Source organism: Pseudomonas sp. B21-047, from assembly GCF_024748775.1.
GTDB lineage: Bacteria > Pseudomonadota > Gammaproteobacteria > Pseudomonadales > Pseudomonadaceae > Aquipseudomonas > Aquipseudomonas capeferrum.
In genome coordinates, this window is sequence record NZ_CP087169.1 from 1 (window position 1) to 55,135 (window position 55,135).

At 62.9% G+C, this 55,135-nt stretch carries 54 protein-coding genes (1 of these 54 cut by a window edge); 29 read left to right on the forward strand and 25 right to left on the reverse strand.

Annotated features, from left to right (window positions below; genetic code table 11):
• Genes dnaA through gyrB form a run of 4 tightly spaced genes read left to right on the forward strand, consistent with a single transcriptional unit; the run spans position 1 to position 6,218 of the window.
• On the forward strand, positions 1-1,530 hold the full coding sequence (dnaA, locus tag LOY26_RS00005) for a chromosomal replication initiator protein DnaA (protein ID WP_033702442.1): 1,530 nt from the start codon (positions 1-3) through the stop codon (positions 1,528-1,530).
• Positions 1,531-1,570: 40 nt separating this feature from the next.
• A complete protein-coding gene (gene dnaN, locus LOY26_RS00010) occupies positions 1,571-2,674 on the forward strand; it encodes a DNA polymerase III subunit beta (RefSeq protein ID WP_027592068.1) in 1,104 nt (367 codons plus the stop codon).
• Positions 2,675-2,689: 15 nt separating this feature from the next.
• Positions 2,690-3,793: a DNA replication/repair protein RecF gene (recF, locus tag LOY26_RS00015; protein ID WP_033702443.1), complete on the forward strand. Its 1,104-nt coding sequence runs from the start codon at positions 2,690-2,692 to the stop codon at positions 3,791-3,793.
• Positions 3,794-3,797: 4 nt separating this feature from the next.
• The gene (gene gyrB / locus LOY26_RS00020; RefSeq protein ID WP_033702444.1) at positions 3,798-6,218 is read left to right on the forward strand and encodes a DNA topoisomerase (ATP-hydrolyzing) subunit B; all 2,421 of its coding nucleotides are present in this window, start codon (positions 3,798-3,800) and stop codon (positions 6,216-6,218) included.
• Between the two features lie 69 nt (positions 6,219-6,287).
• Here gyrB and LOY26_RS00025 read toward each other — a convergent pair whose 3' ends face one another.
• Both LOY26_RS00025 and LOY26_RS00030 read right to left on the reverse strand, forming a co-directional pair.
• Entirely contained in the window at positions 6,288-6,710 is a 423-nt protein-coding gene (locus LOY26_RS00025) for an RcnB family protein (RefSeq protein WP_047582477.1), read from the reverse strand.
• Between the two features lie 134 nt (positions 6,711-6,844).
• Positions 6,845-8,149 carry a sigma-54-dependent Fis family transcriptional regulator gene (locus tag LOY26_RS00030; RefSeq protein WP_186663693.1) on the reverse strand — a complete coding sequence of 435 codons (1,305 nt, stop codon included), beginning with the start codon at positions 8,147-8,149 and terminating at the stop codon, positions 6,845-6,847.
• 222 nt (positions 8,150-8,371) lie between these two features.
• Here LOY26_RS00030 and LOY26_RS00035 point away from each other — a divergent pair, with 222 nt between their 5' ends.
• From LOY26_RS00035 to LOY26_RS00045, 3 genes are read left to right on the forward strand one after another with little or no spacing between them, the layout of a single operon-like run.
• Complete coding sequence (locus LOY26_RS00035; protein ID WP_033702447.1) at positions 8,372-9,256, forward strand: MBL fold metallo-hydrolase; 885 nt, start codon at positions 8,372-8,374, stop codon at positions 9,254-9,256.
• Positions 9,257-9,295: 39 nt separating this feature from the next.
• Positions 9,296-10,576 (forward strand): FAD/NAD(P)-binding oxidoreductase, encoded by a 1,281-nt coding sequence (locus tag LOY26_RS00040; protein ID WP_186655447.1) that lies wholly within the window; start codon positions 9,296-9,298, stop codon positions 10,574-10,576.
• A complete protein-coding gene (locus tag LOY26_RS00045; protein ID WP_186655444.1) occupies positions 10,573-11,391 on the forward strand; it encodes a sulfite exporter TauE/SafE family protein in 819 nt (272 codons plus the stop codon). The genes LOY26_RS00040 and LOY26_RS00045 overlap by 4 nt, the downstream gene beginning before the upstream one ends.
• On the opposite strand, the gene LOY26_RS00050 is transcribed toward LOY26_RS00045, so the two are convergent.
• Complete coding sequence (locus LOY26_RS00050) at positions 11,380-12,267, reverse strand: LysR family transcriptional regulator (protein ID WP_186655441.1); 888 nt, start codon at positions 12,265-12,267, stop codon at positions 11,380-11,382. The genes LOY26_RS00045 and LOY26_RS00050 overlap by 12 nt on opposite strands.
• Positions 12,268-12,437: 170 nt before the next feature.
• Between LOY26_RS00050 and LOY26_RS00055 the strand changes: the two genes are divergently transcribed.
• Both LOY26_RS00055 and LOY26_RS00060 read left to right on the forward strand, forming a co-directional pair.
• Positions 12,438-14,084: a GMC family oxidoreductase gene (locus LOY26_RS00055; RefSeq protein ID WP_186663692.1), complete on the forward strand. Its 1,647-nt coding sequence runs from the start codon at positions 12,438-12,440 to the stop codon at positions 14,082-14,084.
• A gap of 97 nt (positions 14,085-14,181) precedes the next feature.
• Positions 14,182-15,801, forward strand: a complete 1,620-nt coding sequence (locus tag LOY26_RS00060) for an MFS transporter (protein WP_033702451.1) — start codon at positions 14,182-14,184, stop codon at positions 15,799-15,801.
• A gap of 176 nt (positions 15,802-15,977) precedes the next feature.
• Here the strand turns inward: LOY26_RS00060 and LOY26_RS00065 are convergent, their stop codons facing one another.
• The 4 genes from LOY26_RS00065 to glyQ are packed head-to-tail and all read right to left on the reverse strand — an operon-like array spanning position 15,978 to position 20,338.
• Positions 15,978-16,763, reverse strand: a complete 786-nt coding sequence (locus tag LOY26_RS00065; protein ID WP_033702452.1) for a 1-acyl-sn-glycerol-3-phosphate acyltransferase — start codon at positions 16,761-16,763, stop codon at positions 15,978-15,980.
• A gap of 45 nt (positions 16,764-16,808) precedes the next feature.
• The gene (gmhB, locus tag LOY26_RS00070; RefSeq protein ID WP_047582464.1) at positions 16,809-17,336 is read right to left on the reverse strand and encodes a D-glycero-beta-D-manno-heptose 1,7-bisphosphate 7-phosphatase; all 528 of its coding nucleotides are present in this window, start codon (positions 17,334-17,336) and stop codon (positions 16,809-16,811) included.
• A 3-nt stretch (positions 17,337-17,339) separates the two neighbouring features.
• On the reverse strand, positions 17,340-19,394 hold the full coding sequence (gene glyS / locus LOY26_RS00075; protein ID WP_258714262.1) for a glycine--tRNA ligase subunit beta: 2,055 nt from the start codon (positions 19,392-19,394) through the stop codon (positions 17,340-17,342).
• The gene (glyQ, locus tag LOY26_RS00080; protein ID WP_033702456.1) at positions 19,391-20,338 is read right to left on the reverse strand and encodes a glycine--tRNA ligase subunit alpha; all 948 of its coding nucleotides are present in this window, start codon (positions 20,336-20,338) and stop codon (positions 19,391-19,393) included. The genes glyS and glyQ overlap by 4 nt, the downstream gene beginning before the upstream one ends.
• Before the next feature lie 83 nt (positions 20,339-20,421).
• Between glyQ and LOY26_RS00085 the strand changes: the two genes are divergently transcribed.
• Positions 20,422-20,973 carry a DNA-3-methyladenine glycosylase I gene (locus LOY26_RS00085; protein WP_033702457.1) on the forward strand — a complete coding sequence of 184 codons (552 nt, stop codon included), beginning with the start codon at positions 20,422-20,424 and terminating at the stop codon, positions 20,971-20,973.
• A gap of 41 nt (positions 20,974-21,014) precedes the next feature.
• Positions 21,015-21,902 (forward strand): lysophospholipid acyltransferase, encoded by an 888-nt coding sequence (locus LOY26_RS00090; protein WP_033702458.1) that lies wholly within the window; start codon positions 21,015-21,017, stop codon positions 21,900-21,902.
• Positions 21,903-22,027: 125 nt separating this feature from the next.
• On the opposite strand, the gene LOY26_RS00095 is transcribed toward LOY26_RS00090, so the two are convergent.
• Genes LOY26_RS00095 through def form a run of 5 tightly spaced genes read right to left on the reverse strand, consistent with a single transcriptional unit; the run spans position 22,028 to position 26,552 of the window.
• Entirely contained in the window at positions 22,028-22,336 is a 309-nt protein-coding gene (locus LOY26_RS00095; RefSeq protein WP_258714263.1) for a tetratricopeptide repeat protein, read from the reverse strand.
• Positions 22,337-22,347: 11 nt separating this feature from the next.
• A complete protein-coding gene (gene trkA, locus LOY26_RS00100) occupies positions 22,348-23,721 on the reverse strand; it encodes a Trk system potassium transporter TrkA (protein WP_033702460.1) in 1,374 nt (457 codons plus the stop codon).
• Positions 23,722-23,745: 24 nt separating this feature from the next.
• The gene (gene rsmB / locus LOY26_RS00105) at positions 23,746-25,056 is read right to left on the reverse strand and encodes a 16S rRNA (cytosine(967)-C(5))-methyltransferase RsmB (protein ID WP_033702461.1); all 1,311 of its coding nucleotides are present in this window, start codon (positions 25,054-25,056) and stop codon (positions 23,746-23,748) included.
• Positions 25,053-25,985, reverse strand: coding sequence for a methionyl-tRNA formyltransferase (fmt, locus tag LOY26_RS00110; RefSeq protein ID WP_258714264.1), 933 nt, complete (start codon positions 25,983-25,985; stop codon positions 25,053-25,055). Before fmt ends, rsmB begins: the two co-directional genes overlap by 4 nt.
• A gap of 60 nt (positions 25,986-26,045) precedes the next feature.
• Positions 26,046-26,552: a peptide deformylase gene (gene def, locus LOY26_RS00115; protein ID WP_033702463.1), complete on the reverse strand. Its 507-nt coding sequence runs from the start codon at positions 26,550-26,552 to the stop codon at positions 26,046-26,048.
• A 206-nt stretch (positions 26,553-26,758) separates the two neighbouring features.
• Between def and dprA the strand changes: the two genes are divergently transcribed.
• Together dprA and LOY26_RS00125 are read left to right on the forward strand one after the other, a co-directional pair.
• Positions 26,759-27,856, forward strand: a complete 1,098-nt coding sequence (gene dprA, locus LOY26_RS00120) for a DNA-processing protein DprA (protein ID WP_186655421.1) — start codon at positions 26,759-26,761, stop codon at positions 27,854-27,856.
• Positions 27,857-27,898: 42 nt separating this feature from the next.
• Positions 27,899-28,456: an L-threonylcarbamoyladenylate synthase gene (locus LOY26_RS00125; RefSeq protein ID WP_033702465.1), complete on the forward strand. Its 558-nt coding sequence runs from the start codon at positions 27,899-27,901 to the stop codon at positions 28,454-28,456.
• Between the two features lie 134 nt (positions 28,457-28,590).
• Here LOY26_RS00125 and LOY26_RS00130 read toward each other — a convergent pair whose 3' ends face one another.
• Complete coding sequence (locus LOY26_RS00130) at positions 28,591-29,568, reverse strand: NADPH:quinone reductase (protein WP_186663688.1); 978 nt, start codon at positions 29,566-29,568, stop codon at positions 28,591-28,593.
• Between the two features lie 134 nt (positions 29,569-29,702).
• On the opposite strand from LOY26_RS00130, the gene hemF reads away from it, so the two are divergent.
• A complete protein-coding gene (gene hemF, locus LOY26_RS00135) occupies positions 29,703-30,614 on the forward strand; it encodes an oxygen-dependent coproporphyrinogen oxidase (RefSeq protein ID WP_033702467.1) in 912 nt (303 codons plus the stop codon).
• A gap of 26 nt (positions 30,615-30,640) precedes the next feature.
• Complete coding sequence (gene aroE, locus LOY26_RS00140; RefSeq protein ID WP_033702468.1) at positions 30,641-31,465, forward strand: shikimate dehydrogenase; 825 nt, start codon at positions 30,641-30,643, stop codon at positions 31,463-31,465.
• A gap of 27 nt (positions 31,466-31,492) precedes the next feature.
• Here the strand turns inward: aroE and LOY26_RS00145 are convergent, their stop codons facing one another.
• The 3 genes from LOY26_RS00145 to betC all read right to left on the reverse strand — a co-directional run bounded on the left by LOY26_RS00145 (position 31,493) and on the right by betC (position 35,576).
• The gene (locus LOY26_RS00145) at positions 31,493-33,058 is read right to left on the reverse strand and encodes a SulP family inorganic anion transporter (protein WP_186663687.1); all 1,566 of its coding nucleotides are present in this window, start codon (positions 33,056-33,058) and stop codon (positions 31,493-31,495) included.
• Between the two features lie 62 nt (positions 33,059-33,120).
• Entirely contained in the window at positions 33,121-34,044 is a 924-nt protein-coding gene (gene choX, locus LOY26_RS00150) for a choline ABC transporter substrate-binding protein (protein ID WP_258714265.1), read from the reverse strand.
• A gap of 14 nt (positions 34,045-34,058) precedes the next feature.
• Positions 34,059-35,576 (reverse strand): choline-sulfatase, encoded by a 1,518-nt coding sequence (gene betC / locus LOY26_RS00155; protein WP_258714266.1) that lies wholly within the window; start codon positions 35,574-35,576, stop codon positions 34,059-34,061.
• A 109-nt stretch (positions 35,577-35,685) separates the two neighbouring features.
• Here betC and LOY26_RS00160 point away from each other — a divergent pair, with 109 nt between their 5' ends.
• Positions 35,686-36,585 carry a choline sulfate utilization transcriptional regulator gene (locus tag LOY26_RS00160; protein WP_258714267.1) on the forward strand — a complete coding sequence of 300 codons (900 nt, stop codon included), beginning with the start codon at positions 35,686-35,688 and terminating at the stop codon, positions 36,583-36,585.
• A gap of 14 nt (positions 36,586-36,599) precedes the next feature.
• Here the strand turns inward: LOY26_RS00160 and LOY26_RS00165 are convergent, their stop codons facing one another.
• A complete protein-coding gene (locus tag LOY26_RS00165) occupies positions 36,600-37,172 on the reverse strand; it encodes an NAD(P)H-binding protein (protein ID WP_258714268.1) in 573 nt (190 codons plus the stop codon).
• Positions 37,173-37,223: 51 nt separating this feature from the next.
• Between LOY26_RS00165 and LOY26_RS00170 the strand changes: the two genes are divergently transcribed.
• Complete coding sequence (locus LOY26_RS00170; RefSeq protein WP_258714269.1) at positions 37,224-37,556, forward strand: DOPA 4,5-dioxygenase family protein; 333 nt, start codon at positions 37,224-37,226, stop codon at positions 37,554-37,556.
• Between the two features lie 120 nt (positions 37,557-37,676).
• Here the strand turns inward: LOY26_RS00170 and trpA are convergent, their stop codons facing one another.
• The gene (trpA, locus tag LOY26_RS00175; RefSeq protein ID WP_033702475.1) at positions 37,677-38,486 is read right to left on the reverse strand and encodes a tryptophan synthase subunit alpha; all 810 of its coding nucleotides are present in this window, start codon (positions 38,484-38,486) and stop codon (positions 37,677-37,679) included.
• Positions 38,483-39,700: a tryptophan synthase subunit beta gene (trpB, locus tag LOY26_RS00180; RefSeq protein ID WP_033702476.1), complete on the reverse strand. Its 1,218-nt coding sequence runs from the start codon at positions 39,698-39,700 to the stop codon at positions 38,483-38,485. The genes trpA and trpB overlap by 4 nt, the downstream gene beginning before the upstream one ends.
• 109 nt (positions 39,701-39,809) lie before the next feature.
• On the opposite strand from trpB, the gene LOY26_RS00185 reads away from it, so the two are divergent.
• The gene (locus tag LOY26_RS00185; RefSeq protein WP_186663684.1) at positions 39,810-40,706 is read left to right on the forward strand and encodes a LysR family transcriptional regulator; all 897 of its coding nucleotides are present in this window, start codon (positions 39,810-39,812) and stop codon (positions 40,704-40,706) included.
• Here LOY26_RS00185 and LOY26_RS00190 read toward each other — a convergent pair.
• On the reverse strand, positions 40,703-41,026 hold the full coding sequence (locus LOY26_RS00190; RefSeq protein WP_027592031.1) for a YqjD family protein: 324 nt from the start codon (positions 41,024-41,026) through the stop codon (positions 40,703-40,705). The genes LOY26_RS00185 and LOY26_RS00190 overlap by 4 nt on opposite strands.
• A 149-nt stretch (positions 41,027-41,175) precedes the next feature.
• Between LOY26_RS00190 and LOY26_RS00195 the strand changes: the two genes are divergently transcribed.
• Both LOY26_RS00195 and LOY26_RS00200 read left to right on the forward strand, forming a co-directional pair.
• Complete coding sequence (locus LOY26_RS00195; protein ID WP_033702479.1) at positions 41,176-41,391, forward strand: dodecin; 216 nt, start codon at positions 41,176-41,178, stop codon at positions 41,389-41,391.
• A gap of 101 nt (positions 41,392-41,492) precedes the next feature.
• Positions 41,493-41,714, forward strand: a complete 222-nt coding sequence (locus LOY26_RS00200; RefSeq protein ID WP_033702480.1) for a DUF1161 domain-containing protein — start codon at positions 41,493-41,495, stop codon at positions 41,712-41,714.
• Positions 41,715-41,750: 36 nt separating this feature from the next.
• On the opposite strand, the gene LOY26_RS00205 is transcribed toward LOY26_RS00200, so the two are convergent.
• Positions 41,751-42,755: an LLM class flavin-dependent oxidoreductase gene (locus tag LOY26_RS00205; protein WP_047582446.1), complete on the reverse strand. Its 1,005-nt coding sequence runs from the start codon at positions 42,753-42,755 to the stop codon at positions 41,751-41,753.
• 170 nt (positions 42,756-42,925) lie between these two features.
• On the opposite strand from LOY26_RS00205, the gene LOY26_RS00210 reads away from it, so the two are divergent.
• On the forward strand, positions 42,926-43,351 hold the full coding sequence (locus LOY26_RS00210) for an OsmC family protein (protein WP_258714270.1): 426 nt from the start codon (positions 42,926-42,928) through the stop codon (positions 43,349-43,351).
• Between the two features lie 73 nt (positions 43,352-43,424).
• Positions 43,425-43,658, forward strand: coding sequence for a DUF1161 domain-containing protein (locus LOY26_RS00215; RefSeq protein ID WP_033702483.1), 234 nt, complete (start codon positions 43,425-43,427; stop codon positions 43,656-43,658).
• Positions 43,659-43,696: 38 nt separating this feature from the next.
• Here the strand turns inward: LOY26_RS00215 and LOY26_RS00220 are convergent, their stop codons facing one another.
• Both LOY26_RS00220 and LOY26_RS00225 read right to left on the reverse strand, forming a co-directional pair.
• The gene (locus LOY26_RS00220; protein ID WP_033702484.1) at positions 43,697-44,110 is read right to left on the reverse strand and encodes a hypothetical protein; all 414 of its coding nucleotides are present in this window, start codon (positions 44,108-44,110) and stop codon (positions 43,697-43,699) included.
• A 55-nt stretch (positions 44,111-44,165) separates the two neighbouring features.
• Positions 44,166-44,579, reverse strand: coding sequence for a hypothetical protein (locus LOY26_RS00225; RefSeq protein WP_033702485.1), 414 nt, complete (start codon positions 44,577-44,579; stop codon positions 44,166-44,168).
• A 67-nt stretch (positions 44,580-44,646) separates the two neighbouring features.
• Here LOY26_RS00225 and LOY26_RS00230 point away from each other — a divergent pair, with 67 nt between their 5' ends.
• Entirely contained in the window at positions 44,647-45,738 is a 1,092-nt protein-coding gene (locus LOY26_RS00230) for an aminopeptidase (RefSeq protein ID WP_258714271.1), read from the forward strand.
• Between the two features lie 32 nt (positions 45,739-45,770).
• On the opposite strand, the gene LOY26_RS00235 is transcribed toward LOY26_RS00230, so the two are convergent.
• Together LOY26_RS00235 and LOY26_RS00240 are read right to left on the reverse strand one after the other, a co-directional pair.
• Positions 45,771-46,421, reverse strand: a complete 651-nt coding sequence (locus LOY26_RS00235; protein WP_033702488.1) for an HAD family hydrolase — start codon at positions 46,419-46,421, stop codon at positions 45,771-45,773.
• 19 nt (positions 46,422-46,440) lie between these two features.
• On the reverse strand, positions 46,441-46,989 hold the full coding sequence (locus LOY26_RS00240; protein WP_258714272.1) for a gamma carbonic anhydrase family protein: 549 nt from the start codon (positions 46,987-46,989) through the stop codon (positions 46,441-46,443).
• 66 nt (positions 46,990-47,055) lie between these two features.
• Here LOY26_RS00240 and prlC point away from each other — a divergent pair, with 66 nt between their 5' ends.
• From prlC to LOY26_RS00270, 6 genes are all read left to right on the forward strand, one after another.
• On the forward strand, positions 47,056-49,143 hold the full coding sequence (prlC, locus tag LOY26_RS00245) for an oligopeptidase A (RefSeq protein ID WP_186663680.1): 2,088 nt from the start codon (positions 47,056-47,058) through the stop codon (positions 49,141-49,143).
• Entirely contained in the window at positions 49,140-49,421 is a 282-nt protein-coding gene (locus LOY26_RS00250) for a YheV family putative zinc ribbon protein (protein ID WP_186655386.1), read from the forward strand. Before prlC ends, LOY26_RS00250 begins: the two co-directional genes overlap by 4 nt.
• A 132-nt stretch (positions 49,422-49,553) precedes the next feature.
• Positions 49,554-51,560 carry a M3 family metallopeptidase gene (locus LOY26_RS00255; protein ID WP_258714273.1) on the forward strand — a complete coding sequence of 669 codons (2,007 nt, stop codon included), beginning with the start codon at positions 49,554-49,556 and terminating at the stop codon, positions 51,558-51,560.
• A gap of 76 nt (positions 51,561-51,636) precedes the next feature.
• Complete coding sequence (locus LOY26_RS00260) at positions 51,637-52,695, forward strand: PA0069 family radical SAM protein (protein WP_047582585.1); 1,059 nt, start codon at positions 51,637-51,639, stop codon at positions 52,693-52,695.
• A gap of 310 nt (positions 52,696-53,005) precedes the next feature.
• Positions 53,006-53,725, forward strand: coding sequence for a carbonic anhydrase (locus LOY26_RS00265; RefSeq protein WP_033702506.1), 720 nt, complete (start codon positions 53,006-53,008; stop codon positions 53,723-53,725).
• A gap of 190 nt (positions 53,726-53,915) precedes the next feature.
• On the forward strand, positions 53,916-55,135 hold the 5' portion of the coding sequence (locus LOY26_RS00270) for a SulP family inorganic anion transporter (protein WP_033702507.1). 313 nt of this gene lie beyond the right edge of the window; the window shows 1,220 of its 1,533 coding nt (coding positions 1-1,220); its start codon is at positions 53,916-53,918; the stop codon falls past the right edge of the window.

Sequence of the window (55,135 nt, forward strand, 5' to 3'; positions counted from 1 at the left end):
GTGTCAGTGGAACTTTGGCAGCAGTGCGTGGAGCTTCTGCGCGATGAACTGCCTGCCCAGCAATTCAACACCTGGATCCGTCCGCTACAGGTCGAAGCCGAAGGCGACGAGTTGCGCGTCTATGCGCCTAACCGTTTCGTTCTCGATTGGGTCAATGAAAAGTACCTGGGTCGTCTGCTCGAGCTGTTGGGTGAAAACGGCAGCGGCATTGCACCTGCCCTTTCCTTATTAATAGGCAGCCGTCGCAGCTCTGCGCCGCGTGCCGCCCCCAATGCGCCTGTCAGTGCCGCTGTGGCTGCTTCGCTGGCGCAGACCCAGGTACACAAGGCTGCGCCCGCTGTTGTGTCGGCAGAACCTGCCGCTGCACCGGTAGAGCCTGTGCTGGTCAACGAGGTGGCTGAGCCGTCGTCGCGCGACAGCTTCGATGCCATGGCCGAGCCTGCGCCGGTGCCGGCTACCAGCACCCGTACCGAACAGCGCACCGTTCAGGTTGAAGGCGCGCTCAAGCACACCAGTTACCTGAACCGCACGTTCACCTTCGACACGTTCGTCGAAGGTAAGTCGAACCAGCTGGCGCGTGCGGCCGCCTGGCAGGTCGCCGACAACCCCAAGCATGGCTACAACCCGCTCTTCCTTTATGGCGGCGTCGGCCTGGGCAAAACCCACTTGATGCATGCTGTGGGTAACCACCTGCTGAAGAAAAACCCGAATGCCAAGGTGGTCTACCTGCACTCGGAGCGTTTCGTCGCCGACATGGTCAAGGCGCTGCAGCTCAATGCCATCAACGAATTCAAGCGCTTCTATCGCTCGGTCGATGCGCTGCTGATCGACGATATCCAGTTCTTCGCCCGCAAGGAGCGCTCGCAGGAAGAGTTTTTCCACACCTTCAACGCCCTGCTCGAGGGCGGCCAGCAGGTGATCCTCACCTCCGACCGCTACCCGAAAGAAATCGAAGGCCTGGAAGAACGCCTGAAGTCCCGCTTCGGCTGGGGCCTGACCGTTGCAGTCGAGCCGCCAGAGCTGGAAACCCGTGTGGCGATCCTGATGAAGAAGGCCGACCAGGCCAAAGTCGAGCTGCCCCATGACGCAGCCTTCTTCATTGCCCAGCGCATCCGTTCCAACGTCCGTGAACTTGAAGGGGCACTGAAGCGGGTGATTGCTCACTCGCACTTCATGGGCCGCGACATCACCATCGAACTGATTCGCGAATCGCTGAAGGATCTGCTGGCACTGCAGGACAAATTGGTCAGTGTGGATAACATCCAGCGCACCGTGGCCGAGTACTACAAGATCAAGATCTCCGATCTGTTGTCCAAACGGCGCTCGCGCTCTGTCGCGCGGCCGCGGCAGGTGGCCATGGCCCTGTCGAAGGAGCTGACCAACCACAGTCTGCCGGAGATCGGCGACATGTTTGGTGGTCGCGACCACACGACCGTGCTGCACGCCTGCCGCAAGATCAACGAACTGAAGGAATCCGACGCGGACATCCGCGAGGACTACAAGAACCTGCTGCGGACGCTGACGACCTGATGGCCGTCTGCGCAGCTAATTGAAGGCAAGGGACTAGACCATGCATTTCACCATTCAACGCGAAGCCCTGTTGAAACCCCTGCAACTGGTCGCCGGTGTCGTCGAGCGCCGTCAGACCTTGCCGGTCCTGTCTAACGTATTGCTGGTTGTGCAAGGCCAGCAGCTGTCGTTGACCGGTACCGACCTGGAAGTCGAACTGGTAGGCCGCGTGCAACTCGAAGAGCCAGCCGAGCCTGGCGAAATCACTGTCCCGGCGCGCAAGCTGATGGACATCTGCAAAAGCCTGCCGAACGACGTCCTGATCGATATCAAGGTCGACGAGCAAAAACTGTTGGTCAAGGCCGGCCGCAGCCGCTTTACCCTGTCGACCCTGCCTGCCAATGACTTCCCGACTGTGGAAGAAGGCCCGGGCTCGCTGACCTGCAACCTGGAGCAGAGCAAGCTGCGCCGCCTGATCGAGCGCACCAGCTTCGCCATGGCCCAGCAAGATGTTCGCTACTACCTCAACGGCATGCTGTTGGAGGTATCGCGTAATACCTTGCGTGCGGTGTCTACCGATGGTCACCGCCTGGCACTGTGCTCGATGAGTGCCCCCATCGAGCAGGATGATCGCCATCAGGTCATCGTGCCGCGCAAAGGTATCCTTGAGCTGGCGCGTCTGCTGACCGACCCTGAAGGCATGGTCAGTATCGTCCTGGGGCAGCATCATATCCGCGCGACCACCGGCGAATTCACCTTCACCTCCAAGCTGGTGGACGGCAAATTCCCTGACTACGAGCGCGTATTGCCCAAGGGCGGCGACAAACTGGTGGTGGGTGATCGTCAGGCACTGCGTGAGGCCTTCAGCCGTACCGCCATCCTGTCCAACGAGAAGTACCGCGGTATTCGCCTGCAACTGGCCGCTGGCCAATTGAAGATTCAGGCCAATAACCCGGAACAGGAAGAAGCTGAAGAAGAAATCAGTGTCGACTATAACGGCAGCGCGCTGGAAATCGGCTTCAACGTCAGCTACCTGCTGGACGTGCTGGGCGTCATGACAACCGAGCAGGTGCGTCTGATTCTGTCCGACTCCAACAGCAGTGCGCTGCTGCAGGAGGCTGGCAATGATGATTCGTCCTACGTTGTCATGCCGATGCGTCTGTAACCTGTAGCAGAGCGAATGTCCCTTCGACGTATCATGGTCACCGCGGTGCGCAACCTGCACCCGGTGACCCTCTCACCTTCTCCCCGCATCAACATCCTCTACGGTGCTAATGGCAGCGGCAAGACCAGTGTGCTTGAAGCTGTGCACCTGCTTGGGCTGGCGCGGTCCTTCCGCAGTACGCGTCTTAACCCCGTCATCCAATACGAGCAGCCAGCGTGCACCGTGTTTGGCGAGGTCGAGTTGACGTCGGGAGGCACCAGCAACCTGGGGGTATCTCGGGAACGGCAAGGCGAATTCACAATTCGCATCGACGGGCAGAATGCCAAAAGTGCTGCGCAGTTGGCCGAACTGTTGCCATTGCAGCTGATCAACCCAGACAGTTTCAGGTTGCTGGAGGGCGCCCCGAAAATTCGCCGCCAGTTCCTGGATTGGGGAGTGTTCCACGTGGAACCTCGGTTTTTGCCTGCCTGGCAGCGCCTGCAGAAGGCGCTCAGGCAGCGAAACTCGTGGTTGCGGCATGGTACACTTGACCCAGCTTCGCAAGCCGCCTGGGACCGGGAATTGTGCCTGGCCAGCGCGGAAATAGATGAATACCGTCGCAACTACATCATGGCCTTGAAGCCCGTCTTCGAGCGAACCCTGAGCGAACTGGTCGAGCTTGACGGGTTGACCCTGAGCTATTACCGAGGCTGGGACAAGGACCGGGAACTCAACGAAGTACTCGCCTCCTCTCTCCTTCGTGATCAGCAGATGGGCCATACCCAGGCCGGTCCGCAGCGTGCTGATCTACGACTTCGATTGGCTGCCAACAACGCAGCCGACATTCTGTCGCGAGGGCAGCAGAAACTTGTGGTGTGTGCGCTACGCATTGCCCAAGGGCACCTCGTCAGTCAGGCTCGCCGCGGTCACTGTATTTATCTCGTGGATGATTTGCCGTCAGAACTGGACGAGCAACACCGCCGCGCATTGTGCCGCTTGCTTGAAGAATTACGCTGCCAGGTGTTCATCACCTGTGTAGATCACGAATTACTGAGGGAAGGCTGGCAGACGGAAACGCCAGTTGCTTTGTTCCACGTGGAACAAGGCTGTATCACCCAGACCCACGACCATCGGGAGTGAAGGCATGAGCGAAAATCAAACGTACGACTCCTCCAGCATCAAGGTGCTGAAAGGTTTGGATGCCGTACGCAAGCGTCCCGGCATGTACATTGGCGACACCGATGATGGTAGCGGCCTGCACCACATGGTCTTCGAAGTGGTCGACAACTCGATCGACGAAGCCCTCGCCGGTCATTGCGATGACATCACCGTCATCATCCACACGGATGAGTCCATCAGCGTGCGCGACAACGGTCGCGGCATTCCGGTTGATGTGCACAAAGAAGAAGGCGTTTCCGCAGCGGAGGTCATCATGACCGTGCTGCACGCCGGCGGTAAGTTCGACGACAACTCGTACAAAGTATCCGGCGGCCTGCACGGCGTGGGTGTTTCTGTAGTGAACGCTCTGTCCGAAAAGCTGGTACTGACAGTACGTCGCAGCGGCAAGATCTGGGAGCAGACCTACGTTCATGGTGTCCCCCAGGCACCGATGGCGATTGTCGGTGACAGCGAAACGACCGGTACCCATATCCATTTCAAGCCTTCGGCTGAGACGTTCAAAAACATCCACTTCAGCTGGGATATCCTGGCCAAGCGGATCCGTGAGCTGTCGTTCCTTAACTCGGGCGTCGGCATTCTGCTCAAGGATGAACGCAGCGGTAAGGAAGAGTTCTTCAAGTACGAAGGTGGCCTGCGGGCTTTCGTCGAGTACCTGAACACCAACAAGACGCCGGTTAACACCCAGGTGTTCCACTTCAGTGTTCAGCGTGAAGATGGCGTGGGCGTTGAAGTCGCCCTGCAGTGGAACGACAGCTTCAACGAGAACCTGTTGTGCTTCACCAACAACATTCCGCAGCGTGATGGCGGTACTCACCTGGTGGGCTTCCGTTCTTCGCTGACCCGTAGCCTGAACAGCTACATCGAGCAGGAAGGCCTGGCCAAGAAGAACAAGGTCGCAACCACTGGCGATGACGCCCGTGAAGGCTTGACCGCGATCATCTCGGTCAAAGTCCCGGACCCCAAGTTCAGCTCCCAGACCAAGGACAAGCTGGTCTCCTCGGAAGTGAAGACTGCCGTGGAACAGGAGATGAACAAGTACTTCTCGGACTTCCTGCTGGAAAACCCGAACGAAGCCAAAGCCGTTGTCGGCAAGATGATCGACGCTGCCCGAGCGCGTGAAGCGGCGCGCAAGGCGCGTGAGATGACTCGTCGCAAAGGCGCACTGGACATCGCTGGCCTGCCTGGCAAGTTGGCTGACTGCCAGGAAAAGGACCCTGCCCTTTCCGAACTGTACCTGGTGGAGGGTGACTCCGCAGGTGGCTCGGCCAAGCAAGGTCGCAACCGTCGCACCCAGGCTATCCTGCCGCTGAAGGGCAAGATCCTCAACGTCGAGAAGGCTCGTTTCGACAAGATGATCTCGTCCCAGGAGGTCGGCACGCTGATCACTGCGCTGGGCTGTGGTATCGGTCGCGAAGAGTACAACATCGACAAGCTGCGTTATCACAATATCATCATCATGACCGATGCTGACGTTGACGGTTCGCACATCCGTACCTTGTTGCTGACCTTCTTCTTCCGTCAGCTGCCTGAGCTGGTCGAGCGTGGCTATATCTATATTGCCCAGCCACCGTTGTACAAGGTGAAGAAAGGCAAGCAGGAGCAGTACATCAAGGACGACGAGGCCATGGAAGAATACATGACCCAATCGGCCCTGGAAGATGCCAGCCTGCACCTGGACGAGTCGGCGCCAGCGGTTTCCGGTGTACAACTGGAAAGCCTGGTGAACGAGTTCCGTGGGGTGATGAAGACCCTCAAGCGTTTGTCGCGCCTGTACCCACAGGAGCTGACCGAGCACTTCATCTACCTGCCGGAAGTCACCCTGGAGCAGTTGGGCGACCACGCTGTGATGCAGGCCTGGCTGGCCAAGTTCCAGGAGCGTCTGAGCAATACCCAGAAGTCGGGCCTGGCTTACAATGCCAGCCTTCGCGAAGACAAAGAGCGCAATGTCTGGCTGCCGGAAGTGGAAATCACCTCGCACGGTCTGGCCAGCTACATCACGTTCAACCGCGATTTCTTCGGCAGCAACGACTACCGTACCGTGGTCAACATCGGTGCCAAGCTGTCCAGCCTGCTGGGTGAAGGTGCCTATGTTAAGCGCGGTGAGCGTCGCAAGGCGATTGTCGAGTTCAAGGAAGGCCTGGACTGGCTGATGAACGAGAGCACCAAGCGCCACACCATCCAGCGATACAAAGGGCTGGGTGAGATGAACCCGGACCAGCTGTGGGAAACCACCATGGACCCAACCGTGCGCCGCATGCTCAAGGTCACTATCGAAGACGCGATCGCTGCCGATCAGATCTTCAATACCCTGATGGGTGACGCGGTGGAGCCTCGCCGCGAGTTCATCGAAAGCAATGCGCTGTCGGTGTCGAACCTGGACTTCTGATCAGGTTCAGACAACCGCCATAAGAAAGCCCGCGCAAGCGGGCTTTTTTTTACCTCGATTTTGGCGACCTCAGTACCCACTGAGAATATTTACAATCACCCCGCTGGCGATGGCCACCAGCACGTAATCGCCGTTCACGGACAACCAACGGTGGTCACGCGGCGGTGCATAGAGGTGACGTGCGCGCCAGTCAGTCACCCAATAGCGGTCGCCGCGGTAACGGGGGTCAACGGCATGACCGCGTTGCCATTGCTGATGCGGTACCGGCATCCCCGCTTGAGGGCGGTAGTTTGGATTTTTGTAGGCCGGCGCGTGGCCGTTGCCAGGGCGCCCTTGTTGCGGCTGCTTTCCATGTTGGGGGCCGCCATGCTGAGGGTTGCCCTGATGGGCGGGACCGTTGTCATGCCCCTGGGGCGGGCCAGGTTGAGCGAAACTGGCCAGCGGTACGCTGAACATCAGCGCGGCGCAAAGCACGGTCAGGGTTTTCTTCATGTGATGCTGATCCTCTGCATGTTAAGGCCCGGCGCAACTCACTGAGCGCCTGGTGCGGTTAACTGTTCAGACAGCGGTTTTGCCAGCCTAATCCTTGGCCAGAGGTAAAGGTCGGGTAAAGGTGAACCAGGCGATCACATCGTGCCCAGGCCCAGCGCCTTCAACCGCCGATAGAGCGTGCGCTCGCTCATGCCAAGATGCCGGGCCAGTTCACTGCGTGGCCCCTGAAACTGATCCAGCGCCTGCGCCAGCTCACTCAAGTCGCCATGCCCCCTGCCCTTGGTGAAACCTGGCGCGCTCTGCGGGCCGATATCTTCGGGTAGATGCTCGGGGCGGATCAGCCCGTCATCGGCAAACAGCCTTGCCCTTTCCAGGATATTACGCAGCTCGCGGATGTTGCCTGGGAATGGATGCAGGCCTAGCTGTTTCAGCGCGCCATCGGTCAGGCTCGGCGTCGGCTTGCCAGCCATACGCTGAAGGAGGCTCTCGGCAAGCAATGGCAGGTCTTCCACACGCTCGCGCAGTGCGGGCAGCCGGATCGGAAAGCCACTGATGCGGTAATACAGATCCTCACGGAAAGTACCCTCAGCGACCATCTTCTTGAGCGGTTTGTGTGTTGCCGACACCAGGCGGAAATCCGCGTGCACGGTCCGCAGGCTGCCCACCGGGCGGAAGCTTCCGGATTCGATCAGGCGCAGCAACTTCACCTGCATCGCCATCGGCACCTCGCCAATTTCATCGAGGAACAACGTGCCGCCATGGGCCGCTTCGGCCAGGCCGATCTTGCGCTGGTTGGCGCCGGTGAACGCGCCCTTCTCGTAGCCGAACAATTCGCTCTCGAACAGTGATTCGGTCAAACCGGTGCAGTCGACCACTACCAACGGCCCACTGGCGCGCGGGCTGCCCATGTGGATGGCGCGGGCGAACAGCTCTTTACCGGTACCCGATTCACCCTGCAGCAACACCGGAATTTGCGCGGGGGCGGCGCGCTGCAGGCTGGCCAGCGCCGCCTTGAACGCTGGCGCCCGCCCGACCAAGCCCTGTTGCTGGGGCTGCGCCGAGGCTAGGGTGATCGTGGTGAGCCGCTCGACAAAGGCGACCACCCTGCCCTGCTCGTCCAGGATCGGCCGCAGTTCGACATCCACATGCTCAGGGCCTCGCGGGGTGTGATGAATGTGCAGCACGCGCTCCGGCACCTTGCTGTGCCACGCCTTGCGCATCGGGCAATGTTCACCTGCCTGGTCGCAAGGCACCGCGTAGTGGTGCGAGACCTTGTGGCACTTTTCACCCAACGGCGCCTGCTCGTCTCGGCCGAACTGGCGGCGGTAGGCGGCGTTGGCGGCGAGGATGTTGTAGTCGGTATCCAGCACGATGGTGGGCAGCGCATCGTGTTCGAGGTAGGAAACCAGCGCTAGGATGATGTGATGGGCTTCAGGCATGGGGGCACCGATGTGATAACCCGGCGGAGGGTAGCAAGGACTGCCAAACACTGCCATTGGCTGACAGTCGACTGTCAATGTGGCTGCCATGTTGCCTGGCGCGTGCCAGGCAGGGCCGCATTCATTGGCCCATGCCCATGAAAAACCCTGGCATGTATCTTGATAAACCTCCGGCTACTGCCTACGCCTCTACAAAGGGTGCAGGAAACTTTGGAGAACGTGATGATCATCGGTAACAACCTTCACGTGGAAGCCTTCTTCGACGAGGCGACCTCGACCATCAGCTACCTGCTCATGGACAGCGAGACGCGCAAGTGCGCGTTGATCGACAGTGTGCTGGACTACGACCCCAAGTCCGGGCGTACCTGCACCGCATCGGCAGACCGCTTGATCGCCCAGGTTGAGGCGCTGGGTGGCCAGGTGCAGTGGATTCTGGAAACCCATGTTCACGCCGATCACCTTTCGGCAGCCGCCTACCTGAAGGAAAAACTTGGCGGCCACACCGCCATCGGTGCGCACATCACCCAGGTGCAAAAAGTCTTCGGCGCGCTGTTCAATGCCGAGCCGGGTTTTGCCCGGGACGGCAGCCAGTTCGATGTACTGCTTGAGGACGAGGAAGGTTTTCGTATCGGCAACCTGCACGCCCGTGCCTTGCACACCCCGGGGCACACCCCGGCATGCATGAGTTATGTGGTGGTGGATGGTGGTGAAACGGCGGTGTTCGTCGGCGACACGCTGTTCATGCCCGATTACGGTACGGCGCGCTGCGACTTCCCCGGCGCCGACGCCCGCACCCTGTACCGGTCGATCCGCCGCCTGCTGGCCTTCCCCGACCAGACCCGGTTGTTCCTGTGCCACGACTACCTGCCTGGCGGGCGCGCGATGCAGTACGTCACGACCGTGGCCGAGCAGCGCGGCAGCAATATTCACATCCATCACGGCGTTGATGAAGACAGCTTCGTGGCCATGCGCGAGGCCCGTGACAAGACCCTCGACATGCCCGTGCTGATTCTGCCATCAGTGCAGGTGAACATGCGCAGCGGTCATTTTCCCGAGCCCGAGGCCAATGGCGTGAGCTACCTGAAGATTCCACTGAACACGCTTTGATCGCTTTTACCCATAACGAGATTTCCAGGAACTACCGCCATGCCTGCCTTGCTGTCCCCTGCCAATGCTTCCACTACCGACCACCACAAAGTGGTCATCGTCGGTGCCGGTGCCGCCGGTATCGCCACGGCGTCCAGCCTGATCAGCCGTGATCCGTCATTGGACATCGCACTGATCGACCCTGCCGACGTGCACTACTACCAGCCGGGCTGGACGATGGTCGGCGCCGGTGTGTTCAAGGCGCCGAGCACGGCGCGCACCATGGCCTCGACCATTCCCCGGGGTGTGCAATGGATCAAGGCGCGGGTGCAGGGCTTCGACCCGTTGGGCCAGCTGGTCGTGCTTGAGGGTGGCCGCGTCATCAGCTACGAGCAGTTGGTGGTTTGCCCTGGCCTGAAACTCGACTGGCAGGCCATCGACGGCCTGAGCGAGACCCTTGGCCGCAACGGCGTGACCTCGAACTACCGCTATGACCTGGCGCCTTACACCTGGCAGCTGGTGCAAAACCTCAGGCAAGGCCGTGCCCTGTTCACCCAGCCGCCAATGCCGATCAAGTGTGCCGGCGCGCCGCAGAAGGCGCTGTACTTGTCTTGCGATCATTGGTTGCGCCAGGGCCATTTGGGCGATGTGAAAGCCAGTTTCTTCAACGCCGGTGCCGTGCTGTTTGGCGTAGCCGACTACGTCCCTGCATTGATGGCCTATATCGACAAGTACGCCGTGGACCTCAATTACGCCCACCGCCTGGTGGCGGTGGATGGCCCCGGCAAGCGCGCGACGTTCGTGCGTACGTTGCCCGATGGTAGCCATGAAACCCGTATCGAGCCCTTCGACATGCTGCACGTGGTACCGCCGCAAGTGGCGCCCGAATTCATTCGGGAAAGCCCGCTGGCCGATAGCGCAGGCTGGGTCGATGTCGACCCGCAGACCTTGCGCCACCGGAAATTCACCAACATCCATGCCTTGGGCGACGTGGCCAGCACCAGCAATGCCAAGACTGCCGCAGCAGCGCGCAAGCAGGCGCCGGTAGTGGCCAACAATGTGCTGGTGGCGCTGGGCAGGCTGCCTACCCTCGCCCAGTACGACGGCTATGGCTCGTGCCCACTGACCGTCGAGCGCGGCAAGATCGTGCTGGCCGAGTTCACCTATGGCGGCAAGGTGGCGCCGAGCTTCCCGCGCTGGTTGCTCGATGGCCGCCAGCCGACGCGCCTGGCCTGGTTGCTCAAGGCGCGGGTACTGCCACCCTTGTACTGGAAAGGCATGCTCAAAGGGCGTGAATGGCTGGCGCGCCCGCAGCCACTGGTAGCCGAGGCCGGCAAGTGATCGAACATCAACTGTTGGGCGCGGGCCTGGGCGCGATCATTGGTGCGGTGTTGGCATTGACCGGCGCCGGGGGCGGTATTCTGGCGGTGCCACTGCTGGTGTTTGGCCTGGGCCTGTCGATGGTCGAGGCGGCGCCCGTCGGCCTGTTGGCCGTGGGCCTGGCTGCCGCCGTGGGCGCCGTGCTGGGTTTGCGCCAAGGCTTGGTGCGCTACCGGGCGGCGTTGTTCATTGCCCTGATCGGCATCGCGGTCGCCCCCTTTGGTTTGATGCTGGCGCACCGCGTGCCCAATACACCGCTGGTGCTGATATTCGCCTGCGTGCTGGTCTACGCCTGCCTGCGCATCTGGCGCAAGGCCGCCAGGGAGCTGCGCGGCGAAGCTAACGATGCGCACCGCTACATCGAGCCTTGCGTGCTCAACCCATTGCAAGGGCGTTTGCGTTGGACGCTCCCCTGCGCACGGGCCCTGGCATTGACCGGTGCGCTGTCGGGGTTGTTGTCTGGCCTGTTGGGGGTGGGCGGTGGCTTCGTGATTATTCCGGCCTTGAACCGCTACACCAACCTGCGCATGGCCAGCATCGTCTCTACCTCGCTGGCGGTGATTGCGCTGGTGTCCACCGGTAGCGTGGTCAGCGCCAGCCTGGCGGGGGTAATGCACTGGCAGGTTGGTGCCCCCTTTGCGGTCGGCGCGGTGACCGGCTTGCTGCTGGCGCGGCCACTGGCGGCCAGGCTGGCTGGGCCACGCTTGCAACAGATGTTTGCCGTGGCCGGTTGGTTGGCCGCCCTGCTGCTGGCTGGCAAGGTTCTATTGAGCTAACAGCTCGCCCTGTTCGGCGGCACACAGCGCCAGCAGGTAGTCCCACACGACCCGCAGGCGCACTGACTTGTGCAGCTCACGCCGCGTGCAGATCCAGTAACTGCGCTGGATGGTTTCGCTGGGCAGCACACGGACCAGCGTCGGGTCGTGGCGCGCCATGAAGTTGGGCAACACGGCAATGCCAAGGCCTGCGCGTGCGGCTTGTTGCTGGGCGATTACGCTGGTGCTGCGAAATGCCACGCTGGGCGACCGGCAGAAGCTGTTGAGAAACAGCAGCTCCTGGCTGAACAGCAGGTCATCGACGTAGCCGATCCAGCTGTGCCGGGCCAGGTCTTCGCGGGTGCGCAGCGGCGGCGCGCGGTCGAGGTAGGCCTGGCTCGCGTACAGGGCCAGGCGATAGTCGGTGAGCTTGCGGGTGATCAGCAGGTCGGCATTGGGCCGCTCCAGGTGGATGCTGATTTCCGCCTCGCGGTTGAGGATGCTGACGAAGCGCGGTACGGCCACCAGCTCCACCTCAAGGCCCGGGTAGCGCTCGAACAACGCGTTCATGCGCGGGGTGAAGAACATGATGCCGATGCCTTCGGTCACCCCCAGGCGAATCTTGCCCAGCGGGGTGATGGCCTGGGTGATTTCTTCCTGCGCCAGCAAAGCAACGTTTTCCATGGCTTCGGCGTGCTTGAGCAAGGCCTGGCCGGAGGGGGTCAGGTCGTAGCCCTGGGCGTGCTGCACGAACAGGGGCGTGCCCAGGCTTTTCTCGATGCTCTCGATATGCCGGGCTACTGTGCTGTGGGTGGTGTTGAGGCGTTTGGCAGCGGTGAGCAGGCGGCCGCTGCGTTGCAACTCGAGGAAAAACCGCAAATCGTTCCAGTCGAACATGCTGATCCCTGCATCTCGATTACGCGGTCGTTCCCACAATGACCGTGTGCGTTCAATGGTTGTCGCTGTGCTAAAACGCACAGCGGCTGCGCGAAATCTCGTGTTTCCACAGCGAAATTAATCAATAAGATGGTGCGGGACAAGAATAATAATCAGGCGCGAGGTTGCACATGCCATCAGCCGATTCTGTCTTCGACTACGTGGTCGTGGGTGCCGGTCCTGCCGGGTGCCTGCTGGCCAATCGCTTGTCCGCCGACCCTTCCTGCCGCGTGCTGCTGCTTGAAGCGGGTGGCCGTGACAACTATCCCTGGATCCACATCCCCGTCGGCTACCTCTACTGCATCGGTAACCCCCGCACCGACTGGTGCTTCAAGACCGAGGCGCAGAACGGCCTGGGCGGCCGCAGCCTGGGTTACCCACGGGGCAAGGTGCTTGGCGGTTGTTCATCGATCAACGGCATGATCTACATGCGCGGCCAGGCGGCCGACTATGACCGCTGGGCCGAGCAAGGCAACTCAGGCTGGGCCTGGCAGGACGTACTGCCCCTGTTCAAGGCTAGCGAAAACCACTTTGCCGGTGATAGCGAGCACCATGGCGCTGCCGGTGAATGGCGGGTCGAGCGCCAGCGCTACAGCTGGCCGATTCTTGACGCCTTCCGCGATGCGGCCGAGCAAAGCGGCATCGCCAACGTCGACGATTTCAACACGGGTGATAACCAGGGCTGTGGATACTTTCAGGTCAACCAGCGCAGTGGTGTGCGCTGGAATGCGTCCAAGGCGTTTCTGCGGCCAGTGATGGGCCGGCCGAACCTGACGGTGCTGACCGGCGTGGAAGTCGACCAGGTGCTGCTCAACAACACCCGTGCGCGTGCGGTAAAAGCCCGCTGGCAGAATGCCTGGCACGAATTCGCTGCGCGGCGCGAGATCATTCTGTGTGCCGGGGCCGTGGGCTCGCCGGGCATCCTCCAGCGCTCCGGTATTGGCCCGCGCAAATTGCTGGAAGACTTGGGGATCGGCGTGCGCCATGACATGCCTGGCGTCGGTGGCAATCTGCAGGACCACCTGCAATTGCGCCTGATCTACCAGGTCCGCAACACCCGCACCCTCAACCAGATGGCCAACAGCCTGTGGGGCAAGATGGGCATGGGCCTGCGTTATCTGTACGACCGCAGCGGCCCGCTGGCCATGGCCCCCAGCCAGTTGGGCGCGTTCGTGCGCTCCAGCCCCGAGCACGCCACCGCCAACTTGCAGTACCACGTGCAGCCCTTGTCGCTGGAGCGCTTCGGCGAGCCGTTGCACCGCTTCCCGGCATTCACCGCCTCGGTGTGCAACCTTCGGCCGCTCAGCCGCGGGCGCATCGACATCGGTGCTGCAGATATGCACAGCGCGCCACGGATCGACCCCAACTACCTCAGTGACCCTGAAGATTTGCGGGTTGCCGCCGACGCCATCCGGATCACCCGGCGCATAGTCCAGGCCCCTGCCCTCGCCGCGTTCGCGCCACAGGAATACCTGCCGGGCGCAGCCCTGCAAAGTGAAGAGGACCTGTTCGAGGCCGCTGGCAAGATCGGTACCACCATCTTCCACCCTGTGGGCACCTGCCGCATGGGCAGCGGCCCACTGGATGTTGTGGATAACCAGCTGCGGGTGCACGGCATACCCGGCCTGCGTGTGGCGGATGCCTCGATCATGCCGCAGATCACCTCCGGCAATACCTGTTCACCCACCCTGATGATCGCCGAGAAGGCGGCGCAACTTATCCTCAAAGGAGCCGCAACCCAGACCTACCTAAACGAAGACGCAATACCGACGCCCTGACCCGGGTGCGTGCAACACCGGCAGCTTGCGGTCGGAAGCTGCCGACAGTGGAACAAAAAGAATAATCACTGTGGCCTGTGGGCCGAGGACAGCAACGATGTCGGATTACATCCAAGAGCAGGGTGCGACGGCCAGCGGCACCAGCCGTCGCGAAGAACGAAAGATCATTTTCGCGTCATCCCTCGGGACGGTTTTCGAGTGGTATGACTTTTTTCTCTATGGCGCGCTGGCAGCGGTCATCAGCAAGCAGTTCTTTGCTGGGGTCAACGACACCACGGCCTTCATCTTTGCCCTCATGGCCTTCGCCGCCGGCTTCCTGGTTCGCCCCTTCGGCGCGCTGGTGTTCGGCCGGCTGGGCGACATGATCGGGCGCAAGTACACCTTCCTGGTGACCATCGTGCTGATGGGCCTGTCGACCTTTGCCGTCGGCCTGCTGCCAACCTATGCCAGCATCGGCATCGCGGCACCGATCATCCTGGTGATCCTGCGCATGCTGCAGGGGCTGGCGCTGGGCGGTGAGTACGGCGGTGCGGCAACCTACGTGGCCGAGCATGCGCCGCAAGGCAAGCGCGGCTTCCATACCGGCTTCATCCAGTCCACCGCCACCCTTGGCTTGCTGCTGTCGCTGCTGGTGGTGTTGGGCAGCCGCTACATCAGTGGCGACCAGTTCGAAACCTGGGGCTGGCGCCTGCCGTTCCTGCTGTCGATCTTCCTGCTGGCGATCTCCACCTGGATCCGCATGAGCATGCACGAGTCGCCGGCCTTCGTGAAAATGAAGGCCCAGGGCAAGATCAGCAAGTCGCCGATCCGTGAATCGTTCACCTCCTGGCCGAACCTCAAGGTGGTACTCACCGCCCTGTTCAGCATCAACGCTGGCCAGGCGGTGACCTTCTACACGGCGCAGTTCTACGTGCTGTTCTTCATGACCCAGATGCTCAAGATGGACCCCGCCCAGGCCAACACCCTGCTGATCATCAGTGTGGTGATCGGGGCGCCGTTCTTCGTGTTCTTCGGTTGGCTGTCGGACCGCATCGGGCGTAAGCCGATTCTGATGCTGGGCCTGTTGCTGGCGACCGTGCTGTACTTCCCACTGTTCAAGGCGCTCAGCCATTACGCCAACCCACAGATCGACGCCGCCAGCCGTCAGGCGCCGATCGTGGTCACCGCCGACCCGCAGGGCTGCACCTTCCAGTTCGACCCGGTCGGCAAGGCGCGTTTCGACAGCCCGTGCGACAAGGTCAAGACGTTCCTGGTCAAGCAGGGGCTGCCGTACAGCTCGGTGAGCGTGGCCGGCAGCGAGGTGGTGGTCAACATTGGCGACAAGACCATCAACGGTTTCGACGAAACCGCCATGCGTTCGGCGATCGAGCAGGCGGGGTACCCGGCCAAGGCTGACCCGGGGCAAGTGAACCAGGTGATGGTGGTGGTACTGATCGTGGCGATGATCCTGATCGCGACCATGACCTACGGCCCACTGGCGGCGGTGATGGTCGAGCTGTTCCCCACCCGTATCCGCTATACCTCGATGTCCCTGCCCTATCACATCGGCAACGGCTGGTTCGGTGGCTTCCTGCCGACGGTGTCGTTCGCACTGGTGGTGTATACCGGGGATATCTTCTACGGGCTGTGGTACCCAGTGCTGGTGACCGGCATCAGCCTGGTGGTAGGGATCTTCTGCCTGAAGGAAACCAAGGACGTGGATATCGACAAGGTTTGAGGGGGAGAAACGCCCATAAAAAAACCGGCTTAAGCGCCGGTTTTTTTATGCCCTCTAAAAACTTATGCACGTTTTTCGCAAATCTGTAACGTGAAGAAATAAACAGCTAATTCAATCACTTAACACGTACTTGCAACAGCTCATTAAAAAACTGCTCACAAGTTATCCACAGAACGTCAGGCCATCTGCTCGTGTGGCTTTTCATCTACTGGTGGCAGCGAGCCCAAGGCCCTTTGCGTGGCCTCGTTCCAGGCGGCCGCGCGGTCGTTGAGCTCGGCGATGGCACGCGGGCCGGTGCCGTTGGCATACATCGGCTCACCGATCACCACCTCGATGGTGCCCGCCCGCTTGCCCCAGCCAGCCTTCGGCCAGAACTTGCCCGCGTTGTGCGCAATGGGCAGCACCGGCAGGCCAGCATTGACTGCCAGCGCGGTACCGCCGCGGGAGAACTTGCCGACGGTGCCGAATGGCACGCGGGTACCTTCCGGGAAAATCAGCACCCATACACCCTGCTTGAGCAGCTCGTCACCTTGGCTGGCGACCTGGCGCAGGGCTTCCTTGGGGTTGTCGCGGTTGATTGCGATCGGCCGCAGCATGGCCATGGCCCAGCCGAAGAACGGCACGTACAGCAGCTCGCGCTTGAGCACTTGGCTGAGCGGCGAGAAGTACTGGGAAAGGAAGAAGGTTTCCCAGGTGCTCTGATGGTTGGACAGGATCACACACGGCTCACTGGGCACGTTTTCGGCGCCGGTGATCTTGTAATCGATGCCAAGGATGGTGCGGCTCAAAAATAACGCGCAACGGCACCAGAACACGTTGATGAACTTGTAACGCCTGGGGAATGACAAGAATGGCGCGACAAAAAAGCTCAGGGTGCACCACAGCAACGAGCTGGTGCCCAGCAGCAGGTAAAAAAGAAAGATTCTGATCGCCTGCAGGATCGACATAGTGGCTTGTACCATTGCGGGCGTGCCCGCCTGAGAAAAATGCGCCCGAAGGCGCACTGTTTAAATTAGTTCTCTGGCGATAGCTGCCAGATCGTCGAAAATCAGTGTAGTTTCAGGGACGCCTTTTTCCAGGGTCCGCTCACCCTTGCCGGTTTTCACCAACACAGGTCGTGCACCGACGGCCAGGGCGGCCTGAAGGTCACCTTGGCTGTCGCCGACAAACCACACGCCGCCCAGGGCGGCCTGGTAATGCTCGGCAATTGCCAGCAGCATGCCCGGCTTGGGCTTGCGGCAAGCGCAGCCCTCGTCCGGCCCATGCGGGCAATACACGATATGGCCCACTTCACCGCCCTGCTCGGCCACCAACGCACGCAGGCGCGTGTGCATGGCCTCCAGGGTATCCAGCGAGTAGTAGCCACGGGCAATGCCGGACTGGTTGGTGGCCACGGCCACCGTCCAGCCCGCCTTGCTCAACTGCGCGATGGCCTCGACCGAGCCGGGGATGGGGACCCACTCTTCCAGCGACTTGATGTAGGCGTCGGAGTCGTAGTTGATCACCCCGTCACGATCGAGAATCAGCAGTTTCAAGGCTTACCCCAGCAGCGAGATGTCGGCTACACCCAGGAACAGACCGCGCAGGCGGCTGAGCAGGGCATAACGGTTGGCGCGGACCTTGGCGTCCTCGGCATTGACCATCACCGCCTCGAAGAAGGCGTCGACCGGGTCACGCAGGGCAGCCAGGCGGGCCAGCGACTCGCTGTACTGGCGTGCGGCAGCCATCGGTTGCACAGCCTGGTCGGCCTGCTGGATGGCCGAGTACAGGGAGAACTCGTTGGCATTGTCGAAGTACTTCGGCTCGACCTGTTCGGCGATGGCGCCCTCGGCCTTGCTCAGCAGGTTCGATACGCGCTTGTTCACCGCCGCCAGGGCTTCGGCTTCCGGCAGTTTGCGGAAAGCCTGCACGGCTTGCACGCGCTGGTCGAAGTCCAGGGCAGAGCCCGGCTTCAGGGCACGTACCGACAGGTAGGTGGCGACCTCGATGCCTTCGTCTTCGTAGCGCGCACGCAGGCGGTCGAAGATGAACTCCAGCACCTGCTCGGCCAGGCCAGCGGCCTTGACCTTGGCGCCGAACTGCTTGACCGCGAATTCGGCGGCACCGGTCAGGTCCAGGTCCAGCTGCTTCTCGATCAGGATGCGCAGCACACCCAGTGCGGCGCGGCGCAGGGCGTACGGGTCTTTGCTACCGGTAGGCAGCATGCCGATACCGAAGATGCCGACCAGGGTGTCGAGCTTGTCGGCGATGGCCACGGCAGCACCGGTCAGGGTCTGCGGCAGTTCAGCGCCAGCGCCACGCGGCATGTACTGCTCGTTCAGGGCCATGGCGACGTCTTGCGGCTCGCCATCGTTGAGCGCGTAGTAGTAACCGGCAACACCCTGCATTTCAGGGAATTCGCCGACCATCTCGGTGGCCAGGTCGCACTTGGACAGCAGGCCGGCGCGGCCGGCGCGCTGGGCATCCCCGCCAATCAGTGGCGCGATGAATGCGGCCAGCTTGGAAACGCGTTCGGCCTTGTCGTAGACGGTGCCCAACTGAGCCTGGAACACCACGTTCTTGAGGCGCTCGTTGAAGGTTTCCAGCGGCTGTTTCTTGTCTTGCTTGAAGAAGAACTCGGCGTCGGTAAGGCGTGGGCGCACGACCTTCTCGTTGCCTTCGACGATCTGCTTCGGGTCGCGGCTTTCGACGTTGGCCACGGTAATGAAGCGCGGCAGCAGCTTGCCTTCGCTGTCCAGCAGGCAGAAGTACTTCTGGTTGTCCTGCATGGTGGTGATCAGGGCTTCTTGCGGCACGTCGAGGAAACGCTCCTCGAACGAGCACACCAGCGGCACTGGCCACTCGACCAGGGCGGTCACTTCGTCCAGCAGCGCGGGCGGCACGATGGCGCTGCCTTCCTGCTGCATGGCCAGTTCCGCAGTGCGTTTGGCGATCAGCTCGCGGCGCTCGGAGAAGTCGGCCAGCACGTAGGCTTTGCGCAGGTCTTCAACGTAGTTGGCCGGGGTGGTGATGACCACGTTTTCCGGGTGATGGAAACGGTGCCCGCGGGACTCACGGCCGGCTTGCTGGGCAAGGATGGTGCAGTCGACGACCTGGTCACCGAGCAGCATCACCAGCCACTGGGTCGGGCGCACGAACTCTTCGCGGCTGGCGCCCCAGCGCATGCGCTTGGGGATCGGCAGGTCGTTGAGCGAGTCTTCGACGATGGTCGGCAGCAGGCCGAGGGTGGCCTTGCCCGGGATGTGCTGGGAGAAGCGCAGCTTGGCGCCGCTCTGGTCGATCTCGGCCAGCTCGACGCCGCACTTCTTGGCGAAGCCCAGGGCGGCCTGGGTCGGGTTGCCTTCGGCGTCGAAGGCCGCCTGGCGGGGCGGGCCATCGATATTGATGCTGCGGTCAGGCTGCTGCACGTCGAGCTGGCGGATCAGCACGGCCAGGCGGCGCGGCGCGGCGTACACCGACTTGGCGGCGTAGTTCAGGCCTGCGGCCTGCAGGCCTTTCTCGATACCGGCCAGGAAGGCGTCGCCGAGGGTGGCCAGGGCTTTGGGTGGCAGCTCTTCGGTGCCCAGTTCTACCAGGAAATCTTGAGCACTCATTGTGCAGCCTCCAGCTTAGCCAACACTTCGTCACGCAGTTCAGGGGTCGCCATCGGGAAGCCCATGCGTGCGCGGGCTTGCAGATAGCTTTGCGCCACGTCCCGGGCCAGGGTACGTACACGCAGGATGTAACGCTGGCGCTCGGTCACCGAGATGGCGCGGCGGGCGTCGAGCAGGTTGAAGGTGTGCGAGGCCTTCAGGACCATTTCGTAGGTCGGCAGCGGCAGCTCCAGCTTGATCAGGCGGTTGGCTTCGCTTTCGTAGAAATCGAACAGCTCGAACAGTTTCTCGACGTTGGCGTGTTCGAAGTTGTAGGTCGACTGCTCCACTTCGTTCTGGTGGAACACGTCGCCGTAGGTGACCTTGCCGAACGGGCCATCGGCCCAGACCAGGTCGTAGACCGAATCGACGCCCTGGATGTACATGGCCAGGCGTTCCAGGCCATAGGTAATCTCACCGGTGACCGGGTAGCACTCGATGCCGCCGACCTGCTGGAAGTAGGTGAACTGGGTCACCTCCATGCCGTTCAGCCAGATTTCCCAGCCCAGGCCCCAGGCGCCGAGGGTCGGCGATTCCCAGTTGTCTTCGACGAAACGGATGTCGTGGACCAGCGGATCCAGGCCGATGGCTTTCAGCGAGCCGAGGTACAGCTCCTGGAAGTTGGCCGGGTTCGGCTTGAGCACTACCTGGAACTGGTAGTAGTGCTGCAGGCGGTTTGGGTTTTCGCCATACCGCCCGTCGGCAGGGCGACGGCTAGGCTGCACGTAGGCGGCGTTCCAGGTCTCTGGGCCAACGGCGCGCAGGAACGTGGCGGTATGGAAAGTGCCGGCGCCTACTTCCATATCGTAGGGCTGAAGCACCACACAACCTTGAGCTGCCCAGTAGTTCTGCAGGGCGAGGATCAGGTCTTGGAAGGTACGCACGGCTGGCGTAGGCTGGCTCACGAAATTCACCTGTATCTGGGGATGCGGATGTAAAGAGCGGGAGTATAACCTGATTCGCCTCGCCCTCTACTCATTGGAGCCTTATGCCACGCTGCTTTTGGTGTACCGACGATCCGTTGTACCAGGCCTACCACGACCAGGAATGGGGAACACCGCAGCGTGATCCGGCGTTGCTGTTCGAGATGCTTTTGCTCGAAGGGTTCCAGGCTGGGCTGTCATGGATCACGGTTTTGCGTAAACGCGAGCGCTATCGCGAGGTGCTGCACGGCTTCGATCCGTTGAAGTTGTCGCAGATGAGCGATGAACGCATCGAAGCGCTGATGCTCGACGCCGGCATCATCCGCAACCGCCTCAAGCTCAAGGCCGCCCGGCGCAACGCCCAGGCCTGGCTGGCTGTGGATAACCCCGCCGAGTGGCTCTGGTCGTTTGTCGGCGGCAAGCCCAAGGTCAATCATTTCGTGGGCCGCAGCGACGTGCCGGCGGTCACCGACGAAGCCAAGGCGATGAGCAAGGCCTTGCAAAAAGCTGGTTTCACCTTTGTTGGCCCGACCATCTGCTACGCCTTCATGCAGGCCACCGGCATGGTCATGGACCACACCACCGATTGTGATCGCTACGCCGCCTTGGCGCGCTGAAGGGGTACAATGCGCGCCTTGCTGAAATAAGGAATTCGCCTGTGGAAAAGTTCAAGGGCGCCCTGATGGTCGGGGTGCTTCGACTGTTCGCCAAGTTGCCCTGGGGCGCGGTACAGCGCGTCGGCGCCGGTATCGGCTGGCTGATGTGGAAGGTCCCGAACGGGTCGCGCAACGTGGTGCGTATCAACCTGGCCAAGTGTTTCCCCGAGATGGACCCGGTCGCGCGTGAGCAGCTGGTTGGCCATGCGCTCAGAGATATCGGCAAGTCCTTCGTCGAGAGCGCGTGCGCCTGGATCTGGCCACCGCAGCGTTCGCTGGAGCTGGTCAAGGAAGTGCAAGGCCTGGAAGTGCTGGAGCAGGCCCTTGCCTCGGGCAAGGGCGTGGTCGGCATTACCAGCCACCTGGGTAACTGGGAAGTGTTGAACCACTTCTACTGCAACCAGTGCAAACCGATCATCTTCTACCGCCCGCCGAAACTGAAGGCCGTGGATGACCTGCTGCGTGAGCAGCGGGTGCAAATGGGTAACCGCGTCGCGCCTTCGACCAAGGAAGGCATCCTCAGTGTGATCAAGGAAGTGCGCCGCGGTGGGCAGGTGGGCATCCCAGCCGACCCGGAGCCGGCGGAATCGGCCGGGGTGTTCGTGCCGTTTCTCGGTACCCAGGCGCTGACCAGCAAGTTCGTGCCGAACATGCTGGCCGGTGGCAAGGCGGTAGGGGTGTTCCTGCATGCGCTGCGTCTGCCGGATGGCTCTGGGTTCCGGGTGATTCTGGAAGCGGCGCCTGAAGCGATGTACAGCACGGATGTGACCGAATCGGCGGCGGCCATGAGCAAGGTGGTCGAGCGGTATGTGCGCGAGTACCCGAGCCAGTACATGTGGAGCATGAAGCGCTTCAAGAAGCGCCCGGCCGGTGAGCCGCGCTGGTATTGAGATTTGTTGGGGGCGCTTTGCGCCCCATTCGCGAGGCCAGCCCGCGTGCGCAGCCTGAGGGTCACTCTGTACCTTGTGGGAGCGGGCTTGCCCCGCGAATGGGCTGCAAAGCAGCCCCGGCAATTTCAGACTTTATTCAGCTTCTTGAGGAACACCGCCATCTCTTTCTCGGCCTGCTTATCCCCATGGGCCTGCGCCGCCACGATCCCGTCCTCCCAGGCCTTGCGCGCCGCCGCCAAGTCACCCTGCAACTGATACGCCTTGCCCAGCAGCTTCCACGCCGCCGAATACTTAGGGTCCTGCTCGACGCACCGTGCCAGGTGCACCGCCGCCTCAGCCCCGTTGGCCTCATCCAGCCAGGCTTTGCCCAGGCCAAACCTCAGCAGTGGGTTATCCACACCCTTGGCCAGCATTTTCTCCAGCGACTCGCGCATGCCCACTTCTCCTAGAAGAAACTCAAGCCGACGTGGAACAGCTTCTCCACATCCCGAATGTGTTTTTTATCCACAACGAACAGAATCACGTGGTCACCCGACGCGATCATCGTGTCGTCGTGGGCAATCATCACCTCTTCGTCGCGGATGATCGCGCCGATCGTGGTACCCGGTGGCAGGGCGATGTCTTCAATGGCCTTGCCCACCACCTTGCTCGATTTCGAATCGCCGTGCGCCACGGCTTCGATGGCCTCGGCCGCGCCGCGGCGCAGGGAGTGCACGCTGACGATGTCGCCACGCCGCACGTGCGCCAGCAAGGTGCCGATGGTGGCCAACTGCGGGCTGATGGCGATGTCGATTTCACCGCCCTGCACCAGGTCCACGTAGGCCGGGTTGTTGATGATGGTCATCACCTTGCGCGCACCCAGGCGCTTGGCCAGCAGCGACGACATGATGTTGGCCTCGTCGTCGTTGGTCAGGGCCAGGAAGATGTCGGCGTCGGCGATGTTCTCTTCGAGCATCAGGTCTTTGTCTGACGCACTGCCCTGCAGCACCACGGTGCTTTCCAGGGTGTCGGAGAGGTGGCGGCAGCGGGCCGGGTTCATCTCGATGATCTTCACCTGGTAGCGGCTTTCGATGGCCTCGGCCAGGCGCTCGCCGATCTGCCCGCCACCGGCGATGACCACACGCTTGTTGGTCTCGTCGATGCGTCGCAGCTCGCCCATCACTGCGCGAATGTCTTTTTTCGCGGCGATGAAGAACACTTCGTCATCGGCCTCGATCACGGTGTCACCGCGTGGGGTGATCGGCCGGTCACGGCGGAAGATTGCCGCCACGCGGGTGTCCACATTGGGCATGTGCGCGCGGATCTGGCGCAGCTGCTGGCCCACCAGTGGGCCGCCGTAGTAAGCCTTGACCGCCACCAGTTGCGCCTTGCCTTCGGCGAAGTCGATCACCTGCAAGGAGCCCGGGTGCTCGATCAGGCGCTTGATGTAGTTGGTCACCACCTGCTCGGGGCTGATCAGCACGTCCACCGGGATGTGGTCGTTGTGGAACAGCTCTTCGCGGGTGAGGTAGGCTGATTCGCGTACCCGGGCGATCTTGGTCGGCGTATGGAACAGCGAATAGGCGACCTGGCAGGCCACCATGTTGGTCTCGTCGCTGTTGGTCACCGCCACCAGCATGTCGGCGTCGTCGGCGCCGGCCTGGCGCAGCACCGTCGGCAGCGAGCCGCGGCCCTGCACCGTGCGGATGTCCAGACGGTCGCCGAGGTCGCGCAGGCGCTCGCCGTCGGTGTCGACCACGGTAATGTCGTTGGCCTCGCTGGCCAGGTGCTCTGCCAGCGTACCGCCCACCTGCCCTGCGCCGAGGATGATGATCTTCATCCGCTACTCCCTGAACCGTTGTGCTTATCCGCGTGAAGCGGCGATTTTGATCAGCTTGGCATAATAGAAACCGTCGTGGCCGCCTTCCTGGGCCAGCAACTGGCGGCCGTGGGGCTGGCGCAGGCCGGCCTCGGTGGCCAAGTCCAGCTCACGGGCGCCCGGGGTGCGGGCGAGGAACGCCTCGATCACCTCGGTGTTTTCGGTCGGCAGGCTCGAGCAGGTGGCGTAGAGCAGCATGCCGCCTACTTCCAGGGTTGGCCACAGGGCATCGAGCAGCTCGCCTTGCAGCGTGGCCAGGGCCGGAATGTCGTCGGCCTGGCGGGTCAGCTTGATGTCCGGGTGGCGGCGGATCACGCCGGTGGCCGAGCACGGGGCGTCGAGCAGGATGCGCTGGAAGGGTTTGCCGTCCCACCAGCTGGCGGTGTCGCGGGCATCACAGGCGATCAGTTCGGCGTCCAGTTGCAGGCGCTCGAGGTTCTCGCGCACGCGGGTCAGGCGTTTGGCCTCCAGGTCGATGGCCACCAGGTGTGCAAGGCCGGCCTCGGCTTCGAGCAAGTGGCAGGTCTTGCCGCCCGGGGCGCAGCAGGCGTCGAGCACGCGTTGGCCGGGGGCCAGTTCGAGCAGGTCGGCAGACAATTGCGCGGCCTCGTCCTGCACGCTCACCCAGCCTTCGGCGAAGCCCGGCAGGCTGCGCACATCACAGGGCTCATTCAGCACGATACCGTCGCGGCTGAACTGGCAGGCGCTGGCGCCGACGCCGGCCTCTGCCAGCAAGGCCAGGTAGGCATCGCGGCTGTGGTGGCGGCGGTTGACCCGCAGGATCATCGGCGGGTGGGCGTTGTTGGCGGCGCAGATGGCTTCCCATTGCTCTGGCCAGAAGGCTTTCAGCGCTTTCTGCAGCCACCGAGGGTGTGCAGTGCGTACCACCGGGTCACGCTCCATGCTGGCGAGCAGCGCTTCGCCTTCACGCTGGGCGCGGCGCAGCACGGCATTGAGCAGGGCCTTGGCCCACGGTTTTTTCAGCTTGTCGGCGCAGCCAACGGTCTCGCCGATGGCGGCGTGTGCCGGAATGCGCGTGTAGAACAGCTGGTACAAGCCGACCAGCAGCAGTGCCTGCACATCGGCATCGGCGGCCTTGAACGGCTTTTGCAGCAACTGCGCGGCCAACAGGTCGAGGCGCGGCTGCCAGCGGGCGGTGCCGAACGCCAGGTCCTGGGTCAGGCCACGGTCGCGTTCATCGACCTTGTCCAGTTGCGCCGGCAACGAACTGTTCAGCGAGGCCTTGCCGCTGAGTACAGCGGCAAGGGCACGGGCGGCAGCCAGGCGTGGGTTCATTGGCCGAGCACCTTGCCGTTGGCGAACTTCTCGCGGCGGCTGTTGAACAGGTCGCTGAAGTTCAGCGCCTTGCCGCCGGGCAGTTGCAGGCGGGTCAGGCTCAAGGCTTGATCACCACAAGCGACCTCCAGGCCATCTTTGCTGGCAGACAGGATCTCGCCGGGGGCGCCCTTGCCTGTGGACAACCTGGCCGCCAGCACCTTCACGCTTTCGCCGTCCAGGGTGCTATGGCACACCGGCCACGGGTTGAAGGCACGGATCAGGCGCTCCAGCTCCACGGCCGGGCGGCTCCAGTCGATGCGCGCTTCGTCTTTGTTCAGCTTGTGTGCATAGGTGGCCAGGGTGTCGTCCTGGGCTTCGCCTTGCAGCGTGCCGGCGGCGAGGCCAGCGATGGCCTGTAGGACGGCCGGTGGGCCCATTTCGGCGAGGCGATCATGCAGGGTACCGCCGGTGTCTTCGGCGCTGATCGGGGTGACCACCTTGAGCAGCATCGGCCCGGTGTCCAGGCCGGCTTCCATGCGCATCACGGTTACGCCGCTCTCGGCGTCACCGGCTTGCACGGCGCGCTGGATCGGCGCAGCACCGCGCCAGCGTGGCAGCAGCGAGGCGTGGCTGTTGATGCAGCCCAGGCGGGGAATATCCAGCACGGCCTGGGGCAGGATCAGGCCGTAGGCGACCACCACCATCAGGTCGGGCTTGAGCGCGGCGAGTTCTGCCTGGGCATCGGCGTTGCGCAGGGTCGGCGGTTGCAGCACCGGGATGTCGTGGGCCACGGCCAGGGCCTTGACCGCGCTCGGCATGAGCTTCTGGCCACGGCCGGCGGGGCGGTCTGGCTGGGTGTAGACGGCCACGATCTCATAGGGGCTGTCGAGCAGTGCCTTGAGGTGTTCGGCGGCAAACTCTGGAGTGCCTGCGAAGACGATGCGCATGGAGTTCTCGCTGCAAAAAAGAAGAAGGCTTGCCGGAGCAAGCCTTCTGGAAGGTGGGGATCAGGCGTTCTGGCGGTGCTGCTTTTCCAGCTTCTTCTTGATTCGGTCGCGTTTGAGCGTGGACAGGTAGTCGACGAACAGCTTGCCGTTGAGGTGATCGAACTCGTGCTGCACGCACACGGCCAGCAGGCCTTCGGCTTCGAGCTCAAAGGGCTTGCCGTCGCGGTCCAGGGCTTTGACGCGCACCCGCAGAGGGCGGTCGACGTTCTCGTAGAAGCCAGGCACCGACAGGCAGCCTTCCTGATACTGGCCCATGTCGTGGGTCAGCTCTTCGACCACCGGGTTGATGAAAACCCGTGGCTCGCTACGGTCTTCGCTCAGGTCCATCACCACAAGCTGTTTGTGGACGTTGACCTGGGTCGCCGCCAGGCCGATGCCAGGCGCCTCGTACATGGTTTCAAACATGTCGTCGATCAGCTGGCTCAGGGCGTCGTCGAACACCGTCACCGGTTTGGCGATGGTGCGCAGGCGCGGGTCCGGGAATTCGAGAATGTTCAAGATGGCCATAAGGTCGGGCAGTCACTGTGCGTTCGGTTGAAAACTGAACACACATAATAAAGGTAATCGGCGATTTCGGCACCTGGCAAGCTCGTCTAGGGTGTCTATGGGCTTGATAGCGTCCGATTAATGGACAGCTTTTCAAAGTGTTACCCACAAACTTATCCACAGGTTGTGCCACGTAAATGGCCCTGTTTCGATCAAGGATGATCCTGATGCCGACCCCCCACTCGTCGCTTTGCCCGCCTGCCGAACTGGAAGCGCGATTACGCCTGCACCGCCTTCCCGAGACCGGGCTGCGTCGTTTTCACACCTTGCTGCAAGCCTTCGGCAGCGCCTCTTCAGCGCTGAGTGCGCCGGCCGGCGCCTGGCGAGCGCTGGGCATGGCGCAGGCCACCATCGACGCGCGGCGCAGCGCCGAAGTACGCGACGGCGCACTGGCTGCGATGGCCTGGCTAGAGCATCCCGGCCAGCATTTGCTGATGTGGGACAGCCCTGGCTACCCTGCGTTGCTGGGTGAAATCGACGATCCACCGCCGCTGCTTTTCGTCGCCGGTGACCCTGCTTTGCTTGAGCGGCCACAGCTGGCAATTGTGGGCAGCAGGCGTGCTTCACCCCCCGCGCTCGACACCGCCAGGGCATTTTCCCGATACCTGTCGCAGGCCGGTTTCACCATTACCAGTGGGCTGGCGTTGGGCATCGACGGTGCCGCTCATCGGGCTGCTCTGCAGGCTGGCGGGGGGACGATCGGTGTACTCGGCACGGGCTTGCAAAAACTTTATCCACAGCGCCACCGCGAGCTTGCCCAGGCGATCATCGACAGCGGTAGCGCACTGGTTTCCGAGTACCCGCTGGATGCCGGGCCGCTGCCGGGCAATTTTCCACGGCGCAATCGCATCATCAGCGGTTTGTCGCTGGGCGTGCTGGTGGTGGAGGCGAGCCTGGCCAGTGGTTCGTTGATAACCGCGCGGCTGGCGGCCGAGCAGGGCCGCGAGGTTTACGCCATCCCCGGTTCGATCCACCACCCAGGGGCCAAAGGCTGCCACCAGTTGATCCGTGACGGTGCGCTCTTGGTGGAGAGCGTGGAACAGATTCTGGAAAGCCTGCGAGGCTGGCAGCACCTGCCCCCTGCGATAGTGGACGAATATGACCACCCCCTGCTTGCTCTGCTGCATGCTGCGCCACAGACTACCGAAAGCCTGGCCCATTGCAGCGAGCAGCCGCTGGCCGACGTGCTGGCGCAACTGACCGAACTGGAGCTGCAAGGCCAGGTCAGCAATGAAGCGGGGCGTTGGTTTGCCCGTGCGGGCTAAGTACACTGCGCGCAAGCAAGGTTTATAGGCGGAGAGAGAGAAATGGTGAGCAGTTTTCGTGTGCAACAAGCCGCACGTGAGATCCGGGCGGGCGCGGTGATTGCCTACCCGACTGAAGCGGTCTGGGGCCTGGGCTGCGACCCGTGGAACGAGGACGCGGTGTACCGCCTGCTGGCGCTCAAGTCGCGGCCTGTGGATAAAGGCCTGATCCTGGTCGCCGACAACATCCGCCAGTTCGACTTCCTGTTCGAGGATTTCCCCGAGGACTGGATCGACCGCATGGGCAGCACCTGGCCCGGCCCTAATACCTGGCTGGTGCCGCATCAGGACCTGTTGCCCGAGTGGGTGACGGGTGAGCACGACACGGTGGCACTGCGGGTCAGCGACCACCCGCAGGTGCGTGAGTTGTGTGCATTGGTTGGGCCGTTGATTTCCACCTCGTGCAACCCCGGCGGGCGCCCGGCGGCGAAAACCCGGTTGCGGGTGGAGCAGTACTTCCATGGGCAGTTGGATCTGGTACTGGGCGGGGCGCTGGGCGGGCGGAAGAACCCGAGTGTGATTCGCAACCTGGCGACTGGCGAAGTCGTTCGTCCGGGCTAAATTGCCAAGCGCCAATACACCTCCTTGTGGGAGCGGGCTTGCCCCGCGAAGCGCCGCGCGGGCGGCGCTCGATATTCGCAACACCACAAAAACCAAGGAAGGCACTTGGTCGCTTCAACGCAGCCTTCTGTCAATCATGGCAACAAAACAGTCGACCCCACAGTCCGCCGCGCCGACAACTCCGCCTGCGCCTTGGCCGCTTCACCCAACGGATACCGTTGCTGGATATCCACAACCACCTCGCCACTCGCGATCACCGCAAACAGGTCATCGGCCATGGCCTGGGTGTTCTCGGCATTGTTGGCATAACTGGCCAAGGTCGGCCGGGTGACATACAGCGAACCCTTCTGCGCCAGGATCCCCAGGTTCACCCCGCTCACCGCGCCGGAGGCATTGCCAAAGCTCACCATCAACCCGCGCGGTTGCAGGCAATCGAGCGAGGTCAGCCAGGTGTCGGCACCCACACCGTCATACACCACCGGGCATTTCTTGCCGTCGGTCAGCTCCAGCACCCGCTTGGCCACGTCTTCACGGCTGTAGTCGATGGTTGCCCATGCCCCCAGCGCCTTGGCCCGCTCGGCTTTCTCGGCAGAGCTGACGGTACCGATCAGCTTGGCCCCGAGCGCGTTGGCCCACTGGCAAGCCAGGGAACCCACGCCACCCGCAGCGGCATGGAACAGGATCACGTCGCCCGGCTGCACGGCATAGGTCTGCTTGAGCAGGTATTGCACGGTCAGCCCCTTGAGCATCACCGCCGCCGCCTGCTCGAAACTGATGTTGTCCGGCAGCTTGACCAGGTTGGCCTCCGGCAGCGTATGCACCTCGCTGTAGGCACCCAGCGGCCCGCCGCCATAGGCTACGCGGTCACCCACTTTCAGGCGGGTAACGCCCTCGCCCACCGCCTCGACCACGCCTGCACCCTCGGTGCCCAGGCCTGACGGCAGTGCAGGCGGCGCGTACAGGCCATTGCGGAAATAGGTATCGATGAAGTTCAGGCCGATCGCATGGTTACGCACGCGGACCTGCTGTGGCCCGGGCGGGGCGGGTTCGAACTCTACAAGCTGCAGAACTTCCGGGCCGCCATGCTGGCTGAACTGGATACGCTTGGCCATCTCGCACTCCTGTTGTCGGGATTGGTAACAGCCCTCTATCGGACGCCTTTGCTTGATCGCCGTCAACTGCGGCGCGTCGGCCGCCGGTGGTATGCTACGCGGCGAATTCTTCTCTGCCCGCTCCAGGTGACCCGATGACCAGCCGCACCGAGGCCGTGAAAGCCTACCTGCTCGACCTGCAAGACCGCATCTGCTCCGCCCTCGAAACCGAGGACGGCGGCGCCCGCTTCGTCGAGGACGCCTGGACGCGCGAAGCCGGTGGCGGGGGCCGTACGCGGGTGATCGGTGACGGCAAGTTGATCGAAAAAGGCGGGGTCAACTTCTCTCACGTGTTCGGTACCGGCCTGCCGCCTTCGGCCAGTGCCCACCGCCCGGAACTGGCTGGCCGTGGCTTCGAGGCCCTGGGCGTGTCGCTGGTGATCCACCCGCACAACCCGCACGTGCCCACCTCTCACGCCAATGTGCGGTTCTTCATCGCCGAAAAAGAGGGTGAAGAGGCCGTGTGGTGGTTCGGCGGCGGCTTCGACCTGACCCCGTACTATGGCAATGAAGAAGACTGCATCCACTGGCACCGCGTGGCCGAGCAGGCCTGTGCGCCGTTTGGCGCCGACGTTTATCCGCGCTACAAAGCCTGGTGCGACCGCTATTTCCACCTCAAGCACCGTGGCGAACCGCGTGGCATCGGCGGGCTGTTCTTCGATGACCTGAACGAGTGGGACTTCGACACCTGCTTTGCGTTCATCCGCGCCATCGGCGACGCCTACGTCGAGGCCTACCTGCCGATCGTCCAGCGCCGCAAGGACACGCCCTACACCGCCGAGCAGCGTGAGTTCCAGGAGTACCGCCGCGGCCGCTACGTGGAGTTCAACCTGGTCTATGACCGGGGCACCTTGTTCGGCCTGCAATCGGGTGGGCGTACCGAGTCGATCCTCATGTCGCTGCCACCGCAGGTACGCTGGGGCTACGACTGGAAGGCCGCGCCCGGTAGCGAAGAAGCGCGCCTGACCGAGTACTACCTGCAAGATCGCGACTGGCTCGCCCAGTAAGCCTGTGGATAACCGAGGAACCCACCATGGACCAGTACGTCGTTTTCGGTAACCCCATCGGCCACAGCAAGTCGCCGCTGATCCACCGCCTGTTCGCCGAACAGACCGGCCAGGACCTGGAGTACGCCACCCTGTTGGCGCCGCTGGACGAGTTCAGCGATTGTGCCTACGGCTTCTTCAAACAAGGCAGAGGCGGCAACGTCACCGTGCCGTTCAAGGAAGAAGCCTACCGCCTGTGCGACAGCCTGACCCCACGTGCCCAGCGGGCGGGGGCGGTGAATACCCTGAGCAAGCTGGCTGACGGCACGCTGCAGGGTGACAACACCGACGGTGCCGGCCTGGTACGCGACCTGACGGTGAATGCCGGCGTGCAGCTGGCGGGCAAGCGGATTCTCATCCTTGGCGCGGGTGGCGCGGTGCGTGGCGTGCTGGAGCCGATCCTGGCGCACGGCCCCGAGTCGCTGGTGATTGCCAACCGCACGGTGGAAAAGGCCGAGCTGCTGGCCCACGAGTTCGATGAACTCGGGCCGGTGGTGGCCAGTGGGTTTGCCTGGCTGCAGGAACCGGTGGACGTGATCATCAACGCCACCTCGGCAAGCCTGGCGGGCGAGATGCCGCCGATTGCCGCAAGCCTGGTCGAGGCGGGGCGTACGGTTTGCTATGACATGATGTATGGCAAGGAGCCTACGCCGTTTTGCCAATGGGCCACCGACTTGGGGGCGGCCAAGGTGCTGGACGGGCTGGGGATGCTGGCTGAACAGGCGGCGGAAGCGTTCTTTATCTGGCGTGGGGTGCGCCCGGATACGGCGCCGGTGCTGGCTGAATTGCGCAGGCAGTTGGCGCGGGGTTGAGGTTTTGGGGCCTTAAAGCGGCCCCAGTCATTCTTCAAACCGGATCGGACACAACGCCACCCCCTCCAGCTTCTGCAATTCCTCGACCACCTGCGGCCGCGCCCGCTGCAAGGTCAAACTACCCCCCGCACGCCGCAATCGCCGGGCCTCGCGGTGCAACATATCCACACCGGAGTAATCGATGAAGTTCACCTGCCGCGCGTCGATCACCACATGCGGCCCCTGGCAGCGTTGCAGGCGCACCTGCAGGTAATGCGCCGCGCCAAAGAAGATCGACCCGCCCACCCGCAGCACATCGGCCTGCCCTTCCCGGCTCTGCTGCACCCGTGGCCGTGAAGTGCGCTTGAGGTAGAAGAACAGCGAAGCCAGCACCCCGGCGTAGATCGCCGTTTGCAGTTCCAGCAGCAAGGTCGCGGCGGCGGTCAGGGCCATGACCAGGAATTCCGAGCGGCTGACCCGGAACAGCGCGCGAATACCCCGGTGATCCACCAACCCCCAACAGATCAGCAGAATGCTGCCCGCCATGGCCGGGATCGGCAGATGGGCGATCAGCCCCGCGCCTGCGACGGCAAACACCGCGACCCACAGCGCCGAGAACACCCCCGCCATAGGCGACCTGGCACCTGCGTCGTAGCTCAGGCCCGAGCGGGTGAAAGAGCCTGATGAAAGGTAGCCGGAGAACCACGCACCGACGATGTTCGACAGGCCTTGGGCGCGGATCTCCTGGTCGGCGTCGATCAGCTGTTCGGAGCGCGAAGACAGCGACCTGGCGATCGACAGGCTGGTGACCAGGCCGAGCATACCCACGGCCACTGCGGTCGGCAGCAGCCGCAGCATCAGCTCAAGGTCCAGCAACGGCAGCGGGCTCAAGGGCGGTAACTGGCCGGTGAAGGCCGGCACCCTCGGCACATGGCCAAAGAAGCCAGGCAGTAACCAGGCCAGCAGGCTGACCAGGATCAGGCTGATCAACAAGCTTGGCCAACGCGGCCGCCACAGCTTGAAGCCCACGCCGATGAGCACCGTGGCCAGGCCCAGCATCAGCGATGGCAGGTCAACCTCACCGGCGTGGCTGGCCAGGTCCTGGACGGTTTTCAAGGCCGTGGCCTGGCTCGGCAGGTCCATGCCCAGCAGATTGGGCAACTGGCCGAGGGCGATGACGATGGCGGCACCCAAGGTGAAGCCGAGCACGACCGAGTGGGAGACGAAATTGACCAGCGCGCCGAACCGTAGCAGGCCGAGCAAAAGCTGGAAGATGCCAGCAATGAAGGTCAGCAGCAGAACCAGCGTGACGTAGTCGGCACTGCCGGGCACCGCCAAGGGGCTGACACTGGCATACAGGACAATGGAGATGGCGGCAGTCGGGCCGCAGATCAGGTGCCAGGAAGAGCCCCACAGGCAGGCGATGAGCACCGGGACGATGGCGGCGAACAGGCCGTATTCGGCAGGCAGGCCGGCAATCAGGGCGTAGGCGATGGATTGTGGCAAGGCAAGGATGGCACCGCTCAGGCCCACCAGCAGGTCCTGACGCAGACTGCGGCCCGATTGGCGGGGCAGCCAGGTGAGGAAGGGCAGCAGGCGGTGAAGACGGTGCATGACTTATTCAAATCCCCGGGTTGTACCCGCCCTGTCGGAGCGGGTGAGTGTGGTTGTCTGAATTACAATTTGGCTTTGACGGCCTCTTTCGCATCGCCACCGGCCTTGCTGGTTACCCCGGCCAGCCACCCTTCCAGAACCTCGGGATGCGCCTTGACCCACGCCTTGGCCGCCTCGTCGAAGCTGATTTTCTTATCCACAGCCTCGGCCATGATGCTGTTTTCCATGTCCAGGGTAAATCTCAGGTTACCCAGCAGCTTCGCGGTATTCGGGCACGCCTGTGCATAACCTTTGCGAGTCAGGGTATAGACCTCGCCCTTGCTGCCAAACCACTGCTCGCCGCCCGTGAGGTAGTGCATCTTCAGCTTCACGTTCATCGGGTGTGGTGTCCAGCCGAGAAAGGTGATGAACTGCTGTTTCTTCACGGCGCGGTCCACCTGCGCGAGCATCGCCTGTTCACTCGACTCCACCAGCTTCCACTGGCCGAGGTTGAACGCATTCTTGTCGATGATCTCCTTGAGCGACAGGTTGGCCGGGGCTCCCGAGCCGATTCCGTAGAGCTTCTTGTCGAACTGTTCGGCATGCGTTTGCAGGTCGGCGAAATCCTTCACCCCGGCATTCCACACATAGTCGGGCACCGCGAGGGTGAACTCGGTACCTTCGAGGTTGCGGGCCAGCTGCTGCACATCACCGGTGGCGACGAACTTGTCATGAAACCCCTGGTGCGCCGGCATCCAGTTGCCAAGGAAGGCATCGACTCGCCCATCCTTGAGGCCACCGTAGATGATCGGCACGGCCAGGCTGTCGATCTTCACCTGGTAGCCGAGGCTTTCCAGCAGCAGGCGGGTGATGGCGTTGGTGGTGGCGATGTCGCTCCAGCCGGGGTCGGCCAGCTTCACGGTGTTGCATTGCGCGTCTTCGGCGTGCGTCGAGGCAGCGCCCAGGCTCAAGGCCAGGGCGAGCACGGCGGTAGAGAACTTTTGCATGGCGGACTCTCTTCTCAATCCAGAGGTGCGGGCTGTGGATAACGGGCCTTGCGCTCGAGGTCGTCGAGATCGATGTGGTTGCGCATGTACTGTTGGCTAGCGTCCACCAGCGGTTGGTGGTCCCAGCTCTTCAGCTTGCCGATGGCCAGGGCCTCGGCCACCAGGCGACGGCGGCGCTGGCTGGCCAGCACCTGCTGGCGCAGGGTGGGGATGTCCCAACGTTGCCGGGCTTCATCGACAAATGCCTGCAGCAGCGCCTGATGGTCCGGGCTGCCGGTGAGGTTCTCCCGCTCGTACGGGTCGCGGCTCAGGTCATAGAGTAGCCATGGGTCGTCTTCGCTGTACACGAACTTGTACGGGCCGCGGCGGATCATCATCAGCGGGCCGACCGTACCCTCGGCCATGTATTCACCGATCACCTCGTCGTGGCCGCCCTGCCCTTGCAGGTGGCCAAGCAGCGAGCGTCCGTCCAGCTGCAGCGAGTTGTCCACAGTGCCGCCGGCCAGTTCGACCAGGGTGGGCAGCAGGTCGCAGGTCGAGACCGAGGCGCTTACCCGTGCCGCTGCAAAGCGCTTGGGCGCGTGAATCAGCAGTGGCACCCGTGCCGACATCTCGAACCAGTGCATCTTGTACCAGAGGCCGCGTTCGCCAAGCATGTCGCCGTGGTCGCCGGAGAACACGATCAACGTGTCCTCTGCCAGGCCGCATTCCTCAAGGGTTTGCAGCAATTGGCCAATGTTGTCGTCGATGTAGCTGCAGGCGCCGAAATAGGCACGCCGGGCATCGCGGATCTTGTCCACAGGCAGCGGCTTGTCCCACAGGTCGTAGACCTTGAGCAGGCGTTGCGAATGCGGGTCCTGCTCGTGCTGGGCGAACTCGGCGCGGGGCATGGGGATATCCACACCCTCGTAGCGGTCCCAGTAGCGCTTGGGGATGGTGTAGGGGTCGTGGGGGTGGGTCATGGACACGGTCAGGCAGAACGGCCGGCCATCGTTTTCGCGCACATGGTCGTAGAGGTACTGGCGGGCCTTGAACACCACCTCTTCGTCGAAATCCAGTTGGTTGGTGCGCACGCAGGGGCCGGCCTGCAGTACTGAAGACATGTTGTGGTACCAGCTCGGGCGCTCGTCGGGTGCATCCCAGTTCACCGCCCAGCCGTAGTCGGCCGGGTAGATATCGCTGGTCAGCCGTTCTTCATAGCCATGCAACTGGTCCGGGCCGCAGAAGTGCATCTTGCCGGACAACGCGGTGCGGTAGCCCAGACGACGCAGGTAGTGGGCGTAGGTTGGCACATCGGCAGGGAAGTCGGCGGCGTTGTCGTAGGCGCCGATGCGGCTGGGCAACTGGCCGCTGACCAGGGTGAAGCGCGAGGGCGCGCAGAGCGGGCTGTTGCAGTAGGCCGAGTCGAACGCCACCGCCTGCGCGGCGAGGCGGGCGAGGTGTGGCATCTGGAGGGGCGAAGGGGCGTAGATCGGCAGCAGGGGCGCGGCCATCTGGTCGGCCATGATGAACAGGATATTCGGGCGCGTCATGGTTTGCTTCCATCGTTGAAGGTTATGCGAACCGCTTGCCTATCAAGATGCGACTGTGGATAACATGGGTAAAGCCCATGGCGGGCAATGACTGGGATTAGCTGAGCTTATGTTTGAGCGCCTTGCCGAGCTCTCGCTCGATACCCTGCGCGTGTTCGAGGTTGCGGCACGCTTGCGTGGCTTTACCGCCGCCGCGCTGGAACTGGGCACCACGCAGCCAGCGGTGAGCCAGCAGGTGAAGCGCTTGGAGGCTCAGTTGGGTACCCGGCTGTTCGACCGGATCTACCGGGGTATCGCGCTGACCGATGCCGGCCAGGTGCTGTTCGAGCAGGTGCACCAAGGGCTGCAGGCCATGGACGACGGCCTTGCCCTGGCCAGTGGCCGGGGCCAGCGTGAGGTGCTGCAAGTGGCCACCGACTTTGCCTTCGCTGCGTTCTGGCTGATGCCCAGGCTGCAACGCTTTCATGAGGCTTATCCACAGGTGGATGTCAGCTTGGTGACGGGTGAGCGCAGCCAGGCGATGTTGCGGCCGGACATTGATGTGGCCGTGCTGTTTGGCGATGGGCGTTTTCATCAGGGCGAGAGCCGGTGGTTGTTCGATGAAGAGGTATTTCCGGTCTGCAGCCCCCGGCTGACTCATGGCAAACCCTTGTCAGCCGTGGCTTTGCAGCGTTTGCCCTTGCTTCACCTGCGCGGCGAACAAGCCAGCCGCTGGTTCGACTGGGCGGGGGTGTTTCGTGGGTTTGGCGTGGACAGCCCGCCACCGCCGGGGCAACTGCGTTTCGATAACTACACCCTGTTGATCCAGGCGGCGATTGCCGGCCAAGGGGTGGCGATTGGCTGGGGGCATCTGGTCGATGGGCTGGTGGAGCAGGGCCTGCTGTGTCGGCCACTGGAGGGCAGTTTGCGTTCGGCGCGGGGGTATTACGTGGTGTTGCCGCCACGCAAGCGGCGCGGGGCGTTGATCGAGCGGTTTGTGGGTTGGCTTGAAGACGAGCGCAATGCTTGACCCGCGAAGAGGCCTCAGGATACGAAGTTCATATGCTCGCCCCGATGCAAGCCCAGGTCGAGCATATCCACCATCCCCGCCGCAACGTTCTCCAAATCCGCCAACTGCTGCGGCGCATTGATCAGCGTCCAGTGCAGCGCACTGCGCTGTAGCGCATCGACCACATGGTCCACGCCCTCGCGCTGTTCATCGGTGTAATGGCCTGGCCTGTCCAGCACATCGAAATCGCCCACCAGCAACAGCCGGCGTATAGTCGTACGCGCAAGCCCAGCGATCAGCGCCTCGCTCATCCACCATTGCGCGGGCAGGTCAGCGGGTGCCAGCGCTGACACCAGCGCAACCACCGCCGAGCCCCCCGCAGCGCCCTGCTCTGCCTGGTCGGCAGCGCCCTGCTCTGCCTGGTCGGCATCGCCCAGCCCGCCTATCTTGAAATGCAGGCCAGGGCGTGGCGCATGGCGGTTGAGGTCGTCGACCACGGCGGTAACCTCATGCTGGCGCGCCAGCAGCTCGGCGATCAGCGCACTGCCAAGGCTAGACTCGGCCCCGAACAGCACCAGCTTGAACACGGGGGTTTCGGCATTTTTCACTGCATCACCTCCTTTGCGGTGGTGATGGTTGGACCGCAATCAGGAGTTATCGTGCAGAGGATCAAGGGCTATCACGCCCACGTGTACTACGACGCATCGACCATCGAGCAGGCGCGGGCATTGTGCGAAGAGGCGGCGCGGCTGTTCCCCGTGACCATGGGGCGCATGCACCAGCAACCGGTGGGGCCGCACCCGGACTGGAGCTGCCAGTTGGCGTTCGGGCCGGAGGTGGTGGGGGTGGTGTTGCCGTGGCTGGCGTTGTATCGCAAGGGGTTGGTGGTGTTTCTGCACCCGCTGACCGGGGATGAGCTGGCCGATCACCGTGATCATGCGATCTGGATGGGGGCTGTGCGGCCTTTGAAGCTGTCGATTTTTGGTGGCTAGATGGGGGCCGCCATGCGGCCCATTCGCGGGGCGAGCCCCGCTCCCACAGGTCGAGTGCTTTCTGACAGATTGCAGTGGACCGGTGGGAGCGGGCTTGCCCCGCAAAGAAGGCAACGCCAATCAGCGTCGAGCGCCGCGCACACCTTCAGCCAGCGCCGAGCACAAGCTCAATACATCGTTAACAGCCTGATCCGCATCTTTGGCCTGGGCGATCTTGTCGACCAGTGCCGAGCCCACCACCACACCATCGGCCAGGCGCGCAATCGCCGCCGCCTGCTCTGGCGTGCGAATGCCAAACCCTACGCTGATCGGCAGGGCGGTATGCCGACGCAGGCGGGCAATCGCCTCGCTCACGTGCTGGGTTGTCGCAGACCCTGCACCGGTTACACCAGCCACCGACACGTAATAGACAAACCCGGAGCTGCGCTCCAGCACACGCGGCAGGCGCGCGTCGTCGGTGGTCGGTGTGGTCAGGCGGATGAAGTCGATGCCCGACGCCTGGGCCGGGGTCGCCAGCTCGGCGTCGTGCTCAGGCGGCAGGTCGACGATGATCAGGCCATCGACGCCCGCATCCTTGGCCTCGGCCACGAACTTTTCCACGCCAAAGCGGTGGATCGGGTTGTAGTAACCCATCAGTACGATCGGCGTAGCCTGGTTGCCCACGCGGAATTCGCGAACCATCTGCAGGGTCTTGGCCAAGGTCTGGCCGGCTTCCAGCGCACGCAGGGTGGCCAGCTGGATGGCGACGCCATCGGCCATCGGGTCGGTGAACGGCATGCCCAGTTCGATCACGTCGGCGCCAGCCGCTGGCAGGCCCTTGAGAATCTGCAGCGAGGCGTCGTAGCCGGGGTCACCCGCAGTTACGAAGGTGACCAGTGCCGCACGGCCTTCGGCCGCAAGTTCGGCGAAGCGTTGTTCAAGACGGCTCATGCCTGTTTCTCCTGGGCGGCCATGTGGTTCATCACGGTTTGCATGTCTTTGTCGCCGCGCCCGGACAGGCACACGACCATCAAGTGGTCCTTGGGCAGGTTCGGCGCGCGCTTGATCGCCTCGGCCAATGCGTGGGCGCTTTCCAGGGCCGGGATGATGCCTTCCAGGCGGCAGGTGGCGTGGAACGCATCCAAGGCTTCGTCGTCGGTGATGCTGACGTACTCGACGCGCTTCACTTCGTGCAGGTAGGCGTGCTCTGGGCCGATACCTGGGTAGTCCAGGCCGGCGGAAATCGAGTGGGCGTCGGTGATCTGGCCGTCAGCGTCTTGCAGCAGGTAGGTGCGGTTGCCGTGCAGGACACCCGGTACGCCACCGTTCAGGCTGGCAGCGTGCTTGTCGGTATGCACGCCGTGGCCGCCGGCTTCGACGCCGATGATCTGCACGCTTGGTTCTTCAAGGAATGCGTGGAACAGGCCCATGGCGTTGGAGCCGCCGCCGACGCAGGCGACCAGGCTGTCGGGCAGGCGCCCTTCCTTCTCTTGCAGCTGGACACGGGTTTCCTTGCCGATGATCGACTGGAAGTCGCGGACCATGGCTGGGTACGGGTGCGGGCCGGCCACGGTGCCGATCAGGTAGAAGGTGTCTTCGACGTTGGTGACCCAGTCGCGCAGGGCTTCGTTCATGGCGTCTTTGAGGGTGCCGGTGCCAGCTGTGACCGGGACGATTTCGGCGCCCAGCAAGCGCATGCGGAACACGTTCGCCTGCTGGCGCTCGATGTCGGTGGCACCCATGTAGATCACGCAAGGCAGGCCGAAACGGGCTGCAACGGTGGCGGTGGCCACGCCGTGCATGCCGGCGCCGGTTTCGGCGATCAGGCGTTTTTTGCCCATGCGCTTGGCCAGCAGCACCTGGCCGATGCAGTTGTTCACCTTGTGCGCGCCGGTGTGGTTGAGCTCTTCACGCTTGAAGAAGATTTTTGCGCCGCCGCAGTGCTCGGTCAGGCGCTCGGCGAAGTACAGCGGGTTCGGGCGGCCGATATAGTCACGCTGGAAGTAGGCCAGCTCTTCGAGAAACGCGGGGTCGGCCTTGGCCGCTTCGTATTCGCGGGCCAGGTCCAGCACCAGCGGCATCAGGGTTTCTGCCACGTAGCGGCCGCCGAACGAGCCGAACAGGCCGTTGGCGTCTGGGCCAGGGCGGTATTGAGTCTGGGTCATGGGGCGCTCCAAGGCGTACTGAATGAGTGATGGGCTTTACTGTAACCACGCAACGCCCGTCTGAAAACCGATAAGATTGCGCAAACCTGTCAGGAAAACTCACAAGACAATGGCCCAGGACCTTCCCCCTCTCAATGCCCTTCGGGCCTTTGAGGCCACTGCCCGGCTGAACAGTGTCAGCCAGGCTGCCGAGGCGCTGCACGTGACGCACGGGGCAGTCAGCCGGCAGATCAAGGTACTCGAAGAACACTTGGGCGTTGCCCTGTTCGTCAAGGATGGGCGTGGCATCAAACTCACAGATGCCGGCGTGCGCCTGCGCGATGCCAGTGGCGAGGCGTTCGACAGGTTGCGGGGGGTGTGTGCCGAACTGAGCCGGGATAACCGCGAGGCGCCATTCGTGCTTGGGTGCTCCGGCAGCCTGCTGGCGCGTTGGTTTATCCCTCGGCTCGGGCGGCTCAAAGCCGACTTGCCCGAGCTGCGCCTGCACCTCTCCGCCGGGGAAGGCGACCTGGACCCCAGGCGCCCGGGGCTGGATGCCTTGCTGGTGTTTGCCGAACCGCCGTGGCCGGCGGACATGCAAGTACACGTGCTGGCCGAAGAGCGCATCGGGCCTGTGCTAAGCCCGCACTTTGCCGGGTTCGAACGCTTGCGCGGGGCAGCGCCCGACGCCTTGCTGGGCGAGGCGTTGCTGCATACCACGTCTCGTCCGCAGGCGTGGCCGGCCTGGGCCGGGCAGCACGGGCTGGATGCGGGGGCCTTGCAGTTCGGCCAGGCATTCGAACACCTGTACTACCTGCTGGAGGCCGCAGTGGCCGGGCTGGGTGTGGCGATCGCGCCGCAACAGCTGGTGGCGGACGATTTACGTGCTGGGAGGTTGGCGGCACCTTGGGGTTTCTCACCCACCCGTGCCGCGCTGGCGCTGTGGGTGCCCCGACGCGCCGCAGATGGGCGCGCCGAGCAACTGGCGCAATGGCTGCGCCAGGAACTGCAGCTGCAAATCGCTTAGTTGCGCTTGTACAGCAGCCAGGCCGCCAGCAGGCCCAGTGCCCCAACGGCTACCCCGGCGGTGGTGATGGGGTGCTCCTGGGCATAGTCACGGGTGGCGATGCCGGTCTGGCGGGTGCGGGTCTTCACTTCCTCGTAGGCGTCGCTCAGCAGGCTGCGCGAATGTTTGAGAGCGCTTTCGGCATTGCTGCGGATGGCCTTTACCGACTTCTGGGACTCCTCCGATGCATCGTGCTTGAGGTTTTCCAGCGATTTCAGAAGGCTTTCGATCTCGGCTTCCATGCTTTCCAGGGATGTTTTACGCAGCGAGTTGCGATGCATGTTGAATCTCCTTCGGGGGTGGGCTGTAAGGATTGCGACTGCGCAGGGCTGCGAAAGTGCGATCGAACTTTTGCCCAAGGCGACGGCTCGCAGGTAAACCAAGCCTGCGCTGCTAGGCTCAAGCAGACTGTCATCCAAGGAGAGTGCACATGTCCGATCATCACACGTACAAGAAGATCGAACTGGTAGGGTCGTCGCCCACCAGCATCGAGGACGCGATCAACAATGCCCTGGCCGAAGCGGCCAAGAGCATCAAGCACCTGGAGTGGTTCGAAGTGATCGATACCCGGGGCCACCTGCGTGACAACAAGGTCGAGCATTTTCAGGTCACGCTCAAAGTCGGCTTCCGTATTGCCAACAGCTGAAACAGTGCCGGGGTAGCTGGCGCTGGCAAGATGGGGTAATACAGAGGGGGCGCCTTAGCCGGCGCCCTCTTTGATTTTCATCTGTACAAGGAAAGCGAACGATGAAGAAAATGATTCTGGCGGCAGGCCTTATGGCGTTGGCGGGTGGTGCGCTGGCGGCGGGCAAGCCGTGTGAAGAGCTCAAGGCAGAGATTGCCGCCAAGCTGGATGCCAAGGGCGTAAATGGCTACACGCTGGAGATCGTCAAGAAAGGCGAGCCGGCGGGCAAGGTAGTTGGCAGCTGTGAAGCTGGCACCAAGGAAATTGTCTACCGGCGTGGTTGAGTGACGGCCTCTTCGCGGGGTTGCCCGCGAAGAGGGTTACTCGGCCTTCAAAGCCTGCGCCAGCAGCTCATAGGACCTGACCCGGTCCGCATGCTCATACAGGTCACAGGTAAAGATCAGCTCATCCGCCCCGGTCTGCTCCAGCAACACCTCCACCTTGGCCCGTACCTTCTGCGGGCTGCCAATCATCGCCAGGCCCAGGAAGCTCATCACCGCGTCGCGTTCGTGAGGTAGCCACAGCCCCTCCATGCTCTCAACGGGCGGGCGCTGCATCAGGCTCTGCCCGCGAATCAGGGCAAGGATGCGTTGATACACCGAAGTAGCCAGGTATTCGGCCTTTTCGTCGGTTTCGGCCACCACCATCGGAATGCCGAGCATCACATAGGGTTTTTCGAGCGTGGTGGAGGGCTTGAAGTGGTTGCGGTAGACGCGGATCGCCTCGTGCATGAAGCGCGGCGCGAAATGCGAGGCGAACGCGTAGGGCATGCCGCGCATGCCGGCCAGTTGGGCGCTGAACAGGCTTGAACCGAGCAGCCACATCGGCACCTCGGTGTCATGCCCAGGCACGGCGATCACTTTTTGATCATCGGTGCGCGGGCCGAGGTAGCGTGACAGCTCCTCGACATCGTCGGGGAAGTCGTCCGCGCTGCCGGAGCGCTCGCGGCGCAGGGCGCGGGCGGTCATCTGGTCGGAGCCGGGGGCGCGGCCCAGGCCCAGGTCGATACGGCCGGGGTAGAGGCTGGCCAAGGTGCCGAACTGCTCGGCGATCACCAGCGGTGCGTGGTTGGGCAGCATCACGCCGCCGGAGCCAACGCGGATGCTCGAGGTGCCACCCGCCAGGTAGCCGATCAGCACGGAAGTCGCGGAACTGGCAATGCCATCCATGTTGTGATGCTCGGCGACCCAGAAGCGGTTGTAGCCGAAGCGTTCCACGTGCTGGGCCAGGTCCAGCGAGTTATGCAGCGACTGAGCCGGCCCGCCGTCGGCGCGCACGGGCACCAAGTCGAGGGTTGAAATTTTCAGGTCACGCAGCTGCGTCATCGGAGCCTCCTTGAACGTGGTTGGCCAGAGGCCTTTTAAACTCTGTATGGGCACATTCGGTGGATTCAATGCTTACGGTCAGATTGATCTGAACTTGCCGTACGCGGCCGGCCTCTGAACCCATAAGCATGTCACCCCAAGATATGTAAATGCAGCGACCAGGAGGCATCATGAAAAAGACAGCATCGGCGATCTGGCAAGGTGGCCTGAAGGATGGCAAGGGCCTGCTTTCTACTGAAAGCGGCGCGCTCAAGCAGAACCCCTACGGCTTCAACACCCGTTTTGAAGGCTCACCTGGGACCAACCCGGAAGAACTGATCGGCGCAGCCCATGCCGGCTGCTTCTCGATGGCGCTGTCGATGATGCTCGGCGAGGCGGGCCTGACCCCAGAGCGCATCGATACCATTGCCGAGGTGACCCTGGACAAGCAGCCCGATGGTTTCGCCATCACCGCCGTGCACCTGATTCTGAAGGCCAAGTTGCCTGGGGCCAGTGAGGCGCAGTTCCTCGAGATTGCCAACAAGGCCAAGGCCGGGTGCCCGGTATCGAAGGTGCTCAATGCCACCATCAGCCTGGATGCCTCACTGGTGGGCTAGGCGGCGCAACGGGGGCGGTTTGCTGTAGTCTAAACAGCAACGGCAGCACGACTGCCCTTTCAGGAGCCATTCCATGATCCGCGTAGCAATCGCCGTGCTGGCCTCGCTGCTCGCCACCTCCGCCCTGGCGGCAGTGAAGCCGTGCGAAGAATTGAAAACCGAGATCGAGGCCAAGATCCAGGCCCAGGGCGTGACGTCCTACACCCTGGAGATCGTGCCCAACAGCGAGGTCAAGGACCAGAACATGGTCGTAGGCAGCTGCGAGGGTGGTACCAAGAAGATCATCTATCAGAAGAATGATCGCTAGGGTTTAATTTGGTTGGGGGCGCAAAGCGCCCCCAACTGTCAGGGAATACAAAACACGTTACTTGGCTCGTTAACCACCACCGTGCGGCTGGCGTCGTACAGCAGCACCTGCGGCTCCATCACCGGCGCCCGGGCCTCGAGGCGATAGCGCTCGCCCGCTTTGAAATTGTCATAGCGCACGGTCAGGTAGCAGGTACGGTCCCTTGGCTGGGACATCATGCCGCCGCCATAAATCTCATAATCGAAACGCACCACCAGTTCATGCTTGCCAGGCGTTACCTGAAAGTAGCGGCCATCCTCCAGGCGCTTGCCGTCAAGGCGATCAGCCATGATGACTCTGCCGGGGGTGATGGTAGAAAGCTCGACCCAGGCCTGCTTGGGGTCGACGGGCGGCAAGGGGCTGGCGCAAGCCCCCAGTGCACTGAGGGCGATCAGCATCATGGGCTGGCGCATGGCAAAACTCCCACTTGCGATATACACGTTACAAGCATAGCGCCGATTGCGCGGCTCAGGTGCGTTGACAGCCTGCAGGCAAGCCTTGGCCAAGCAGTTTTTGCTGGTGGTCGTAGAGTTTGACCCAAGGCCGGAAGCCAATGCTGCCCGCCTGCAACTGGTAGCGCTGCCCGGCGCTGAAGTCCTTGAAAGTCAGGTTGAGCTGGCAATCGCGCCACAGCGGCTCGTTTACCGGGCCTATATTGCTCGGGGTGACCGGAAACTGGTAGCGCACCGTCAATTCGTGGCTGCCGGGGGCGACCTCGAAGTAGCGCGTGTCGGCCCAGTCGCGTTCGTCTACCTGCACCGCATGCAGTGACGTTTCGTCCAGGGGTGTGAGGTCGACCCACGCCTGGTTCGGATCGGGGTCCGGCAGGGTCGAGCAAGCGGACAACAGCATGAGTGTGCTGGCGGCAAACAATGGACGCATGGCGAAACTCCCCCCTGGCGAGATAGTCTTGGCGCGAATTGGCCGTGAGCGAGTCAGACAGTCCCAGATGCTTCGACTATTTCTTTTTCAGCGCTCAGGCCCTGGGCCACTCGACCGCGTTTTCACCCGCTTTGTTCCCCTGCTGGCGGCTGTTCTGCTGAACGGTTGTAGCAGTGTTGGCTATTACGGGCAGTTGGCGCAGGGCCAATGGCAGCTGTTGCGCGCGCGCCAGCCGGTGGAACAGGTAATGGCAGATCCGGCCAGCAGCCCGCAACTGCGGGCGCGCTTGCAACATGCCGAACAGGCCCGAGTGTTCGCCAGCCAGCAGCTGAAACTGCCGGACAACCGCAGCTACCGGGTTTACGCCGACCTTGGCCGCCCTTATGTGGTGTGGAACGTGTTTGCCACGCCGGAGTTGTCGTTGCAGCCGGTGACGCATTGTTTCCCGATCGCGGGCTGCGTGGCCTACCGTGGTTACTACCGCCAAGGTGCGGCGCGTGGCGCGGCGGCGTTGATGCGCCAGGCAGGCATGGATGTGTATGTGGGCGGTGTCGAGGCTTACTCGACTCTGGGCTGGTTCGACGACCCACTGTTGTCTTCGATGGCCGGCTGGGGGGACGAACGGCTGGCCTCGCTGATCTTCCATGAGTTGGCCCATCAGCGCTTCTATGTGCAGGACGACACGGCGTTCAACGAGTCGTTTGCCACCTTCGTCGAGCACGAAGGCGCGCGGCAATGGCGCGCGGCACGCGGGCTTGCAGCGATCGAGGATGATCAGGCCGGGCAGCGTGACCAGTTCATTCGGCTGGTGCTGGCCAGCCGCGAACGGCTTCAGGGGATCTACGCCGGCCCCTTGGATGATGCGCACAAGCGGGCGGCGAAGCAGGCCGAGTTCGAGCGGTTGCGGCGCGAGTACCGGCAGGTGCGTGATGGCCAGTGGGGTGGGGACACGCGTTATGACGCTTGGATGTATGGGCCGATGAACAATGCCAAGCTGCTGCCGTTTGGGCTGTATGATCAGTGGGTGCCGGCGTTTGCGGCGCTGTTCCGGAAGGTTGACGGGGATTGGGCGCGGTTTTATCAGCGGGTCGAGGCGCTGGGGCGGCTGTCGGGTGAGGCGCGCAAAGCCGCGTTGGAGCGGCTTGTCGTTAGCCAATGAGATTTCGGGCCGCTGCGCGGCCCCATTCCATTTCAGGCCTTGATGAAGGCCTGATGCATCTCGGCCAGGGTGGCGAAATGGAAGGCTGGCGTCTCGGCCTTCAACTCTTCCTCGCTACCAAACCCGTACCCCACCGCCACCGCCTGCAGCCCATTGCTGCGCGCGCCGATCAGGTCATGCTTGCGATCGCCGATCATCAGCGTCTGCGCCGGGTCCAGCCCTTCTTCGTCCAGCAAGTGGCGAATCAGCTCGACCTTATTGGTGCGGGTGCCATCCAGCTCGCTGCCATAAATCACCTTGAAGTGGTGATCGAAGGCGAAATGCCGGGCGATCTCGCGGGCGAACTCCCAAGGCTTGGACGTTGCCACATACAGCGTGCGCCCCTGGCCAGTGAGGGCTTCGAGCAACGCCGGTACCCCTTCGAACACCTGGTTTTCATAAAGGCCGGTGACGCGGAAGCGCTCGCGATAGAAATTCACCGCCTCCCACGCCTTGGCTTCGTCAAAGCTGTAAAACTGCATGAACGCCTGCAGCAAGGGCGGGCCGATGAAGTGTTCGAGGCGGGTCAGGTCCGGCTCGTCGATACCCAGTTTGGCCAACGCATACTGGATGGAGCGGGTGATGCCCAGCCGTGGGTCGGTCAGGGTGCCGTCGAGGTCGAAGAGGATGTTCTGCTGGTGCATGTAAGCGGTTCCACTCAAGTCATTCGGGTTGGTCGTAGCCTTCGGCCAAGTGCTGGTCCTTGAGCTTGACGTAGTTGCCGGCGCTGTAGGGGAAGAACGCGCGCTCCTTGTCGGTCAGCGGCCGGGCCCGTTTCACCGGGCTGCCAACATACAGGAAGCCGCTGAGCAGGCGCTTGCCGGGCGGTACCAGGCTGCCGGCGCCGATGATCACCTCGTCCTCGACGATGGCGCCATCCATGATTGTGCTGCCCATGCCGACCAGGATGCGATTGCCCAGGGTACAGCCGTGCAGCATCACCTTGTGGCCGATGGTCACCTCATCACCGATGATCAGCGGGAAGCCGTCGGGGTTGAAAGGGCCGGCATGGGTGATGTGCAGCACGCTACCGTCCTGCACGCTGGTGCGGGCGCCGATGCGGATGCGGTGCATATCGCCGCGTACTACAGTCAAAGGCCAGACCGAGCTGTCTTCGCCAATCTCCACATCGCCCAGCACCACCGCCGAGCGGTCGATGAAGGCCCGTGGTCCAACTTTCGGAGTGTGTTGCTGGAAGCTTCGGATGGCCATGATAGGGTCTCTCATCTGTGCCGATAGGCAGGCTGCCTGCTGCGGTCGGCGTCGATTGTAATTAAGATGGTCCAGTGTTTCTTCTGCCAAGGTATCCAAACCGTGAGTGCGAACAACCCGCTTCTGCAGCCCTACGATCTGCCGCCCTTCTCGGCGATCCGTGCCGAACACGTGCTGCCGGCCATCGAAGAGATCCTGGCCGACAACCGCAAAGCCATTGCCGAGATTCTCGAACAGCAAGGCAAGACCCCTTCCTGGGCAGGCCTGGTGCTGGCCATGGACGAACTCAATGACCGCCTGGGCGCTGCCTGGAGCCCGGTCAGCCACCTCAATGCCGTGTGCAACAGCAAGGAACTGCGCGAGGCCTACGAGTCTTGCCTGCCGGCGCTGAGCGCCTACTCTACCGAACTGGGCCAGAACCGTGCGCTGTTCGACGCCTACCAGGCCCTGGCCAACAGCCCGGAGGCGGCTGGCTTCGATGTGGCGCAAAAGACCATCCTCGAACATGCCCTGCGTGATTTCCGCCTTTCGGGCATCGACCTGCCTGCCGACAAGCAGCAGCGCTACGCCGAAGTGCAGAGCAAGCTCAGCGAACTGGGCAGCCGCTTCTCCAACCAGCTGCTCGATGCCACCCAGGCCTGGACCAAGCACGTCACCGACGAAGCCGCGCTGGACGGCTTGACCGACTCGGCCAAGGCGCAGATGGCCGCCGCCGCCCAGGCAAAAGCGCTCGACGGCTGGCTGATCACCCTGGAGTTCCCCAGCTACTACGCGGTGATGACCTACGCCACCGATCGCGCCCTGCGCGAAGAGCTGTATGCCGCCTACTGCACCCGCGCTTCGGACCAAGGCCCCAATGCCGGCCAGTTCGACAATGGCCCGGTGATGCAGGAAATCCTCGACCTGCGCCAAGAGCTGGCCACACTGCTGGGCTACCCGAACTACGCCGAGTTGAGCCTGGCCACCAAGATGGCCGAGTCCAGCGACCAGGTGCTGAGCTTCCTGCGTGACCTGGCCAAGCGTTCCAAGCCGTTCGCTGCCCAGGACCTGGAGCAGCTCAAGGCCTATGCCGCCGAGCAGGGCTGCCCGCAACTGGCCAGCTGGGATGCCGGTTACTTCGGCGAGAAGCTGCGCGAGCAACGCTACAGCGTGTCGCAGGAAACCCTGCGTGCCTACTTCCCGATCGACAAGGTGTTGTCTGGCCTGTTCAGCATCGTCCAGCGCCTGTATGGCATCGAAATCGCCGAACTCAAAGGCTTCGACAGCTGGCACCCGGACGTGCGCCTGTTCGAAATCAAGGAACACGGCCAGCACGTCGGCCGTTTCTTCTTCGACCTCTATGCCCGCGCCAACAAGCGTGGCGGCGCCTGGATGGACGGTGCGCGCGACCGTCGCCGTACCGTCGATGGCGTGCTGCAGAGCCCGGTGGCCAACCTGGTGTGCAACTTCAACCCGGCCGCGCCAGGCAAGCCTGCGCTGTTGACCCACGATGAAGTCACCACCCTGTTCCACGAGTTCGGCCACGGCCTGCACCACCTGCTGACCCGCATCGACCACGCGGGTGTGTCTGGCATCAACGGCGTAGCCTGGGATGCAGTCGAGCTGCCGAGCCAGTTCATGGAAAACTGGTGCTGGGAGCCGGAAGGCCTGGCGCTGATCTCCGGCCATTACGAAAGCGGCGCTGCCCTGCCCCAGGACCTGCTGGACAAGATGCTGGCCGCCAAGAACTTCCAGTCCGGCATGATGATGGTGCGCCAGCTGGAGTTCTCGCTGTTTGACTTCGAGCTGCACGCCACCCATGGCGATGGCCGCAGCGTGCTGCAGGTGCTCGAAGGCGTGCGCGACGAGGTGTCGGTCATGCGCCCACCGGCGTACAACCGCTTCCCCAACAGCTTCGCGCACATTTTCGCGGGCGGTTACGCGGCGGGCTACTACAGCTACAAGTGGGCCGAGGTATTGTCGGCTGACGCCTTCTCCCGCTTCGAAGAAGAAGGCGTGCTCAATGCCGACACTGGCCGTGCCTTCCGCGAGGCGATCCTGGCCCGAGGCGGGTCGCGTGAGCCGATGGTGCTGTTCGTCGACTTCCGTGGCCGTGAACCTTCCATCGATGCATTGCTGCGCCATTGCGGGCTGAGCGAGGACGCAGCGGCATGAGTGAGGTAGCTGTGAACAAGACCAAGAAACGCTTCATCGCCGGGGCCGTGTGCCCGGCGTGCAGCGAGCCGGACAAGTTGATGATGTGGAACGAGGACGGTGTACCGCACCGTGAGTGCGTGGCCTGTGGTTTCACCGATACCTTGAATGAACAAGGCCTGTCGGTACCGTCGGAGCTCGGTACCCGGGTCAACCACCTGGCGCCCAAGGCGGCGCCGGCCAAGGTGCAGACGGTGCAGTTCTTCCCCAACCCCAAATTGAAGAAACCGGCTGAGTGAAGCCGTCTTGCCACCCGGGCCTTGGCCTGGGTGGCAGGTTTCAGCTCGACCCTGGGTGTTAGATAGTCAGGCCAGCGCCTGCCCGCTGGTGGCGCATGCTCGCTTGCTCCAATCAGAGCAAGGTAAACAGCGATGGACACCCGCAACCCCCTTCTGCAACCCAGCAACGTACCTGTCGATTACGACGCGGTGACGCTGGATAACCTGCGTGCAGCGTTCGACTACGCGCTATCGGCTCATCAACAAGGTATCGCCCAAGCCCTCCTGGCTCAGCAGTCCATGCCGACCTGGGATGACCTGGTCATGGCGATCGATGACCTGGATGCACAACTGCTGGCGGTGCTGTATGCGGCTTCACCGCTGATGTACAAGGGGGCGCCATGGGTCGAACTGGTTGAAGAGTTGTACGGCGCCATGCTTGAGCGCTTCGAGCTGAAGATGGCCGACCCTACCTTGCAAGCGTTGTATGAGCGCCTGGCCAACAGCGCCATTGGCAAGCATTTGGACGCGCACAAGCAAGCGACCCTGCGCTGGTACCGTCACAACTTCGCCTTGCACGGTGCCTTGCTCGATGCCCCAGGCCGCATGCAACTTGCGGCCATCAATGCCCAGGTACGCGAGCTTGCCGGGCGGTTTGCCCAGAACATGGCGCGCCCGGGCACGCTCATCCTCGACGCCGGGCAATTGCAAGGCCTTGCTCCACGGTTGTTGGGCGAGCTGCAAGCCCAAGCGCTGCAGGTTGGGCAAGCCGGCTGGTTGATACCCGCAGACCAATACGTGACCAACACGGTCCTTGAACATGCCGCGAACCGTAGCCTTCGTGAGCTGATCTACCGCCACCAGCACAGCCGTGGGGTCAGCGCCGAGGTGCAGCATGACAATGGTCAGCTCTTGCTGCAGTTGGCCCAGGTGCGTGAACAGAAGGCACATCTGCTGGGCTATGCCGACTACCCGTCACTAAGCCTGCACTCGAAAAGTGCCGGCGGCCTTGCCCAGGTTCTGCACTTTCTGCACGGCCTGGCAGCGCGCGTCAAACCGGTCATGGAAAAGCACCGTGTGCACGTGCAAGCGCTTGCTGACAAGCACGGCCTGGACACGGCGCAGCCATGGGACAGGCGCTACCTGCATCGGCTCGAAAACCCGGCTGGGCAGGCGCTCTCCATGGACAGCTTGCGAGCGTACTTTGCCCTGGACAACGTGATCGAGGCCTTGCTGACGCTTGCGCAACGGCTGTTTGGCCTGGTCTTGGTCCGCAAATCACTGGCGACATGGCATGCCAGCGTCCAGGCGTACGAAGTCTGGCTGGACAATGCACTGACTGGCTTCCTTTACTTGGATGTCGTGCAATACCCAGGCAAGCAGCCGGGCCAGGTCGAAACCCGTTACATCCGTAACCGTCGGGTCGATGCCGAAGGGCGTTTCCACCCGGCCACCGTGGCGGTCTTCAGCGATATTCCCTCGACCATTGATGGTACCCCGCCCTTGCTCGACCACATGGCGCTGCGCAAGCTGTTCCATGAGTTCGGGCATGCCTTGCACCATCTGCTGGTGCGCACCAACAATCAGGTGCTTTCCAATGTCAGCGCGCTTGGCGCCGATGGTGTCGAGGTGTTCGGCAAGCTGTTCGAGCGCTGGGCGTGGGATGCTGGCTACCTGGCTGGCATTTCTGCGAACGCAGAGGCTGGCCAGCTGGACGCGCAGCAGTTGGCCGCCTGCCTGGATGGCCTTCGCCAAGGGGCTGTCACGGACACTGCCGAGACCCTGGCGATGGCGCTGTTCGATCTGGATTTGCATGCCACGCCGAATGACGGCAGGCGCGTGCGGCAGCGCCTGGAGGATGCCCGGGCGCAGTGCGGGTACTGGCCGCTGGAAGCATACGAGCATCCGGCCCATGCATTCGATTACCTGCTGGATTACTACGACGCTGGCTACTACGCCTACCTGTGGTCTGATGTGCTCGCATTCGATCTGTTCTCGCGTTTTCAAGCCAGCGGCCTGCTAGACCGGGCAACGGGGCGTGATTTGCAAATGGCGTTGCTTGAGCCTGGCGCTTCCCGGCCATTGCTTGAAGGTATGCAGGCATTTTTGGGCCGCGCGGTGAGTCACGAGCCTTTCCTGCGCTGGCATGGCCTGATTTGAGCCTGTACTGACCAGAGGTGCTGGCATGGATGCCCGCTTCTTCGTACTGTATATAAACACAGCACAGGGGCGCACCATGTTACCTCCAACACCGCAAAAAGGCCGTGGTACGGCGCACAATCCGCACAACCGCTTCGCCCCCAACCACTCGGTGGTGGAGGATGACGGCTGGTACCAGGAGGTGCCGATCAGCCAAGGCACCGAGGTGCGAATCGAGACGGCAAAGACGGTCATCAGCCGCAACACCTCGCCCGATCTGCCATTCGACCGCTCCATCAACCCCTATCGGGGCTGCGAGCATGGCTGCATCTACTGCTACGCACGCCCCTCACACGCGTATTGGGACCTTTCCCCAGGGCTGGATTTCGAAACCAAGCTGATCGCCAAGACCAACGCGGCCGAAGTGCTCGAACAACAGCTGAGCAAGCCGGGCTACGTCTGCGCGCCCATCAACCTGGGCTCCAATACCGACCCCTACCAGCCCATCGAGCGTGATCACCTGCTGACCCGTCGCTTGCTGGAGGTACTCCTGCGCTTCCGGCACCCGGTGACCATCGTCACCAAGGGGTCGCTGGTACTGCGTGATCTGGACCTGTTGGCCGAGATGGCCAGCCAGCGCCTGGCGCGGGTGATGATCAGCCTGACGACGCTGGATGACGACTTGAAGCGGGTGCTGGAACCGCGGGCGGCCTCGCCCAAGGCGCGGTTGCGGGCGATCCGGGTGCTGCGCGAGGCGGGGGTGCCGGTGGGGGTCTTGTGTTCGCCGATGATTCCGATGATCAACGACAGCGAACTGGAGCGCTTGCTCGAGGCCGCCAAGGAAGCGGGTGCCCAGAGCGCAGCCTACATGATGTTGCGCCTGCCGCTGGAAGTGGCGCCGCTGTTCGAGCAATGGTTGCAGGACCATTACCCCCAGCGTGCGGCCCATGTGTTGAGCCTGATTCGCCAGAGCCGCGGCGGTGAGCTGTATGACAGCCGCTTTGGTAAACGGATGCGTGGCGAGGGCATTTTTGCCGAGCTGCTGGCTCAGCGCTTCGCCAAGGCCGCGCGCAAACTGGCTTTTGAAGGGCGTGAAGCACAGGCGCTTGATTGCTCCAGGTTCTGCCCGCCTGGTGGCCAGTTGGCATTGTTCTGACCGTGTTGGCGCGTGTTCCATGGGCTGTGTCCAGGAGCAACCCCAGTGCCACTAATCCAAGTGAATAATCACAGTAATAGTACTAGGCAACTGATGTTTTTTTGCTATTATTCAGACCCCGCCTTATCTATCTGGAACGCCTGTTCTAGAGCCTCCGAATTAAGTTTCAGTTAAGTTTTCCCCGTTAGCGTAGGCAATCAGTCAACGAAGACTGTGATTTGTGGCCTGTGCGTGTCATCTAAATCCCTGCATAGCCAGAATCTTTCACCGGTAAAATGGACTTACCTACACACCGCCAAGAGGATGAATCATGCCCGTCAAGGACCCATCCAAGGTCGCTCCGGATGTACCCGCCGAGGGCGCCGATGCCGCTCTGAAGCACATCGTCGACGGCTTCCTGCGCTTTCATCATGACGTCTTCCCCGAGCAGCAAGAGCTGTTCAAGAAGCTCGCCACCGCGCAAACGCCACGCGCGATGTTCATCACCTGCGCCGACTCGCGCATCGTCCCCGAGCTGATTACCCAAAGCTCGCCAGGCGACCTGTTCGTGACCCGTAACGTCGGTAACGTAGTGCCCCCGTATGGCCAGATGAACGGCGGCGTTTCCAGCGCCATCGAATACGCCGTACTGGCCCTGGGCGTGCACCACATCATTGTCTGCGGCCACTCCGACTGCGGCGCGATGCGGGCGGTACTCAACCCGCAATCGCTGACCAAGATGCCGACCGTTTCCGCCTGGCTGCGCCACGCTGAAGTGGCACGCACCGTGGTCGAGAACAACTGCTCTTGCGGCAGCGAGCACGAGACCATGCAGGTGCTGACCAAGGAAAACGTCATCGCCCAGCTGCATCACCTGCGCACGCACCCATCGGTTGCCTCGCGCCTGGCGGCCGGTGAGCTGTACATCCACGGTTGGGTCTACGACATCGAGACCAGCAAGATCGAAGCCTATGATGCTGCCAGCGACAGCTTCCTGCCCCTGGCGGCGGGCGAGCCGGTGCCCTGCGCTACTCCGAGAGGCCGCTACTAAGCGACCCTGACACCGTCAAAACCTTGATAGCCGGCTGCACCCTCTGGGGTGTGGCGCGGCCTTCGGCTGCCTTGAAATCCCTGACTGCCCTGCCGGCATGCTCGCTGGCGGCCCGCGCCTGCGCGCCTTTCAGGGGCCAACGTGCCCACGGCCAGAGGAATGGCCGTGCAACAGAAAATGGAGAAACAGGGTGAACATTACACAGTTGAAAGCGGCCTTGCCGCGAGAGTTGTTAGCGTCGGTGGTGGTATTTCTGGTTGCCCTGCCCTTGTGCATGGGCATCGCCATCGCATCGGGCATGCCGCCCGCCAAAGGCCTGATCACCGGCATCATCGGCGGGCTGGTGGTGGGCTTTCTGGCGGGTTCGCCGCTGCAGGTCAGTGGCCCGGCCGCGGGCCTGGCGGTGCTGGTGTTCGAGCTGGTGCGCCAGCACGGCGTGGCCATGCTCGGGCCGATCCTGCTGCTGGCCGGGCTGCTGCAGTTGTTGGCCGGGCGCTTTCGCCTGGGCTGCTGGTTCCGCGTCACTGCACCGGCAGTGGTGTACGGCATGCTGGCGGGTATCGGCGTACTGATCGTGTTGTCACAGGTGCATGTGATGTTCGACACATCGCCGCAGCCTTCGGGCCTGCAGAACCTGTTGGCGTTTCCTTCGACGCTGGCGGCTGCCCTGCCGATGGAAAGCGCAGGCGCGGGCTGGCAAGCCGGTGCGCTTGGCCTGGGCACCATTGCGGTGATGTGGGGCTGGGAGCGCTTGCGGCCACAGAAGCTGCGCTTTATCCCCGGTGCCTTGCTGGGCGTGGCGGCAATGACGGCCATCAGCATGTGGCTGGCCCTGCCGGTGAATCGGGTGCAGGTACCGGCAGACCTTTCCGAGGCCATCGACTGGATCCGCTTGGATGACCTGATGAAACTGGCCGACCCTACGCTGCTGGTAGCTGCATTCGCCCTGGCCTTCATCGCCAGTGCCGAGACTTTGCTGTCGGCTGCCGCGGTTGACCGCATGCACAGTGGCCAGCGCTCGGACTTCGACCGTGAGCTGTCGGCCCAGGGCATCGGCAACATGCTCTGCGGTGTGCTGGGCGCCTTGCCGATGACCGGGGTGATCGTGCGCAGTTCGGCGAATGTCCAGGCCGGCGCACAAACCCGTGCCTCGGCGATCTTCCACGGCCTGTGGCTGTTGGCGTTCGTCGTGGTGTTGAGCAGCGTGCTGCAGCAGATCCCGGTGGCCAGCCTGGCGGGCGTGCTGGTGTTTACCGGCGTCAAGCTGGTGGACTTCAAGGCGTTTCGTGGGTTGGGCAGGTACGGCCGGATGCCGATGTTCACCTATGCAGCGACCGCCTTGGCGATCATTTTCACAGACCTGCTGACCGGCGTGCTGCTGGGCTTTGCCTTGACCCTGCTGAAGCTGGC

What these genes read in the sequence shown, in the direction of transcription:
- dnaN (WP_027592068.1), top strand. Translation starts at nt 1,571, where the DNA reads ATGCATTTCACCATTCAACGCGAAGCCCTGTTGAAACCCCTGCAACTG.
- recF (WP_033702443.1), top strand. Translation starts at nt 2,690, where the DNA reads ATGTCCCTTCGACGTATCATGGTCACCGCGGTGCGCAACCTGCACCCG.
- gyrB (WP_033702444.1), top strand. Translation starts at nt 3,798, where the DNA reads ATGAGCGAAAATCAAACGTACGACTCCTCCAGCATCAAGGTGCTGAAA.
- LOY26_RS00025 (WP_047582477.1), bottom strand. Translation starts at nt 6,710, where the DNA reads ATGAAGAAAACCCTGACCGTGCTTTGCGCCGCGCTGATGTTCAGCGTA.
- LOY26_RS00030 (WP_186663693.1), bottom strand. Translation starts at nt 8,149, where the DNA reads ATGCCTGAAGCCCATCACATCATCCTAGCGCTGGTTTCCTACCTCGAA.
- LOY26_RS00035 (WP_033702447.1), top strand. Translation starts at nt 8,372, where the DNA reads ATGATCATCGGTAACAACCTTCACGTGGAAGCCTTCTTCGACGAGGCG.
- LOY26_RS00040 (WP_186655447.1), top strand. Translation starts at nt 9,296, where the DNA reads ATGCCTGCCTTGCTGTCCCCTGCCAATGCTTCCACTACCGACCACCAC.
- LOY26_RS00050 (WP_186655441.1), bottom strand. Translation starts at nt 12,267, where the DNA reads ATGTTCGACTGGAACGATTTGCGGTTTTTCCTCGAGTTGCAACGCAGC.
- LOY26_RS00055 (WP_186663692.1), top strand. Translation starts at nt 12,438, where the DNA reads ATGCCATCAGCCGATTCTGTCTTCGACTACGTGGTCGTGGGTGCCGGT.
- LOY26_RS00060 (WP_033702451.1), top strand. Translation starts at nt 14,182, where the DNA reads ATGTCGGATTACATCCAAGAGCAGGGTGCGACGGCCAGCGGCACCAGC.
- LOY26_RS00065 (WP_033702452.1), bottom strand. Translation starts at nt 16,763, where the DNA reads ATGGTACAAGCCACTATGTCGATCCTGCAGGCGATCAGAATCTTTCTT.
- glyS (WP_258714262.1), bottom strand. Translation starts at nt 19,394, where the DNA reads ATGAGTGCTCAAGATTTCCTGGTAGAACTGGGCACCGAAGAGCTGCCA.
- LOY26_RS00085 (WP_033702457.1), top strand. Translation starts at nt 20,422, where the DNA reads ATGCCACGCTGCTTTTGGTGTACCGACGATCCGTTGTACCAGGCCTAC.
- LOY26_RS00095 (WP_258714263.1), bottom strand. Translation starts at nt 22,336, where the DNA reads ATGCGCGAGTCGCTGGAGAAAATGCTGGCCAAGGGTGTGGATAACCCA.
- trkA (WP_033702460.1), bottom strand. Translation starts at nt 23,721, where the DNA reads ATGAAGATCATCATCCTCGGCGCAGGGCAGGTGGGCGGTACGCTGGCA.
- rsmB (WP_033702461.1), bottom strand. Translation starts at nt 25,056, where the DNA reads ATGAACCCACGCCTGGCTGCCGCCCGTGCCCTTGCCGCTGTACTCAGC.
- fmt (WP_258714264.1), bottom strand. Translation starts at nt 25,985, where the DNA reads ATGCGCATCGTCTTCGCAGGCACTCCAGAGTTTGCCGCCGAACACCTC.
- def (WP_033702463.1), bottom strand. Translation starts at nt 26,552, where the DNA reads ATGGCCATCTTGAACATTCTCGAATTCCCGGACCCGCGCCTGCGCACC.
- dprA (WP_186655421.1), top strand. Translation starts at nt 26,759, where the DNA reads ATGCCGACCCCCCACTCGTCGCTTTGCCCGCCTGCCGAACTGGAAGCG.
- LOY26_RS00125 (WP_033702465.1), top strand. Translation starts at nt 27,899, where the DNA reads ATGGTGAGCAGTTTTCGTGTGCAACAAGCCGCACGTGAGATCCGGGCG.
- LOY26_RS00130 (WP_186663688.1), bottom strand. Translation starts at nt 29,568, where the DNA reads ATGGCCAAGCGTATCCAGTTCAGCCAGCATGGCGGCCCGGAAGTTCTG.
- hemF (WP_033702467.1), top strand. Translation starts at nt 29,703, where the DNA reads ATGACCAGCCGCACCGAGGCCGTGAAAGCCTACCTGCTCGACCTGCAA.
- aroE (WP_033702468.1), top strand. Translation starts at nt 30,641, where the DNA reads ATGGACCAGTACGTCGTTTTCGGTAACCCCATCGGCCACAGCAAGTCG.
- LOY26_RS00145 (WP_186663687.1), bottom strand. Translation starts at nt 33,058, where the DNA reads ATGCACCGTCTTCACCGCCTGCTGCCCTTCCTCACCTGGCTGCCCCGC.
- choX (WP_258714265.1), bottom strand. Translation starts at nt 34,044, where the DNA reads ATGCAAAAGTTCTCTACCGCCGTGCTCGCCCTGGCCTTGAGCCTGGGC.
- betC (WP_258714266.1), bottom strand. Translation starts at nt 35,576, where the DNA reads ATGACGCGCCCGAATATCCTGTTCATCATGGCCGACCAGATGGCCGCG.
- LOY26_RS00160 (WP_258714267.1), top strand. Translation starts at nt 35,686, where the DNA reads ATGTTTGAGCGCCTTGCCGAGCTCTCGCTCGATACCCTGCGCGTGTTC.
- trpA (WP_033702475.1), bottom strand. Translation starts at nt 38,486, where the DNA reads ATGAGCCGTCTTGAACAACGCTTCGCCGAACTTGCGGCCGAAGGCCGT.
- trpB (WP_033702476.1), bottom strand. Translation starts at nt 39,700, where the DNA reads ATGACCCAGACTCAATACCGCCCTGGCCCAGACGCCAACGGCCTGTTC.
- LOY26_RS00185 (WP_186663684.1), top strand. Translation starts at nt 39,810, where the DNA reads ATGGCCCAGGACCTTCCCCCTCTCAATGCCCTTCGGGCCTTTGAGGCC.
- LOY26_RS00190 (WP_027592031.1), bottom strand. Translation starts at nt 41,026, where the DNA reads ATGCATCGCAACTCGCTGCGTAAAACATCCCTGGAAAGCATGGAAGCC.
- LOY26_RS00195 (WP_033702479.1), top strand. Translation starts at nt 41,176, where the DNA reads ATGTCCGATCATCACACGTACAAGAAGATCGAACTGGTAGGGTCGTCG.
- LOY26_RS00200 (WP_033702480.1), top strand. Translation starts at nt 41,493, where the DNA reads ATGAAGAAAATGATTCTGGCGGCAGGCCTTATGGCGTTGGCGGGTGGT.
- LOY26_RS00205 (WP_047582446.1), bottom strand. Translation starts at nt 42,755, where the DNA reads ATGACGCAGCTGCGTGACCTGAAAATTTCAACCCTCGACTTGGTGCCC.
- LOY26_RS00210 (WP_258714270.1), top strand. Translation starts at nt 42,926, where the DNA reads ATGAAAAAGACAGCATCGGCGATCTGGCAAGGTGGCCTGAAGGATGGC.
- LOY26_RS00215 (WP_033702483.1), top strand. Translation starts at nt 43,425, where the DNA reads ATGATCCGCGTAGCAATCGCCGTGCTGGCCTCGCTGCTCGCCACCTCC.
- LOY26_RS00220 (WP_033702484.1), bottom strand. Translation starts at nt 44,110, where the DNA reads ATGCGCCAGCCCATGATGCTGATCGCCCTCAGTGCACTGGGGGCTTGC.
- LOY26_RS00225 (WP_033702485.1), bottom strand. Translation starts at nt 44,579, where the DNA reads ATGCGTCCATTGTTTGCCGCCAGCACACTCATGCTGTTGTCCGCTTGC.
- LOY26_RS00230 (WP_258714271.1), top strand. Translation starts at nt 44,647, where the DNA reads ATGCTTCGACTATTTCTTTTTCAGCGCTCAGGCCCTGGGCCACTCGAC.
- LOY26_RS00235 (WP_033702488.1), bottom strand. Translation starts at nt 46,421, where the DNA reads ATGCACCAGCAGAACATCCTCTTCGACCTCGACGGCACCCTGACCGAC.
- LOY26_RS00240 (WP_258714272.1), bottom strand. Translation starts at nt 46,989, where the DNA reads ATGGCCATCCGAAGCTTCCAGCAACACACTCCGAAAGTTGGACCACGG.
- prlC (WP_186663680.1), top strand. Translation starts at nt 47,056, where the DNA reads ATGGTCCAGTGTTTCTTCTGCCAAGGTATCCAAACCGTGAGTGCGAAC.
- LOY26_RS00250 (WP_186655386.1), top strand. Translation starts at nt 49,140, where the DNA reads ATGAGTGAGGTAGCTGTGAACAAGACCAAGAAACGCTTCATCGCCGGG.
- LOY26_RS00255 (WP_258714273.1), top strand. Translation starts at nt 49,554, where the DNA reads ATGGACACCCGCAACCCCCTTCTGCAACCCAGCAACGTACCTGTCGAT.
- LOY26_RS00260 (WP_047582585.1), top strand. Translation starts at nt 51,637, where the DNA reads ATGTTACCTCCAACACCGCAAAAAGGCCGTGGTACGGCGCACAATCCG.
- LOY26_RS00265 (WP_033702506.1), top strand. Translation starts at nt 53,006, where the DNA reads ATGCCCGTCAAGGACCCATCCAAGGTCGCTCCGGATGTACCCGCCGAG.